52 protein-coding genes, 5 riboswitches and 2 other annotated features (1 of these 59 running past the window's edge) are annotated in these 57,671 nt (G+C 29.7%); of the genes, 39 read left to right on the top strand and 13 right to left on the bottom strand.

Annotated elements, in window-relative coordinates:
- The 3 genes in view from B2P65_RS04190 to B2P65_RS04180 are tightly spaced (at most 27 nt apart) and all read right to left on the bottom strand, a layout consistent with a single transcriptional unit that may run on beyond the window.
- A protein-coding gene (locus B2P65_RS04190) for an amino acid ABC transporter ATP-binding protein (protein ID WP_346876711.1) crosses the window boundary here: on the bottom strand, nt 1-96 show its beginning. 627 nt of this gene lie to the left of the window's left edge; only the first 96 of its 723 coding nucleotides appear in the window; it begins with the start codon at nt 94-96; its stop codon lies beyond the left edge, outside the window.
- Nucleotides 83-763 (bottom strand): amino acid ABC transporter permease, encoded by a 681-nt coding sequence (locus B2P65_RS04185; protein ID WP_035133830.1) that lies wholly within the window; start codon nt 761-763, stop codon nt 83-85. Before B2P65_RS04185 ends, B2P65_RS04190 begins: the two co-directional genes overlap by 14 nt.
- Nucleotides 764-790: 27 nt before the next feature.
- Complete coding sequence (locus B2P65_RS04180; protein WP_346847555.1) at nt 791-1,615, bottom strand: transporter substrate-binding domain-containing protein; 825 nt, start codon at nt 1,613-1,615, stop codon at nt 791-793.
- A gap of 288 nt (nt 1,616-1,903) precedes the next feature.
- Here B2P65_RS04180 and B2P65_RS04175 point away from each other — a divergent pair, with 288 nt between their 5' ends.
- The 7 genes from B2P65_RS04175 (at nt 1,904) to B2P65_RS04145 (ending at nt 11,960) form a co-directional block, all read left to right on the top strand.
- Nucleotides 1,904-2,194, top strand: coding sequence for a YhdT family protein (locus B2P65_RS04175; RefSeq protein ID WP_346847554.1), 291 nt, complete (start codon nt 1,904-1,906; stop codon nt 2,192-2,194).
- A 15-nt stretch (nt 2,195-2,209) separates the two neighbouring features.
- On the top strand, nt 2,210-3,703 hold the full coding sequence (gene panF / locus B2P65_RS04170; protein WP_346879643.1) for a sodium/pantothenate symporter: 1,494 nt from the start codon (nt 2,210-2,212) through the stop codon (nt 3,701-3,703).
- Nucleotides 3,704-3,961: 258 nt separating this feature from the next.
- Nucleotides 3,962-4,525, top strand: a complete 564-nt coding sequence (locus tag B2P65_RS04165) for a histidine phosphatase family protein (protein ID WP_346879642.1) — start codon at nt 3,962-3,964, stop codon at nt 4,523-4,525.
- A 16-nt stretch (nt 4,526-4,541) separates the two neighbouring features.
- On the top strand, nt 4,542-5,768 hold the full coding sequence (locus B2P65_RS04160) for an exonuclease SbcCD subunit D (protein ID WP_346879641.1): 1,227 nt from the start codon (nt 4,542-4,544) through the stop codon (nt 5,766-5,768).
- Nucleotides 5,755-9,249: an SbcC/MukB-like Walker B domain-containing protein gene (locus B2P65_RS04155; protein ID WP_346879640.1), complete on the top strand. Its 3,495-nt coding sequence runs from the start codon at nt 5,755-5,757 to the stop codon at nt 9,247-9,249. Before B2P65_RS04160 ends, B2P65_RS04155 begins: the two co-directional genes overlap by 14 nt.
- 143 nt (nt 9,250-9,392) lie before the next feature.
- Nucleotides 9,393-9,806, top strand: a complete 414-nt coding sequence (locus B2P65_RS04150) for a hypothetical protein (protein ID WP_346847549.1) — start codon at nt 9,393-9,395, stop codon at nt 9,804-9,806.
- Nucleotides 9,807-9,875: 69 nt separating this feature from the next.
- Nucleotides 9,876-10,130: a binding site (T-box leader), on the top strand.
- Nucleotides 10,131-10,307: 177 nt separating this feature from the next.
- On the top strand, nt 10,308-11,960 hold the full coding sequence (locus tag B2P65_RS04145; RefSeq protein ID WP_346879639.1) for a glutamine--tRNA ligase/YqeY domain fusion protein: 1,653 nt from the start codon (nt 10,308-10,310) through the stop codon (nt 11,958-11,960).
- 122 nt (nt 11,961-12,082) lie between these two features.
- Here the strand turns inward: B2P65_RS04145 and B2P65_RS04140 are convergent, their stop codons facing one another.
- A complete protein-coding gene (locus B2P65_RS04140; protein ID WP_346879638.1) occupies nt 12,083-13,273 on the bottom strand; it encodes a coenzyme F420-0:L-glutamate ligase in 1,191 nt (396 codons plus the stop codon).
- A 120-nt stretch (nt 13,274-13,393) separates the two neighbouring features.
- Between B2P65_RS04140 and B2P65_RS04135 the strand changes: the two genes are divergently transcribed.
- Nucleotides 13,394-14,287 carry a LysR substrate-binding domain-containing protein gene (locus B2P65_RS04135; protein ID WP_150841824.1) on the top strand — a complete coding sequence of 298 codons (894 nt, stop codon included), beginning with the start codon at nt 13,394-13,396 and terminating at the stop codon, nt 14,285-14,287.
- A gap of 85 nt (nt 14,288-14,372) precedes the next feature.
- On the opposite strand, the gene B2P65_RS04130 is transcribed toward B2P65_RS04135, so the two are convergent.
- On the bottom strand, nt 14,373-14,522 hold the full coding sequence (locus B2P65_RS04130; RefSeq protein WP_167402733.1) for a hypothetical protein: 150 nt from the start codon (nt 14,520-14,522) through the stop codon (nt 14,373-14,375).
- Between the two features lie 145 nt (nt 14,523-14,667).
- Nucleotides 14,668-14,766: riboswitch (TPP riboswitch) on the top strand.
- A 215-nt stretch (nt 14,767-14,981) separates the two neighbouring features.
- Here B2P65_RS04130 and thiS point away from each other — a divergent pair.
- From thiS to B2P65_RS04100, 6 genes are all read left to right on the top strand, one after another.
- Complete coding sequence (thiS, locus tag B2P65_RS04125) at nt 14,982-15,176, top strand: sulfur carrier protein ThiS (protein WP_035133818.1); 195 nt, start codon at nt 14,982-14,984, stop codon at nt 15,174-15,176.
- 73 nt (nt 15,177-15,249) lie between these two features.
- Complete coding sequence (thiF, locus tag B2P65_RS04120; RefSeq protein ID WP_346879682.1) at nt 15,250-16,056, top strand: sulfur carrier protein ThiS adenylyltransferase ThiF; 807 nt, start codon at nt 15,250-15,252, stop codon at nt 16,054-16,056.
- A 1-nt stretch (nt 16,057) separates the two neighbouring features.
- On the top strand, nt 16,058-16,828 hold the full coding sequence (locus B2P65_RS04115; RefSeq protein ID WP_346876582.1) for a thiazole synthase: 771 nt from the start codon (nt 16,058-16,060) through the stop codon (nt 16,826-16,828).
- Between the two features lie 39 nt (nt 16,829-16,867).
- A complete protein-coding gene (gene thiH, locus B2P65_RS04110; protein WP_346879637.1) occupies nt 16,868-17,971 on the top strand; it encodes a 2-iminoacetate synthase ThiH in 1,104 nt (367 codons plus the stop codon).
- Entirely contained in the window at nt 17,968-18,546 is a 579-nt protein-coding gene (locus B2P65_RS04105; protein ID WP_346879636.1) for a thiamine phosphate synthase, read from the top strand. Before thiH ends, B2P65_RS04105 begins: the two co-directional genes overlap by 4 nt.
- Before the next feature lie 159 nt (nt 18,547-18,705).
- The gene (locus tag B2P65_RS04100; RefSeq protein ID WP_346876579.1) at nt 18,706-19,539 is read left to right on the top strand and encodes a deoxyribonuclease IV; all 834 of its coding nucleotides are present in this window, start codon (nt 18,706-18,708) and stop codon (nt 19,537-19,539) included.
- Nucleotides 19,540-19,542: 3 nt separating this feature from the next.
- Here B2P65_RS04100 and B2P65_RS04095 read toward each other — a convergent pair whose 3' ends face one another.
- The 3 genes from B2P65_RS04095 to B2P65_RS04085 all read right to left on the bottom strand — a co-directional run bounded on the left by B2P65_RS04095 (nt 19,543) and on the right by B2P65_RS04085 (nt 22,388).
- Complete coding sequence (locus tag B2P65_RS04095) at nt 19,543-20,325, bottom strand: 3'-5' exonuclease (RefSeq protein ID WP_346879635.1); 783 nt, start codon at nt 20,323-20,325, stop codon at nt 19,543-19,545.
- 211 nt (nt 20,326-20,536) lie between these two features.
- On the bottom strand, nt 20,537-20,746 hold the full coding sequence (locus B2P65_RS04090; RefSeq protein ID WP_035133808.1) for a cold-shock protein: 210 nt from the start codon (nt 20,744-20,746) through the stop codon (nt 20,537-20,539).
- Nucleotides 20,747-20,873: 127 nt separating this feature from the next.
- Nucleotides 20,874-22,388 (bottom strand): bifunctional UDP-sugar hydrolase/5'-nucleotidase, encoded by a 1,515-nt coding sequence (locus tag B2P65_RS04085; protein ID WP_346879634.1) that lies wholly within the window; start codon nt 22,386-22,388, stop codon nt 20,874-20,876.
- A 211-nt stretch (nt 22,389-22,599) separates the two neighbouring features.
- Nucleotides 22,600-22,799, top strand: a binding site (T-box leader).
- A 78-nt stretch (nt 22,800-22,877) separates the two neighbouring features.
- Here B2P65_RS04085 and serS point away from each other — a divergent pair.
- From serS to B2P65_RS04015, 14 genes are all read left to right on the top strand, one after another.
- Nucleotides 22,878-24,152 carry a serine--tRNA ligase gene (gene serS, locus B2P65_RS04080; protein WP_346847540.1) on the top strand — a complete coding sequence of 425 codons (1,275 nt, stop codon included), beginning with the start codon at nt 22,878-22,880 and terminating at the stop codon, nt 24,150-24,152.
- Between the two features lie 194 nt (nt 24,153-24,346).
- Nucleotides 24,347-24,577 carry a hypothetical protein gene (locus B2P65_RS04075; RefSeq protein ID WP_035133802.1) on the top strand — a complete coding sequence of 77 codons (231 nt, stop codon included), beginning with the start codon at nt 24,347-24,349 and terminating at the stop codon, nt 24,575-24,577.
- Between the two features lie 191 nt (nt 24,578-24,768).
- Nucleotides 24,769-24,884: riboswitch (FMN riboswitch) on the top strand.
- A gap of 335 nt (nt 24,885-25,219) precedes the next feature.
- Nucleotides 25,220-26,329 (top strand): bifunctional diaminohydroxyphosphoribosylaminopyrimidine deaminase/5-amino-6-(5-phosphoribosylamino)uracil reductase RibD, encoded by a 1,110-nt coding sequence (ribD, locus tag B2P65_RS04070; protein WP_346879633.1) that lies wholly within the window; start codon nt 25,220-25,222, stop codon nt 26,327-26,329.
- Nucleotides 26,314-26,970 carry a riboflavin synthase gene (locus tag B2P65_RS04065; protein ID WP_346879681.1) on the top strand — a complete coding sequence of 219 codons (657 nt, stop codon included), beginning with the start codon at nt 26,314-26,316 and terminating at the stop codon, nt 26,968-26,970. Before ribD ends, B2P65_RS04065 begins: the two co-directional genes overlap by 16 nt.
- A gap of 27 nt (nt 26,971-26,997) precedes the next feature.
- Nucleotides 26,998-28,200, top strand: coding sequence for a bifunctional 3,4-dihydroxy-2-butanone-4-phosphate synthase/GTP cyclohydrolase II (locus tag B2P65_RS04060; protein ID WP_346847538.1), 1,203 nt, complete (start codon nt 26,998-27,000; stop codon nt 28,198-28,200).
- A gap of 54 nt (nt 28,201-28,254) precedes the next feature.
- The gene (ribE, locus tag B2P65_RS04055; protein ID WP_035133799.1) at nt 28,255-28,716 is read left to right on the top strand and encodes a 6,7-dimethyl-8-ribityllumazine synthase; all 462 of its coding nucleotides are present in this window, start codon (nt 28,255-28,257) and stop codon (nt 28,714-28,716) included.
- 261 nt (nt 28,717-28,977) lie between these two features.
- A riboswitch (TPP riboswitch) is annotated at nt 28,978-29,086 on the top strand.
- 72 nt (nt 29,087-29,158) lie between these two features.
- Entirely contained in the window at nt 29,159-29,800 is a 642-nt protein-coding gene (gene thiE / locus B2P65_RS04050; protein WP_346847537.1) for a thiamine phosphate synthase, read from the top strand.
- Nucleotides 29,801-29,882: 82 nt separating this feature from the next.
- Nucleotides 29,883-30,662 (top strand): bifunctional hydroxymethylpyrimidine kinase/phosphomethylpyrimidine kinase, encoded by a 780-nt coding sequence (thiD, locus tag B2P65_RS04045; RefSeq protein WP_346847536.1) that lies wholly within the window; start codon nt 29,883-29,885, stop codon nt 30,660-30,662.
- Between the two features lie 509 nt (nt 30,663-31,171).
- The gene (locus B2P65_RS04040; RefSeq protein WP_346847535.1) at nt 31,172-32,899 is read left to right on the top strand and encodes an ABC transporter substrate-binding protein; all 1,728 of its coding nucleotides are present in this window, start codon (nt 31,172-31,174) and stop codon (nt 32,897-32,899) included.
- Nucleotides 32,900-32,976: 77 nt separating this feature from the next.
- Nucleotides 32,977-33,960, top strand: a complete 984-nt coding sequence (locus B2P65_RS04035) for an ABC transporter permease (protein ID WP_346847534.1) — start codon at nt 32,977-32,979, stop codon at nt 33,958-33,960.
- Between the two features lie 14 nt (nt 33,961-33,974).
- The gene (gene opp4C, locus B2P65_RS04030) at nt 33,975-34,892 is read left to right on the top strand and encodes an oligopeptide ABC transporter permease (RefSeq protein WP_150844738.1); all 918 of its coding nucleotides are present in this window, start codon (nt 33,975-33,977) and stop codon (nt 34,890-34,892) included.
- 9 nt (nt 34,893-34,901) lie between these two features.
- Nucleotides 34,902-35,924 (top strand): oligopeptide/dipeptide ABC transporter ATP-binding protein, encoded by a 1,023-nt coding sequence (locus B2P65_RS04025; RefSeq protein ID WP_150844737.1) that lies wholly within the window; start codon nt 34,902-34,904, stop codon nt 35,922-35,924.
- Nucleotides 35,902-36,891, top strand: coding sequence for a dipeptide ABC transporter ATP-binding protein (locus B2P65_RS04020; protein WP_346847533.1), 990 nt, complete (start codon nt 35,902-35,904; stop codon nt 36,889-36,891). The genes B2P65_RS04025 and B2P65_RS04020 overlap by 23 nt, the downstream gene beginning before the upstream one ends.
- Nucleotides 36,892-36,919: 28 nt before the next feature.
- Nucleotides 36,920-37,111 carry a hypothetical protein gene (locus B2P65_RS04015; protein ID WP_035133786.1) on the top strand — a complete coding sequence of 64 codons (192 nt, stop codon included), beginning with the start codon at nt 36,920-36,922 and terminating at the stop codon, nt 37,109-37,111.
- A 136-nt stretch (nt 37,112-37,247) separates the two neighbouring features.
- Here B2P65_RS04015 and B2P65_RS04010 read toward each other — a convergent pair whose 3' ends face one another.
- Nucleotides 37,248-38,021 (bottom strand): ECF transporter S component, encoded by a 774-nt coding sequence (locus tag B2P65_RS04010; protein ID WP_346847532.1) that lies wholly within the window; start codon nt 38,019-38,021, stop codon nt 37,248-37,250.
- 204 nt (nt 38,022-38,225) lie between these two features.
- Here B2P65_RS04010 and B2P65_RS04005 point away from each other — a divergent pair, with 204 nt between their 5' ends.
- Together B2P65_RS04005 and B2P65_RS04000 are read left to right on the top strand one after the other, a co-directional pair.
- A complete protein-coding gene (locus B2P65_RS04005; protein WP_346847531.1) occupies nt 38,226-39,614 on the top strand; it encodes a PLP-dependent aminotransferase family protein in 1,389 nt (462 codons plus the stop codon).
- 119 nt (nt 39,615-39,733) lie between these two features.
- Nucleotides 39,734-40,588 carry a DegV family protein gene (locus B2P65_RS04000; protein WP_346879632.1) on the top strand — a complete coding sequence of 285 codons (855 nt, stop codon included), beginning with the start codon at nt 39,734-39,736 and terminating at the stop codon, nt 40,586-40,588.
- Nucleotides 40,589-40,774: 186 nt separating this feature from the next.
- On the opposite strand, the gene B2P65_RS03995 is transcribed toward B2P65_RS04000, so the two are convergent.
- Nucleotides 40,775-41,701, bottom strand: coding sequence for a hypothetical protein (locus B2P65_RS03995; protein ID WP_346879631.1), 927 nt, complete (start codon nt 41,699-41,701; stop codon nt 40,775-40,777).
- 197 nt (nt 41,702-41,898) lie between these two features.
- On the opposite strand from B2P65_RS03995, the gene B2P65_RS03990 reads away from it, so the two are divergent.
- Both B2P65_RS03990 and B2P65_RS03985 read left to right on the top strand, forming a co-directional pair.
- Nucleotides 41,899-42,042: a hypothetical protein gene (locus tag B2P65_RS03990; protein WP_156964350.1), complete on the top strand. Its 144-nt coding sequence runs from the start codon at nt 41,899-41,901 to the stop codon at nt 42,040-42,042.
- A gap of 131 nt (nt 42,043-42,173) precedes the next feature.
- A riboswitch (THF riboswitch) is annotated at nt 42,174-42,269 on the top strand.
- A 57-nt stretch (nt 42,270-42,326) separates the two neighbouring features.
- Entirely contained in the window at nt 42,327-42,893 is a 567-nt protein-coding gene (locus tag B2P65_RS03985; protein WP_035133778.1) for a folate family ECF transporter S component, read from the top strand.
- 150 nt (nt 42,894-43,043) lie between these two features.
- Here B2P65_RS03985 and B2P65_RS03980 read toward each other — a convergent pair whose 3' ends face one another.
- Together B2P65_RS03980 and B2P65_RS03975 are read right to left on the bottom strand one after the other, a co-directional pair.
- Complete coding sequence (locus B2P65_RS03980) at nt 43,044-44,471, bottom strand: alanine/glycine:cation symporter family protein (RefSeq protein WP_346879680.1); 1,428 nt, start codon at nt 44,469-44,471, stop codon at nt 43,044-43,046.
- 305 nt (nt 44,472-44,776) lie between these two features.
- Nucleotides 44,777-45,199, bottom strand: a complete 423-nt coding sequence (locus tag B2P65_RS03975) for a hypothetical protein (protein ID WP_346878236.1) — start codon at nt 45,197-45,199, stop codon at nt 44,777-44,779.
- Between the two features lie 461 nt (nt 45,200-45,660).
- On the opposite strand from B2P65_RS03975, the gene B2P65_RS03970 reads away from it, so the two are divergent.
- The 7 genes from B2P65_RS03970 to B2P65_RS03940 all read left to right on the top strand — a co-directional run bounded on the left by B2P65_RS03970 (nt 45,661) and on the right by B2P65_RS03940 (nt 55,487).
- Nucleotides 45,661-46,605, top strand: coding sequence for an ABC transporter ATP-binding protein (locus tag B2P65_RS03970; protein WP_346847527.1), 945 nt, complete (start codon nt 45,661-45,663; stop codon nt 46,603-46,605).
- Nucleotides 46,606-46,630: 25 nt separating this feature from the next.
- The gene (locus tag B2P65_RS03965; RefSeq protein ID WP_346847526.1) at nt 46,631-48,298 is read left to right on the top strand and encodes an ABC transporter permease subunit; all 1,668 of its coding nucleotides are present in this window, start codon (nt 46,631-46,633) and stop codon (nt 48,296-48,298) included.
- Nucleotides 48,299-48,465: 167 nt separating this feature from the next.
- Nucleotides 48,466-48,642: riboswitch (cobalamin riboswitch) on the top strand.
- A gap of 684 nt (nt 48,643-49,326) precedes the next feature.
- A complete protein-coding gene (locus B2P65_RS03960; RefSeq protein WP_346847525.1) occupies nt 49,327-50,382 on the top strand; it encodes an HD-GYP domain-containing protein in 1,056 nt (351 codons plus the stop codon).
- Nucleotides 50,383-50,447: 65 nt separating this feature from the next.
- Nucleotides 50,448-51,695, top strand: coding sequence for a hypothetical protein (locus tag B2P65_RS03955; RefSeq protein ID WP_346879630.1), 1,248 nt, complete (start codon nt 50,448-50,450; stop codon nt 51,693-51,695).
- A 292-nt stretch (nt 51,696-51,987) separates the two neighbouring features.
- Nucleotides 51,988-52,968 (top strand): cation transporter, encoded by a 981-nt coding sequence (locus B2P65_RS03950; protein ID WP_346879629.1) that lies wholly within the window; start codon nt 51,988-51,990, stop codon nt 52,966-52,968.
- Between the two features lie 240 nt (nt 52,969-53,208).
- The gene (locus tag B2P65_RS03945) at nt 53,209-53,916 is read left to right on the top strand and encodes an ABC transporter ATP-binding protein (protein ID WP_346847522.1); all 708 of its coding nucleotides are present in this window, start codon (nt 53,209-53,211) and stop codon (nt 53,914-53,916) included.
- Entirely contained in the window at nt 53,916-55,487 is a 1,572-nt protein-coding gene (locus tag B2P65_RS03940) for a putative ABC exporter domain-containing protein (RefSeq protein ID WP_346847521.1), read from the top strand. Before B2P65_RS03945 ends, B2P65_RS03940 begins: the two co-directional genes overlap by 1 nt.
- Before the next feature lie 177 nt (nt 55,488-55,664).
- Here the strand turns inward: B2P65_RS03940 and B2P65_RS03935 are convergent, their stop codons facing one another.
- Nucleotides 55,665-57,089, bottom strand: coding sequence for a HAMP domain-containing sensor histidine kinase (locus tag B2P65_RS03935; RefSeq protein WP_346879628.1), 1,425 nt, complete (start codon nt 57,087-57,089; stop codon nt 55,665-55,667).
- Between the last annotated feature and the right edge of the window lie 582 nt (nt 57,090-57,671).

Genomic DNA, 57,671 nt, shown 5'->3' with positions numbered 1-57,671 from the left:
AATTACAACAACTTCTCCTTTAGTTATATGTTCATCAATTCCCTTTAAAACTTCTAGTTCTCCAAAGTTTTTCTTTAAATTTTTAACGTGAATCATTTCCTTTAAGTCTCCTTTCTGCATAAGCCATTAATCTTCCTAGAGTAAATGTTAGGATAAAGTAGCAGATTGCTGCTACAATTAAAGGCTCAAAGTTTCTATAGGTGGCACCTGTAACTAGCTTAGCACCATAAGTAATTTCTGCTACACCTATAGCTGATGCCATAGATGATTCCTTTATTATAGCCACAAACTCATTACCAATAGCAGGTAAAATATTTCTTATGGCTTGTGGTAATATAATATGTTGCATGGCCATTCTTTGATTCATACCTAGACTTCTTGCAGCCTCTAATTGTCCTTTATCTACTGCATCAATTCCACTTCTTATTATTTCTGCCACATAAGCTCCTGAGTTAAGTGAAAGTGCTATTACACAAGCTACTAAAGGAGTAAGCTTAACTCCAAAGGAGGTTGTACCAAAATATACTATAAAAATTTGTAGTAATAAAGGTGTTCCTCTTATGAATTCTATATAAATAGAAGCTATAACCTTAGGAATAGGTACTTTTAATACAGATAACTTTGACCTTTTCATGAAGCAAAGAAGGGTTCCTAGGATTGCTCCAAATAGAACTGATAGCATTGCTACTAATAAAGTCCATTGAATACCTTCTATAAACACTGGATAATATTTTTCTAAAAACTTAAAACTTAAATTAGACATAGCTTCCTCCTTTGTAGCTAGTAAAAATTATTGAGCTGTAACCTCATCTTTACTTAATTTTATAGCTTCTTTATAAAACTCTTGTATTTTACCTTCAGATTCTAATCTTTCTAATGTTTTATTAACTGCTTCTAGTAAAGTAGCTTGTCCCTTTGGAAGAGCTATAGCAGAACCACCACCGGAAGTATCATTAATTTTTTCTTTTGCAACAGCTAATTCTTCATGAACTATAGCTTGTATATCAGCTACTGGAAGTTCAACAATTACTGCATCTAAGTTTCCAGCTATTAAATCTTGAATTAAAGTTGGAACTTGTGCTAATAGCTTAACATCAGCATTTTCAATTCCCTGAGCTAAAGTGGCTTGTGTAGAACCATTTTGAGCTCCTACTTTTTTACCTTTTAAATCATCAATACTTTTAATAGTTTCAGAATTGTTTTTATTTATCAATATTCCTTGTTCTGCTTGAAAATATATATTTGAGAAATCTATAACTTCTTTTCTTTCTTCATTAACTGATAATCCAGACACTCCTAAATCAATGATTCCATTTCTTGTAGCATCACAAATAGTGCTAAATTCCATCTCTTGAATTTCGTATTCTACACCCAAATCTTTAGCAATTTCACTTACTAGAGATATGTCTAGACCAACGGTTTTCTTTTCACCATTTTCCATTATAAAGAATTCATAAGGTGCGTAATCAACACTCATACCTACTTTTAATTTTCCTTCTTTTTTTATTTTAGATAGCAAGTCCACCTCTTCTTTATTACCGCATGCCATTAAAGATAGTGACATGGTACCTACCATAGCTAGTGCAAAAATTTTTTTTAGTATACCTTTTTTCATTGTTGTATCCCCCTTGTATAATAATTTATTACCGTTGCATAATTATACAACTATAACTTATAAATATGCAATAGTTTTTTAATATTTTTTTTAAAAAGATTTATATTAATTAAAAAAATTTATATTTATTTAAGTTAAAATACTATATTAGGGGAAAATAAATTATGAAAACCATTGTGAACTCAATGGTGACGTGATAATATTACTATGTTGTTAAAATGAGAGCTTATTACTAAATAGTACAGCTCTAGAAAACTTATTTATGTTAAAATCAAGAGGAGTAAGATTATGAAATTATCAGAAAAAGCTAAGAATCGACAAATGAATAAAGAAGCTATCATTTCTATTATTTTGTATATACTTTATTTTATGTGGTGGTATGTTACTGGCTTTGGGCTAGGAAGTGGAGATCCATCTACTTATAAATATGTAATGGGACTACCATTGTGGTTTGTATTAAGTAGTTTTGCAGGACCAATAATACTTATTGTAGCAGTAACATTTACTGTAAAGTATTTATTTGTGGATATGGATTTGGAAAATGATGAAGAACAAAAGAATAATCATAAGGAAAAATAAAGTGGGGAATGTAGTATGGAAAAAATGTTAATTGTAATACCAATTATTCTTTATTTAGCATTAAACTTATTTGTAGGAGTTTGGATTAGTAAAAATTCAGCAAAAGAAAATGCTAAAAATGGATTTATAAATAATTACTTCATAGGTGGAAGATCTATGGGAGGGTTTGTTCTTGCCATGACATTAATTGCAACTTATACTAGTGCTAGCAGTTTTATTGGTGGACCTGGAATTGCTTATTCTGTAGGATTAAGTTGGGTATTTGTAGCAGTAACTCAAGTTCCAACAGCATTTTTAACACTAGGAATCTTAGGAAAAAAGCTAGCTATAATATCAAGAAAAATTAATGCTGTAACAGTTACAGATTATTTATACAAAAGATATAAATCACCCACAGTAGTTATAATGGCATCTATTGCTTTAGTAATATTTTTTATTGTAACTATGGTGGCACAGTTTATTGGAGGAGCTGTACTATTCCAGTCTATTACAGGATTTTCTTATTTGGTAGGACTAATTTTATTTGGTACAATAGTAATTATATATACTACCATAGGAGGCTTTAAAGCAGTAGTTGTTACTGACACCATTCAAGGAATTATAATGATAATAGGTACAGGACTGATTATTTACTCTATTATAAAGGTTGGCGGGGGAATGGATACTATTTCAGCTACTTTAAATGAAGTTAATCCAGTATGGAATACCCCTTTATCTGGAGAACATTTTAGTAAAGGATACATCATGTCCTTTTGGGTATTAGTAGGAGTAGGAACCCTTGGACTTCCTCAAAACACAGTTAGAGCTATGGGGTTTAAGAATAGTAAATCCATGCATGATGCTATGATTTATGGAACAGTAGTATTTTTTATTTTAATGTTTGGAATGCTTTTAGCGGGAGTACTTTCTGCAGCAATTCTTCCAAAGGGAATTACAAATTCAGATACTGTTATTCCAACTTTAGTTATTAATATTATGCATCCTGTAGCTGCTGGAATATTTCTTGCAGCACCACTAGCAGCAGTTATGTCAACGGTATCTTCTATGTTAATCTTATCGTCTGCTGCAATTATAAAAGATATATATATGAACTATATTATGAAAAATGATGATGTAAAAGAAGGTAAAGATTTTGAAAAGAAGATATCAAAAATGAGTTTATGGTCCACAGCAATTATAGGGCTTATAGTGTTTATTCTTGCAATACAACCTCCAGCATTACTTACTTTTATTAATCTATTTGCTTTTGGTGGATTAGAGGCTGCTTTCTTTTGTCCAGTGGTCTTTGGTTTATATTGGAAAAGGGCTAATGCTATGGGTGCTATAATATCTATGATTTGCGGTGTTGGTTCCTTTATAATATTTTACGTCACAAAGTTTGCACCAATGGGAGTTCAACCTATTGTTCCAGCTCTTGTGGTAGCTATAATTACATTCTTAATGGGAAGTTATATTGGGAAAAAACCAGATAGAGATGTAATAGAATTATTCTATGGTATAGAAGAATAAAGTGTTTAAATGAGTTTAGAGTTATATCAAAACAAAATTAATGTTAAATTAATATTGAACTTATATTTATTTTAAATGAATGTACAATATTTAATTAAGATTAGAAAATTGTTTTGATATAACTCTTTTTTAGTTTCCTATCTTCAATAGTATTCAAAAAATACTAGTAAGTTTTTAATTAAAGATGATACTACAAAATAACTTAAGGTATAATAGAATAATATAGAATTAGAGTTTATTTATAGGGGGTAGGGAAAAATGACCAATATATATTTTGTTAGACATTGTGAGCCTGACTTTTCAATTCATGAAGATTTAATTAGACCATTAACGGATAAAGGATTAAAAGATAGTAAAAGGGTAGCGGAAGTATTAAAAAGTAAAAAAATACATGGAATTTATTCAAGTCCATATAAACGTGCAATAGATACGGTTAAAGAGCTAGCTGATGTGTTAAATTTAAAGGTAGTAGCTAAAGAGGATTTAAGGGAGCGGACTATTAAAGATCAATGGATAGATGATTTTAATGAATTTGTAAAATGTCAATGGGAGGATTTTGAGTACAAGCTTTCTAAGGGTGAATGTCTTAGACAGGTGCAAGAGAGAAATATAACAGCATTAAAAGAAATATTAAATGAGAATAAAGGCAAAAATGTAGTAATAGGAACTCATGGCACAGCTTTAAGTACAATATTGAATTATTATAATAAAACCTTTGGTTATGAGGAGTTTAATAGAATAAAAAGTATTATGCCTTGGATTATTGTTATGGAATTTAAGGGTGAGGAATTTATAGGATTTAAAGAAATAGATATAGATTAATGGAGGAGGAACAAAATTGAGAATACTTCATACTGGAGATTGGCATCTAGGAAAAAATCTAGAGGGTCAGAGTAGGATGGATGAGCAAGAAGAGTTTTTAAAGGACTTTGTAAATATTGTAGAAGAAAATAATATAGATTTGGTTATTATTGCAGGAGATGTCTATGATACAAGTAATCCACCAGCTAGAGCTGAAAAAATGTTTTATGATACTTTAAAGAGAATTTCTAGAAATGGTGAAAGGCTAACCCTTGTAATATCGGGAAATCATGATAATCCAGAGAGATTAGTGGCAGCAGGTCCTTTAGCTATGGACCATGGAATAATTATGGTGGGAACTCCAAAAACTGTAGTTCAACCAGGGAGCTATGGAAAACACAGACTTATTGAATCTGAAGAAGGGTTTATTGAAATTGAAGTTAATGAAGAAAGAGCAGTTATATTAACAGTACCCTATCCCAGTGAAAAAAGATTAAATGAAATATTGTATAGTGGCATGGAAAGCGAAGAAGAAAAATTAATGTCTTATAGTGATAGAATACATGAATTATTTCACACTTTAGAAGGTCATTATAGAGAAGACACTATAAATTTAGTAGTATCACATCTATTTGCCATGGGAAGTGAAGAAAGTGGTTCAGAGAGAAGCATACAACTAGGAGGAAGCTACATAGTAAATGGCAGTTGTTTTCCAGAGTCAGCTCAATATATAGCTCTTGGTCATGTGCATAAGCCTCAAATAGTTCCTGGAACTAATAAAAGAGCACGATACTCAGGTTCACCTCTTCATTATAATAAAAAGGAAATTAGCTTTAAAAATAAATGTTTTATAGTAGATGTGAAGGCTGGAGAAGATAGCCTTATAGAAGAGGTGGAAATAAAGGTTTATAAGCCCATTGAGGTGTGGAAATGTAATGGAGTAGAGGAAGCTATCTTAAAGTGTGAGGAAAATAAGGATAGAAATTGTTGGGTTTATCTTGAAATTTCTACAGATAGATATATAAATGAAGATGAAATAAAGAAAATGAAGATATTAAAAAGAGATATCCTAGAAATTATGCCTAAGATTATAGGGGTAGAGGAAGAGGATGAAAATGCTAGGAGTCTTTCTGAAAAATCCTTTGAAGAGATATTTAAGGATTTTTATAAAAGAGAAAGAGGAGTAGATGCAGAGGATGAAGTGGTTGATTTACTTATGTCTATAATCTCAGAAGAAGGAGGCGAAGATAATGAAACCAATTAGTCTTAAAATTAAGGGATTAAATAGCTTTAATGAAGAGCAATTTATAGATTTTGAAAAACTTACGGAGCAAGGCTTTTTTGGTATATTTGGACCTACTGGCAGTGGGAAATCTACAGTATTAGATGGAATAACTTTAGCTTTATATGGAGAGGTTTCAAGAAAAAGTTCAAACTTTATAAATACTAATTGTGATAGCCTAGCTTTAAGTTATACCTTTCAAATTTCAGGAGCAAAGCCTAAGAGATATGTTGTAGATAGAGAATTTAAAAGGGATAAGAAAACGGGTAATCCTATATCAGGAAAATGTAAGATAATAGATATGACTTTTGAGGAGCACATAATTTTAGCAGATAAGGTGAAGGAAGTTACTGCAGCTTGTAGAGAGATTATAGGATTAAGTTTAGAGGATTTTACTAGAACTGTAGTGTTACCTCAAGGGAAATTTAGTGAGTTTTTAAGGTTAGAGGGTAGAACGAGAAGAGATATGCTTGAGAGGTTATTTAACTTACAAAAGTATGGTGATAATCTTTCAAGTAAGCTTAAGGCTGAAGTAATCAAGGAAGAAAGTAAATACAAGGAGCTATCTGGTGAGCTTAAGGGCTATGAAAATATAAATGAGGATACATTAAAAGAAAAAGAGGATGAACTAAAAGCTTCAACAGATATACTAAAAAAAGGTAATGAGGAACTTAAGAAGTTAGCAGAAGATTTTAAGGAAAAAGAAGAAGTTTGGAAGTTAAGCTTAGATATTAAAGACTATGAGGAAAAGAAAAAAGCTCTAATGGGAAAAGCTGAAGAAATAGAAGAGTATAAGGAAAAACTAAAAATTGGTGAAGGTGCAGCTAGGGTTTTACCTTATATAGAAAGCTATGAAAATACTCTAAGAGATTTAAAAGCCTCGAAGGAAAAGGAAAATGCCTTAAATCTCCAATATGAAAAATTAAAAGTAGAAAAAGATGAACTAGAAAGTAAGTGGAATTTTTGGAGAAAGAAAAAGGATAAGGAATTACCTGACTTAAAAGTAAAAGAAGAAAAGGTTAAGGATGCTTTAATAGAAAAGAAAAATTTAGATGCTTTAAAAGTTAATATTAGTGAGTTAAGAGAAAGTGTTAAAAGTTTAAATGAGCAGGGACAGAAAGCTCAGGGAGAAATAGATATTTTAGATAAAAGAATTCTTAAAGGTGGAAATGTTATAAAAGAAACTGAGATGAAGTTTGAAGCCCTTAAGATAGATAGTGACTTAAAGGAAAAGGTTCAAAGGGGTATTAGACTTAATGAAAGATTTTTAGACTTAAAAGCTTTAGTAGATAAAGATAGATTAACCTTAACAAAACTTAAAAAGTTTATGGAAGAAGAACACGTAAAAGAGGATTTATGCAGAGATGAACTTAGTAAAAAGGAAGCATTGCTTATAGAAAAGGAAGAGGAGTTAGAGAAACTAATTAATACTTGTCCAGGAGAATCTACTGATCTTTTGAATCTTCAAAGAAGGATATCTGAGGAAACAGAAAAGACTAAAAGATATAGCCTTGCAACTGAAGTTATTATAAGCTCAGAAGAAATTATTAAAAATTTAAGGGAAGCAGTAAATAAATATGAGAAAAATAAGTCTAGGATAGATGAGGCCATTAAAGGTTTAAAAGCAGAAATATTAGAGCTACAGGTTGAGACTTTAGCAAGTGAGCTTAGAGAAAATTTAAATAAGGGTGAACCTTGTCCTGTTTGTGGTTCTTTAGAGCATCATGTTGAGAATATAAGGCATATAGAAAACCTAGACTTAACTGGAAAAAATGAAAAACTGCATGACTTTGAAAATCAACTTAAGGAAATAGAAATGAATATTACTAGGGACAACACTAAAATCTTAAATTTAGAAGAAAACATTAAGGCTAAAGAACTAGAAATAAAAGCTTTAGGGGATGATTTTAAAGTTGGGAATCTAGGAGTATTAGAAGAAAAATTTAAAGCACTAGATAAAGAACTTTCACAGTATAATAAAGATAAAGAAGTTTTAGAGACTGTTATAAAAACCTTAAAAGAAGAAAAACTATCCTTAGAAGGGAAAAGAAATACTATTAAATCAGTAGTAGAAGAAAAGGAAAAGCAATATAATGATGTAGAGCTAGAATTTAATAAAAATACTCTATCTTGTAGTGATTTAGAAAATGATATTAGTAGCATAAAAAATTCTATCAATGTAGAAAATTTTCAAGAAAAAAATGAAGAAATATTAAGGATAGAAAAAGAAAGAGAAGAGTTAGAAAAGAACATAAGAAAGTATAGAAAGGGATTAGATGATCTAATAGATAGCAAGGAATCCCTACAAATAAGCATAAATTCTCTTAGAGAAAACTTAGCTAAAGAAAAATCTGCTCTTATAGAAAAAGAAAAAAGTGCAGAGGAGAAGGAACTTCAAATAAAAGCTAAGGTAGGAGAACTCGATAATCTCAAGGACTTATTAGTGCAGCTTCAGGAAGAAATAAAGACTATAGAAGACTCCTTTAATGATTATGATAAGAAAAAGGAATCCATGGAAAAAGACTTTAAAAGCTGTAATGAAGCTTTAATAGAAATCATAAGTAAGGTTAGACAGTTAGATAAACGAGAGTCAGAAGAAAGAACTTACTTGAAGGATTGCTTAAGGAAGGAAAGTTTTGAAGATATAGAGCAGGTTAAATATAATGTAATTTCTAAAGTGGAAATAGAGAGATTAAAGACATTTATTGAAGAGTATAATAATAGCATATCCAAGGTTAATGGGGCTATTGAAAGTTTACTTATAAAGATAAATGGAAGAGAAGTAAGTGAAGAAGCTTGGCAGCAGGTTCAAGAAGAAAAGGCTATAAAAGAAGAGGAAATAAAAGCTTTTACGGAAGTAAATATAAGATGCTCAGAAGAAGTTAATTATATACAGAAAAAACTATTGGAGTTAAAGGAATTGTTAGATAAAAAAGAAAAATTAGATCATAAATTAGCTCTTCTAGATGATTTAGAAAAGCTATTTAAGGGTAAAAAGTTTGTTGAGTTTGTAGCTGCTACTAGACTTAAATATGTATCCATGGAAGCCTCTAAGAGACTTAAGGAAATTACTAGTGGAACTTATGGTTTAGAAGTAGATGAACAGGGTAAATTCATAATAAGAGACTATAAAAATGGAGGAGCCTCAAGAGATGCATCCACACTTTCAGGAGGAGAGACATTCCTAACATCCTTAGCTTTAGCCTTAGCACTATCCTCAGAGATTCAACTTAAGGGAACAGCGCCCTTAGAGCTATTCTTCTTAGATGAAGGATTTGGAACACTAGATGATGACTTACTAGAAGTAGTTATGAGCTCCTTAGAGAGGATTCATAATGATAAACTTAAGGTCGGAATAATAAGTCACGTAGAATCTATAAAAAATAGGGTACCAGTAAAATTAGTAATTACTCCAGCAGAATCAGGTAGAGGTGGAAGTAAAGTTAAGATTGAAAGAAGTTAATTGCAACAATGATTTTTAATGTTATAATAGATTATTGGCATTAAGAGAAATGTAAATGAGGATGTAACTTAAGATAAGAAGTTTTATTGGTTAAATACAAACTCTATGTATGGCAAAATAAATATGTAAAGTGAGAAAAAGATATGAGATATGAAAGATTAGAAAAGCAAATAAATAGACTAGACAATGATATTGATTCTATGGGAGTAGCAAAGAAGTATTTATCAAATATTGATGAAATTAATGAGGTAATTAAAGAATTAAATGAAAAAAGAATAGGCCTTGCTAATGAGCTGTATTTTGAAGATCATTCATCCTATGCACAATGCTGTATAGAGATAAGCAATGTAATTGATAGACCTCTTGGTCAAGAATCACAGGCTGAATTACTTGAGACTATAAAAGAAATTTTTGGAAGAAAGTCTCCAAATGTAAGCAAAAAAAGTTATGGACTTAATGCTTGGCTTAAAGAACTGGATATAGAATATAAGTGGATTGAAAAAGAAAATGAAGATTGGGCTACCTTAATAATAAGTGGATTTGGATTACACGAATAAAATAAAAAAATATTCTTAATTTTATATTGACGAAATAAATATATTTGTATATTATAGATAATAATATCAATAATAGCTATGATGAGAAAAGTAGATATTTAATTTCTTTTACAGAGAGCTCCAGGTGCTGAAAAGGAGTAAAGAAGTATTTATCGAAACAAGGCTCTGAGCTTCATACGGATTCTTTAAAGATGATGCTATGACGTAGGTCTACGTTACAGGACTAGAGTATAAGTATTTTAAATACCGTACTTGATAAGATTGATATGGTGACATATCTATGAATTTAGGTGGCAACGCGAAGATATAACTCTCGCCCTAAGGACTATAACAGTCCTAGGGTGGGAGTTTTTTTACGAGCAAAGCGAAAAGTTGCTTTAGCAACGTCACTCTAAATTTTATATTTGGTTAAGTGAAAAACTATAAAATCTTAAAATTAAAATTTATATATAAATGGGAGGTGAATTTAGTAAAGCTTGAAAAAAGCTTTACTAAGAGGATATGTGTAATGAAAATGATTCTTTAAACTTTGTAGATAGACTAGTGAAGGAAGATATTAATGAGGGAAAATGTGATGAAATTCATACTCGGTTTCCTCCTGAACCTAATGGATATCTCCATATAGGAAGTGCTTATGCAATAAATATAAGCTATGGAATTGCTAAAAAGTATAACGGAAAATTCAACTTAAGATTTGATGACACTAACCCAGGTAAAGAAGACCATGAGTATGTAGATGCTATTATGGAAGATATGAAGTGGATGGGGTTTGACTATGAGGATAGACTTTTTTATGGTTCAGATTACAGTGAAAAAATATATAACTATGCTTTATATTTAATAAGAAAGGGAAAGGCTTATGTATGTAATTTAACTCCCGATGAAGTAAGAGAATATAGGGGAACTTTAACAACACAGGGTAAAAATAGTCCATATAGAGATAGAACTATTGAAGAAAACTTAGAGTTATTTGATAAAATGAAGGCTGGTAAATATAAAGAGGGAGAAGCTGTGTTAAGAGCAAAAATAGATATGGCAAGTCCCAATATGAATATGAGAGACCCAGTTATTTATAGAATATCCTATACGCAACACTATAAAACTGGTACTCAATGGTGCATATATCCTATGTATGACTATGCTCATCCAATTCAAGACTATATTGAAGGGGTTTCTCATTCCTTATGTTCTAATGAATTCAAAGATCATAGACCCCTTTATGAATGGGTTTTAAATGAGTTAGATTTAGATAATCCAAAACCAAGACAAATTGAATTTGGAAGAATGAATTTAAGTGGAGTAGTTACAAGTAAGAGATATTTGAAGATGTTAGTAGCTAGTGGAGAAGTTGATGGATGGGATGATCCAAGACTTTCAACTTTAAAGGGAATGAGAAGAAGAGGGTATACACGAGAGGCAATTTTAAACTTTTTGAGAGAAATTGGAGTTGCTAAGGCTGATACTTTAGTAGATGTTGCTATGCTAGAGAACTCTTTAAGACAAGATTTGAAATTAAGGGTACCTTCTGTTATGGCAGTTCTTGATCCAATAAAAGTTGTAGTAACAAATTTACTAGAAGAACATTTAGAGTATTTAACCATTGAAAATAATGGTGAAAATGAAGACTTAGGTAAGAGAGAGATGCCTTTTACTAGAGAATTGTATATTGAAAGAGAGGATTTTAGTGAAAATCCACCTAAGAAATATAATAGATTAGTATTAGATGGAGAAGTTAGACTTAAGGGAGCATATTTTATAAAGTGTAATGAGGTAATAAAAAATGAATCTGGTGAAATAGTAGAGCTTAGATGTAGCTATGATCCAGAGACTAAGAGTGGTAGCGGTTTTACTGGAAGAAAAGTTAAGGGTACAATTCACTGGGTAAGTGCAAAGTATGGAGTACCTTGTGAAGTTAGATTGTTTGAGAATTTATTTAATGATGCTCCATCAGGGGATAATTTATTTGAATATATAAATAAAAATTCCTTAGAAGTAAAGAAAAATGCAATTATTGAACCAGCAGCGCTTAGACTAAACGAAGAAGGTAGATTTCAATTTATAAGACATGGATACTTTATAAGAGATACTAGATTATCTAAAGAAAAACTAGTATTTAATAGAACTGTATCTTTGAAGAGCTCTTATAAAAAGTAAGTCAGTGTATATAAGAAAAATCCATTAAAAATAAAGTATAGAAAATAGCCCAAGGGATAAAGAAAATCCTTTGGGCTATTTTTATATAAGTAGGATAAGAAATTACATTAGTTTTTCCTGTATTATTTTGTGTAATTATCGAAATAACCTTGGATGAAGATTATAGGAGTTCCCTTATCTCCACTTCCAGAAGTTAAGTCAGATAATGAACCTATAAGATCAGTAAGTCTTCTTGGAGTAGTACCTTGTGATTCCATAGCACCTACTAAATCAGATTCTTTATTTTTAATATATTCAGAGATAGCAGACTTAAGTTCTTCACCTTTTAAATCAGCAAAGTTATTATCAGCAAGATATTTTAACTTAACTTCATTTGGTGTTCCTTCAAGTCCTGGAGTATATGCAGGTGATACAACTGGGTCTGCAAGTTCCCAAATCTTACCTACTGGATCTTTGAATGCTCCATCTCCATAAATCATAACTTCAACAGTTTTTCCAGTTTTATCTTTAATCATAGCTTGTATGTCATCAACTACTGGTTGGCAGTTACGAGGGAAAAGTTTAACTGTTTCCTCTGTAGATTTGTTTGAGCCTAAAAGTCCATAAGCTTCATTGAATCCACTACCATCAATTGATGAAGATAAAATATCATCAAGACTATAAATCTTTTCTCCACCATTTGCTTTAAGTATTTTCTTAGTTCTGAATCTAGTGTGAATGTCACAAGTAAGTACATTCTTTGTATAATCTAATATAGTTTTTGGATTATTTGAGAATATAACTTCACACTCTATTCCATAGCTTTCAACTAGAGATTTGTAATACTCAATATAATCAACACCGGTAAATGGATGTTTATTAAATCCAAAGTGTTCACGGAATTGCTTTTCAGTTAGAACATCTGTCCAAGGATTAACTCCTTTTTCATCTAGGATATCTAAGTCTACTAAATGGTTACCAACTTCATCAGAAGGATAGCTAAGCATTAAAACAATTTTTTTAGCACCCTTTGCAATACCACGAAGGCATATAGCAAAACGGTTACGGCTTAATATTGGGAATATTACTCCCACAGTATCTTCACCAAACTTTGAGCTTACATCTTTAGCAATATTATCTATAGAAGCATAGTTTCCTTGTGCACGAGCAACTACAGATTCAGTTACAGTAACTACATCTTTATCATTAATTGAGAAACCTTCAACTTTAGCAGCAGTTAGCACGCTATCTACAACGATTTCTTCAATGTTATCTCCTTTGTTTATGATTGGGCAACGAAGTCCTCTAACAACAGTTCCAACGACTCTTTCCAATTATAACATCTCCTTTATGTAAAATTACATTAATTTTTAAAACCTACACTTGTAATATACACCATTTTAGTGGTATAAGTAAAATAAATAGATTAAATAGTAGATATAAGGAGTGCTTATATGATAAGTAAATTAGATTTATATAAGGTGTTTTGTATGGTGGGAAAGCATGAAAGTTTTTCAAGAGCTGCTAAAGAGTTATACATGACTCAACCCGCAGTAAGTCAATCTATTATGCAATTAGAAAGAGAACTAGATATAAGGCTTTTCACAAGAACTTCTAAAGGGGTTATACTTACAAATGAGGGGCGAATTTTATTTGAATATGCTAGCTCTGCCATGAATTTGATACATGTTGGAGAAGATAAACTTTTAAAAATTAAAAATATGATGATAGGAGATTTAAAAATAGGTGTAGGAGATACCATATCAAGATATTTTTTATTACCCTATTTAGAACAATTTCACAAGGAATATCCCAATATTAAGTTTAAAATAATAAATGCCACAACCTTAGAGCTTTGTGCTAGTGTAAAGTCAGGGGAAATAGATATTGCAATTTGTAATTTTCCTATTGAAGATTCTGCACTGGAACTTAGAGAATGTATGGATATTCATGATATATTTGTCTGTGGAAATAAGTACAAGAACCGTTGCTCTAAACCCATTAGCCTCGAAGAAATAACAGAATTACCATTAATATTATTAGAATCTAAATCTATATCAAGGCAATACATAGAAAAATATATGTTATCTAAAGGAATTAAAATTACTGCTGAAATCGAATTAGGATCTTATGATTTATTATTAGAATTTGCAAGGGCAAACTTAGGAATAGCCTGTGTTATTAAAGAATTTTCAAAAGAATATTTAGAAAAGGGAACAGTATATAAAGTGAAATTAAAAGAAGAAATACCTAAAAGAAGTATAGGGCTATGTTTTTTAAAGAGTGTGTCCCTTTCTCCCGCAACTACAAAATTTATTGAAATACTAGAGCATAAAACAGACATATAGGACAAAAACATATACAAAAATAGAATATACCCTGAAAGCTTAACACACAAAATAGAGGATTACTTTACAGGGTATTTTGTATTAACTAAAAATGACTACTTACTTCTTCTCTTTCAATTCTTTTTACATCTTTTAATCTTAAATGAGTTACGTCCATAATTTTATCATAGGATTCTCCATCTATAAGCATTTGTTTAGCTTTTTCACGTAGCTCAGGGTTATCTTCTAATTTCATAAATTTAACCTCCTTCAACATTTCGTTCAACCTTATTTTGTGATTATTATAAAAAACTATTCATATATATAGGAGCGCAATTAGGTATTTATTGAATGGTATAGTTGAATTTGTAAATCCGCAATGTTATAATAAATATAATTTAATAGATAGCTAGGGGTGCCAATTTGGCTGAGAAGGAAAGTCCTAACTCTAAGAACCTGATATGGTTAGTACCATCGGAGGGAAGCAAATAATAAGTCTTATTTTTATATAAAATAAAAGTCTTGCTTATGCAAAATTAGTATTTTTATAAAAGCTTAAGTAAAGATATAATTTTAATTATTAATATCTAAACTTAAATAAGAAGATATTGTTATATGAGTTATTGAGATTCTCAACACCTAGCATTTGTTAGGTGTTTTTTATTTGTAAAAATAAGTTAGTTAATGTACATAGGTATTGAAAGAAGGTGAAAATATGAAGGTTAATGGAAAAAGTGTAGATATGAATGGAATAACTACTATAAGCAGTTTGCTAAGTAAGTTAGATGTTAATGAAGAAAAGGTAGTAGTGGAATTAAATAAAGAAATAGTACCAAGAGAAAATTATTGGGAAATATATTTAAAAGAGGAGGATATTATAGAAGTTATATCTTTTGTAGGGGGAGGCTAAAGAGAAATTATAAATATATTTCAAAAGACTTTTACAGAAAGATATAGAGTGGTGGATTTGTTTGAAAGAGAAAATTAAAATTAAAGTTAATGAAAACATAGAAGAAGTTAATAAGGGTGAAACTTGTCTTCGTTTAAAAGATAGGCTTAAGCCTAGTTGTGATGTGGTGATACTAAATGGATTTCCTTTAGTTAAAGATAAGATATTAAAGGAAGGTGACAACATTATTTTTATAAAGAGAGGACAAGTTCCAAGTAAAAGTGAACTTAGAGGTGTTATGATGGCAAGGCATACACCAGGGGTACATGAAAAAGTATCAAAGGCAAGAGTAGCCATTGCGGGTGTAGGGGGCCTTGGGTCCAATATTGCTATATCCTTAGCTCGGTTAGGAGTGGGATTTATAAGAATAATAGATTTTGATGTGGTAGAACCATCAAATTTAAATAGACAGCAATACTTAATAAGAGATATAGGAGAATATAAGGTTATTGCTTTAAAAAAACAACTCTTAGACATAAATCCATTTATAGAGATAAATGAAAAAATCGAAAAAATAGAAAAGGGGAATATAAAAGAATTATTTGAAGATGTAGATATTGTGTTAGAAGCTTTTGATAGTGCAAATTATAAAGCAATGTTGTGTAATGAGATATTAACTAAAGTTAAGGAATCAGTCCTTATAGCATCATCAGGTATGGCAGGTTTTTATTCTTCTAATGATATACAAACTAAAAAGATAAACAATAGGTTTTATATTTGTGGAGATGGAGTAAATGAAGCTAAAGAAGGATCTGGACTCATGGCACCAAGGGTAGCAATATGTGCAAATCATATGGCAAATATGGCACTTAGAATTATGTTGAAAGAAGGGGAAAGTTAAAATGGAAGATATGTTAAAAATAGGTGGAGTAGAATTAAAAAATAGATTATTTGTAGGTACAGGTAAGTATCCGTCTAATAAACTTATAAAGGAAGTCTTGAGTGAAAGTAATTCACAGGTTATTACCTTGGCCTTAAGAAGGATAGATTTAGATAATAAGGAAGAAGATATTTTATCTAATATACCTAAGAATGTTATTTTATTGCCTAATACATCAGGGGCAACTAATGCAGAAGAGGCAGTTAGGATTGCAAGAATTGCCAAAGCTATGGGATGTGGTAACTGGATAAAAATTGAGGTTATATCGGATTCAAAGTATCTGCTTCCGGATAATGAAGAAACTATAAAAGCTACAGAAATATTAGCTAAAGAAGGATTTACAGTACTCCCATATATGTGTCCAGATTTATATGCAGGGAGAAGATTAATAGAAGCGGGAGCATCGGCGGTTATGCCTTTAGGAGCACCGATAGGAAGTAATAGAGGTATAAGAACTAAGGAACTTATTGAAATAATGATAGATGAACTAGATATTCCAATTATAGTTGATGCTGGAATAGGAAAGCCATCACAAGCAATGGAAGCTATGGAAATGGGAGCAGCGGCATGTCTTGTTAATACAGCTATAGCTTCTTCAAAAAATCCAGCTAATATGGCAAGAGCCTTTAGTATGGCGGTAGAAGGTGGACGACTTGCTTATTTATCAAAATTTGGGACTGTTTCTAAAAGTGGAAATGCATCCTCACCACTCACAGGATTTTTAGGAGAGTAAAAAACTTTACACTAACGGAAAATTTGAGGAGATGAAAAAATGAGTTTTTATAGTACCATAGAAAAATTTAAGGATTTTGACTTTAATAGATATTGGAGTAGGGTAAAAGCAGAAGATGTAGAGAGAAGTATTAATGAAAAAAATCCAAATTATGAGGACTTGCTTAATTTATTATCACCAGTAGGAGAAAAAGTATTAGAAGATATGGCAGTAAAGGCAAGGGAATTATCGTTAAGACACTTTGGAAGAACTATTTTATTATATACTCCAATTTATATTTCAAATTATTGTGTTAATAAATGCTCTTATTGTGGATATAATCTTGAAAATTCTATAAGTAGAAAAAAGCTAACTTTGGAGGAAATAAAATCAGAATCAGAAGCAGTTGCTAAACAAGGATTTAAGCACATTATTCTATTAACAGGAGAAAGTCAAATTCATTCCCCAACTAGGTATATAGTAGATGCTATAAAAGTAATGAAAGAATACTTTCCATCTATAACCTTAGAGGTACAGCCTTTAAGTGAAGAGGATTATAAAAAAACTGTAGAAGTAGGAGCAGAAGGTCTTACTGTATACCAAGAAACCTATGATGAAGAAATTTATGATAGAGTTCATTTATCAGGACCTAAAAAGAATTATAAATTTAGATTAGATGCTCCAGAAAGAGGAGCAAGAGCTGGAATGAGAAGTATAAGTATAGGAGCTCTTCTTGGACTAGGTGATTTTAGAAGAGATGCCTTTTTCACAGCTCTTCATGGAGAGTATATTAGAAAGAAATATCCACATGTAGAAGTGACTTATTCACCTCCAAGAATCAGACCTTGTGAGGGAGGATTAAAGGAGTTAAACCCAGTGGAAGATAAAAAAATGGTACAAGTTATGTTAGCTTATAAAATCTTTGCACAGCAAAGTGGAATAAATGTTTCTACACGAGAAGATCATGAAATGAGAAAAAACCTTATACCTTTAGGAATCACCAAGATGAGTGCAGGTGTGTCTACAGAGGTTGGAGGTCATGCATTAAAAACTAAAGGTACATCACAATTTTCCATAAATGATGAAGGTTCAGTAGAAGAAATAAAAGAAATGATAATAGAAGCAGGGTTTCAACCAATATTTAAGGATTGGGAAAGAATTTGATTTACCTAATAACAAATAGGCATTTAGTTAGTGAAGAAAAATATTTTAAAACCCTGCAAGAAGCTTCACTGGCTGGTGTGGATAGAATAATATTAAGAGAAAAAGATTTAGATGATGAAGAATTAGAAAGGCTTTATTATAAAATAAAGGAGCTAGTAATTGGAAGTACTGAGATAATAATAAATTCTAATATGAAAATTTATGAAAAAGTAAAGGAAAGAACTGTTCATCTATCTTTTAAAGATTTTATGAATTTAGATAATAAAAAGAAATTTAATGTAGGAGTTTCTGTACATTCTTTAGAAGAAGGTATAAGGGCAGATAAAAAGGGGTGTAGCTATATACTAGCATCTCATATATTTTCTACCAAGTGTAAAGATGGATTAAAACCTAAGGGCGTTGAATTTATTCAAGAATTAAAGAAAGTAGTTACTTGTCCTATCATAGCTTTAGGTGGAATTTCAACAGAAAATGCTTCCAAGGTTATAGAAGCAGGAGCTGATGGAGTAGCATTAATGTCTACATTTTTTTATTGTGAAGACGTATATGATCTAGTTAGAACCTTAAAATACTAATAGTTATTTCTAAATAATAAAAATTATCCATTGCAAATATATCTTCTATTATAGTATCATTGTATTAAAGTTAGATTATTGAAATTTAAATTACAAGGGATATAGAAATAGAATATAAAATTAGAAGTTTTGCAATAATAGAAGATGGAGGTAATGAAAATGTTAAATATAGGATGTCACTTATCTACAACCAAGGGTTTTGAAAATATGGGAAAGGAAGCACTTTCAATAGGAGCTAATACCTTTCAATTTTTTACTAGAAATCCTAGGGGTGGAAAGGCAAAGGCTATAGATGAAAAAGATGTTGCTGCCCTTTTAAGAATAATGGAAGAAAATAAATTTAGTACTATATTGGCTCATGCACCTTACACATTGAATGCTTGTTCAGCAGATGAAAACACTAGAAAATTTGCATTAGAAATGATGACAGATGATTTATTAAGAATGGAGTACTTACCTAATAATTTATATAATTTTCACCCAGGTAGTCATGTTAAACAAGGCGTAGAAGTTGGAATTAATTATATTGTAGATATGCTTAATGCAGTTATTAAGCCGCAGCAGACTACTACTGTGTTATTAGAAACCATGGCAGGTAAGGGGACAGAAGTAGGAAGAAATTTTGAAGAAATAGCTGAAATTATTAATAGAGTAGAGCTAAAGGATCATATGGGAGTGTGTCTTGATACCTGTCACGTATATGATGCAGGATATGATATAGTTAATAATTTAGATGGAGTTTTAGAAGAGTTTGATAGAATAATTGGATTAGAAAAATTAAAGGCAATTCATTTAAATGATAGCAAAAATCCTTTTGAAAGTCATAAGGACAGACATGAAAAAATTGGTGAAGGTTCTTTAGGAATTGAAGCCATTACTAATATTATTAATCATCCTAAATTATGCAACTTACCATTTTTCCTTGAAACCCCAAATGACCTTGAGGGGTATGGCAAGGAAATAGAAATATTAAGAAGAAAGGCTCTTAGCTAGCAGCTAAGAGTCTTCTTTTCTTATAATTACAAATTGTTTTGTTCTACCCATGTTATAAGCAAGGCTTATCATAGACTTTTCTTCTTTAGTTAGACTTCTCTTGTACATTTTTTTAAATTGATCAAATACTCCATTCATATCAACTTTTTCTTTAACAGAAGAGGTACTTCTAGAAGGGTTAGTATATAATAAAGGCTTTATATTTTTATTGAAAATCATCTTTAATACTTCTGCTGTATAATAAGCATCATTACTCGCGTCATGAAAATCACCATGAAGGGGTATATCCAAAAGCTCAATTGCATTTTTAAGCCCAATTTTTATACCTTTTTTACTATTAAAATATTTTGATGCATGGCTTTGCACGTCGATATATTTAAGTGGAAGAGAGGTAGTAGATATATTATGAAATTTTATATTTCGTAAAAGTTCTTTTATATCTACTATCCCCCATACACAGAGAACTGCTTCTTCTTCACCAATAAATTTAGTAAATTTATCGTAAATATTAGGAAAGGTTTCTGAAGAATTTATATCATTATTACTTATTTTAGTAAGGTTTTCCACATAAGGATGTAGAGTTGTGTGAATAGTTGGCTTAATTAAAAAATTAAATGTGGATATCTTTTCGAAATTTTCATTCAATTTTAAAGCTCCTATCTGAATAATTTCAAAGGGGAGACTTAAATTATTGCTCTTTTCTACACATTGATTTTTTTCTAAACAATGTTCTTTTTTATCTTCATATTTTTGATTAAATTCTAAGTCAAATATTATATAGTTCATTATATCACCACTTTTAACATATAAAATCAATTATCTTAGTATTGGTTATGTATTGATTAATTATTAAAAAACATAGTGTAACCAATACCGTACAACTATCTATAATAACAGAATTTGTAGCAATTATATAGCTTTTATTATCTAAAAAGCATAAAAATAGGCTACCTTAAGGTTAAATAATTTAACCCTAAGATAACCTTTTAAATTCAAGTTATAGCTTTTGAACATTCACAGCCATGGGCCCTTTAGCTCCATCAGTAATATCAAAAGTTACACTTTCACCTTCATGTAAATCTTTATTAGTTCCTTTTTCTTTTATTTGAGAATGATGTACAAATACATCATTGCCCTCATTACAAGAAATAAATCCATAACCCTTTCCTTCATCATACCATTTAACAATACCAGTTATACTAGACAATATTTATTCCTCCTTAAACAGTAAATTAACTTATAGTGTAGTATTTGAAAAAATTATGATTTTTAAACATAATAATAATTAATCTTAATAAAAAGAGATGAATAAATTTATTGTTAAGAAATGTAAGCTATTTAATAACAGTTAGATATTGATTTTTATCCACTACAACTTTCTTATGAGCTCTAAAATAATCAATGATAATGTCGGGCATTTCATTTAAGACTTCACCTACTACTCTACAATTTCTATAGAAATCATAACCACCTGCACCTGTTGCTCTATAGTTGTTCATGGCAAGGGTAAGGGTATCATTATCAAAAATGTCTTTACCCTTAAATTTCATTGAAACAACACGATTTCCTACTTCTTTGTTTATATCAAAGATATAACTCAAATTTGAGAAATAGTCATAGTTATAATGTTCTACCTTAGGTTTTAAGAAGCGGGTAGATACTTGTAATTCACCATCAATATTATCAAAGTAACTAGAGCATTTTTCAAGGGCAAGCTTTAAAGTTTTCCCATCTATTTCAATGATAGTTAGGGTATTAGGAAACATATATGTAGAGGTTATATCTCTTACTGTTACATTTTTATTAAAACCTTTTATTGAATTAGCAAATGATGTAACTGAAATATCAGCACCACTTGCATCCAACTGTACTTGATTTATGAAATTAGCTAAATAAGAGCCATTAGTAGCCATGTTTATGTGAGTACTAGGTTGAAGTTCTATATCTAAAAATCCTACAGGTGTATCCAACCACTTTTGAACTTGTTTTTCTAAATTTAAGAATTTATAATACATAGCATTATTAGGATTAAGCTCTACTTTTTTTAATGAAGAACTTATATTTTTACTTAAATCATCATGAAACTCTAAGTTTATTTCTAAAAATTTTGTCCCGTTGGGAGGGGTTTGAGCTATGTAGGTATTATGTAGATATTGTCCTGGAATTTCCATGTGTTGATGTCCAGTTAAAAGAATATGAAAATCAAATTCTTGACACAATTTATATGCTATGTTTTCATTAGTGTTGCTTAGTTTTTCATGGGATTCTAAATCATTTTCAAATCCACCATGATAAACTCCTATTACTAAATCACATTGTTTTTTAAGTTCTACATAATATTTTTTTACTGACTTAAAGGTATCTGTGATAGTGAAATTTTTTATATTTAAAGGCCTTTCCCATCTGTTTATAAAATCAGTGGTAAATCCCATTATGCCTACTTTTAACCCATTTTCCATGGTTTTAATATCATAAGGCAAAATACATATTTCTTTTGTTATATTATCTACATTAGTGCATAGGCATTTTCCATTTAAATTGCTAAGATATTTTTTCAAATAGTCATAGCCATAATTGAAATCATGATTTCCAAGAGTTACATAATCGTATTGACCTTCATTCATTACAGTTGCAAGTGGATGTATATCAAATTCATTATTACTTAGATAATTAGTTAAAGGAGAACCTTGAATTGTATCTCCACCATCTATGATTAGGGTATTTCCATCTTTTTCAAACTGATTAATTATATTTAATATACCCATATTCTTTTCAGTATCATCTCTATAATTTGTAGGATATATGTATCCGTGAATATCAGACGTAAAGTATATTTTTAATTTTTTCATTTTGTCACCTCATTATATTAAAAAACTGTATTTTATAAATTTTCATCAATATTACTATAACATATATATTATTCACATATAAAATCATCTTCGTAGATAAAATATCTAGTAAAAGTAAAATTTAAAGGTAATTTTATTAAGTTATATTATATAGAAATATTTACATTGAAAGAATAAGGTGCTAGAATAATGTTTAATATATATTAAATATCATATAGCAATGATGAAGCTACGACTATTTAAATATTTTAGAGAGCTGATGATAGGTGAAAATCAGTATATTATATAGTCTTTCCACTTCGGAGCTACTGATGAAGAATCAGAGGGGAGTGCTCCTTAAAGCACAGTAAAGAGGTCACTAATGTGACAACTGGAGTGGTACCGCGGGATATAATAGCTCTCGTCTCTATATTTATAGAGGCGGGAGTTTTTAATTTACAGCAAAATAAAAAGATTTAATATTAAAAAATTCATTTAGGAGGAATAAAAATGATAGATATTTATTTAATTAGAAAAAATCCTGAGAAAGTTAAGGCTGCACTTTTAAAGAGAATGGATAGTGTAGATTTTTCAGAGCTTTTACAGTGGGATGAAGAAAGAAGAAAAATATTAATACAGGTAGAAGAGCTTAAAAGCAACAAAAATAAGGTTTCTAAAGAGATTCCTATTCTTAAGAAAAGGGGAGAAAATGTAGAAGATTTATATGAAGAAATGAAAGTAGTTAGCAAAGAGATAAAGGAATATGATGAGAAACTTCAAGAGATGGAAGAAAAGATAAATACATTTATGGAAAGCCTTCCGAATATACCCGATGAGGATGTAGTAGCAGGTGGAAAAGAAAATAACAAGGTAGTTAGAGAATTTGGAGAAAAGCCTAATTTCAATTTCCAAATTAAAGATCATGTAGAACTTGCTAAAGTTCATGAGCTTATTGATTATGAAAGAGGAGTTAAGCTTGGAGGTAATGGATTTTGGATATATAAAGGTGTAGGAGCTATGTTAGAATGGGCTTTACTTAATTATTTTATAGAAGAGCATATAAAAGACGGATATGAATTTATCCTGCCTCCACATATATTAAACTATCAATGTGGTCTTTCAGCAGGTCAGTTTCCTAAATTTGTTGATGAAGTATTTACAGTAGGGGACAAAAAAGATAAAGAAAGTATGCAATTTATGCTTCCTACAGCAGAGACTGCTTTAATAAATCTTTATAGAGGAGAAATTTTAAAAGAAGAAGAATTACCTAAGAAATTGTTTGCTTATACTCCTTGTTATCGTGTTGAAGCTGGAAGCTATAGAAAATCTGAAAGAGGTATGATAAGAGGACATCAGTTTAATAAAATAGAAATGTTCCAATATACAAAACCTGAGGATTCAGATGAAGCTTTAGAGGAATTAATCAAAAAAGCTGAAGCTCTGGTAAAAGGCTTAGGACTACATTATAGACTAGTAAAGCTGGCAGCTAAAGATTGTAGTGCATCTATGGCGAAGACCTATGATATAGAAGTATGGATACCGAGTATGAATGAATATAAAGAGATAAGTTCAGCTTCTAATGCAAGAGATTATCAGGCAAGAAGGGGGATGATAAGATTTAGAAGAGAAGATGGTAATAAGGTAGAATATCTAAATACCTTAAATGCATCAGGGTTAGCTACAAGCAGATTATTACCTGCAATACTAGAACAATATCAACAGGAGGACGGAAGTGTTATAGTACCAGAAGTATTGAGAAAGTGGATAGGTAAAGAAAAAATATAGAAATATTTACAATATATATAATAAGTAAAATATGATTATTAAATTTTTAAGGATATAGAGCCTTATAAAGATAAGGTTGTAATCATTAAAAGTGCTAAAACTATAATTAAAGAAATATAAGATAAGAACTTTTAAGCAACTATTGAATATTATGTAATTATAATGAATTATTTCGATGGTGGGAGGAAAGTTTAATGAATCCTTATGAGCTAATAACTAAGATTAAGGGAAAAATGAAGGACCCTAATTTTGCAGCTAGATTTAATAATGCAGCCAATGTAGTAAATAATATACCAGGACTACAACAAGAGATAATTAGGATAGCCCAGATTAATGATCCAAAGGCTCAAGATGCAGCAATAGAAAAATTACCTAGAGAAGCTAAGCAAGCTGTTCAAGAAATATTAAGTTTATTGAATATGTAATAGTTTAAATTAAATAAGAAAATATTTAATGAAATAAACCAGGGATATTACAATATCTCTGGTTTATTTTCCGAAAAATATTATTGGATAAATAACACTAAATATCGTTTATAAAATTTTAATTAAAAAGATTTGTAAGAATATATTGAAATTATTTATGTAAGATGATATTATGAGTTTGACAAGTTAATAACAATTTTCGGGGCAGGGTGAAATTCCCTACCGGCGGTATAGCCCGCGAGCCATTTTGGCATGACTTGGTGAGATTCCAAGGCCGACAGTAAAGTCTGGATGTGAGAAAATTATTTGTAAGTATAGTAATTACTATAGTTATTTTATCCGATGACTACCAGCTCTAATATTTCTATCTTCTCTAAAGAGGGAGTTAAGAGCTATTACGTCCATGGATAACGGTTTCTAAAGCTTCAGAGAAGCTAAGAACTCTGTTTATATAACTATAATTGTTAGTTTATGTGCTCTGAAATATATATATATTTCAGAGATTTTTTATTTTACGATTAATATTAAATTTTTAATATTAATTATAAAACAAACTAAATTTTACTAGAAATATGAATAAAAATTTAGCCCCAGGGTATTATACTTGGGGCTTTTATTTTATTTAAATAAGGATGTGATTTTATGGATGAAAATTATATGAGACTGGCGTTGACATTAGCAGAGAAGGGGCGGGGAAGGGTTAATCCTAATCCAATGGTAGGTGCTGTAATTGTTAAAAATGGAACTATTATTGGTGAAGGATATCATCAGGTCTATGGACATAACCATGCGGAGGTTAATGCGTTTAAAGATGCTAAAGAAGATACTTTGGGAGCAACTCTTTATGTGACCTTAGAGCCCTGTTCTCATCATGGGAAAACACCACCTTGTGTAGATAAAATCATAGAGAAAAAAATAAAGAGAGTAGTAATTGGAGCTTTAGATCCAAACCCATTAGTGGCGGGGAGAGGAGTTGAAAAGCTTAGAGACTCTGGAATAATTGTAGATATAGGTGTTTTAGAAAAGGAATGTATTGCTTTAAATGAAATATTTATGAAGTATATTTCTACAAAGAAACCCTTTGTAATCATGAAAACTGCCATGTCACTAGATGGTAAGATAGCTACTCAATGTGGGGAATCAAAGTGGATAACTGGAGAAGCTTCAAGAAAAAATGTGCATAATTTGAGAAATGACCTTATGGGAATAATGGTTGGAGCTAATACGGTTATTAAGGATAATCCAGAGTTGACTTGTAGGGTACTAGGAGGGAAAAACCCTATAAGAATAATATTAGATAGCTCTCTTAGAATTCCTTTAAATTCTAAAGTTATAGAGGATAAGAAGGCAAGAACTATTATAGTAACTACGGAAAAAGCTTCAAAGGAAAAAATATCTATTTACACTGAGAAGGGTGTAGAGATGGTGGTCATTCCTTCTAAAGAGGAAAAAGTCAATTTGGAAATATTAATGGAGACTTTAGGAGAAATGAACATTGATAGTATTCTTCTTGAAGGAGGGGGAACCTTAAACTTCGAAGCCCTAAAAGCTGGAATAGTAGATAAAATTCAAATTTACATTGCACCAAAATTTATTGGAGGAGAAAGGTCTAAAACTCCAGTAGAGGGAAGGGGAATAAAAGTTCTAGAAGAAGCCTATGGAGTAGAGAGTATAAGGGTAGGTACTATAGGAGAAGATATTTTAATAGAAGGATACATGAAGGAGAGATGGAAGCCTTGTTTACAGGAATAGTTGAAGAGGTAGGAGAAATTAGAGGAATAAAAAAGGGAGAAAAATCTTCCATACTTTCAATTAAAGCTAATAAAGTTATTGAGGATGTAAAGTTAGGACATAGTATTTGTACCAATGGAGTATGCTTAACAGTAACAAATATATATGGAAATATATTTGATGCTGATGTTATGGCTGAAACTTTAAGAAGAAGTAATTTAGGGGAATTAAAGGTTGGAAGTAAAGTAAATTTAGAAAGAGCCTTAAGTGCTAAAGGAAGATTTGGAGGACATATAGTAAGTGGACATATAGATGGCGTTGGGAAAATTGTTTCCCTGGAAAAGGAAGATAATGCAATATGGGTTACCATAGAGGCTAAGGAAAACATTTTACAGTATATAGTTGAAAAAGGTTCTATTGCCATTGATGGAATAAGTCTTACTGTGGCCTATGTAGATGATAAGGTATTTAAAGTATCCGTAATTCCACATACTGGAAAAGAAACTATATTATTGTCTAAAACCAGTGAAGATACTGTAAATCTTGAATGTGATGTTATAGGTAAATATGTAGAAAAACTTTTAACATTTCAAAGTGGTAAAAAAGTAGAAAAAAAAGATTCCATTAATGAAGACTTTCTTAAAGAAAATGGATTCTTATAAGATTAAATAAAATAGGGAGGATTAAACATGTCAGAATTTTACACGATTGAAGAAGCAATTAAGGATATTAAAGAAGGGAAGATGGTTATAGTTATTGATGATCCCGATAGAGAAAATGAGGGAGATTTATTAATGGCTGCTGAAAAGGTTACTCCAGAAGCTATAAATTTTATGGCTAAATTTGGGAGAGGTCTTATATGTATGCCATTGGAGGGAGAAAGACTTAGAGATTTAAAAATTGAGCCCATGGTTGAAAAAAATACAGATAATCATGAAACTGCATTTACAGTATCCGTAGATCATATTAGTACAACTACAGGAATATCTGCCTACGAGAGAGCTTTAACTATTCAGAAGATTTTAGATGAAGATAGCATAGGAAAAGACTTTAGAAGACCAGGGCATATTTTTCCTCTACAAGCTAGAGATGGAGGTGTATTAAAAAGAGTAGGACATACTGAGGCAGCAGTGGATTTAGCCAAAATGGCAGGTTTAAAGCCAGCAGGAGTAATTTGTGAAATTATGAGTGAAGATGGAACTATGGCTAGAACTGAGGAACTTTTAGAGTTAGGTAAACTACATAATATTAAAGTAATAACTATAGCAGATTTAGTAAGATATAGAAGAAAGACAGAAATACTAGTAGAAATGGCAGCAGCAATAGATATGCCTACAAAATACGGGAATTTTAAAATGTATGGTTTTATTAATAAATTGAATGGTGAACATCATGTGGCATTAGTTAAAGGAGAAATTGATGAGAATAAACCAATTCTAACAAGACTTCATTCTGAATGCTTAACAGGAGACGTTCTTGGATCTAATAGATGTGATTGTGGAGAGCAATTGGCAGAAGCTTTAAGGAGAATTGAAGAAGAAGGCTGCGGGATACTTTTATATATGCGACAAGAGGGAAGAGGCATAGGACTTATAAATAAATTAAAGGCCTACGATTTACAAGACCATGGATATGATACAGTAGAGGCAAATATTAAACTTGGATTTCCAGCAGACCTTAGAGATTATGGAATAGGAGCTCAAATTCTTAGAGAGTTAGGAGCTAAAAAACTTAGACTTATGACTAATAATCCCAAGAAAATTAAAGGATTAGATGGATATGATATTGAGGTGGTAGAGAGAGTGCCAATCCAAATCAATTACAATAAAGATAATGAATTTTATTTAAAAACTAAACAAAATAAAATGGACCACATACTTAGTTACCAGTAATACTCTAAATCTATGGTTTAGTATAAATTATAATATAATCTAGGAGGAATAATGATGAAAATATTTGAAGGAAATTTAGTTGCGCAAGGATTAAGAGTTGGGATAGTAGTAGGAAGATTTAATGAGTTTATTGTATCTAAACTTTTAGGTGGAGCAATTGATGGACTTAAAAGACATGGAGTAGAAGAAGATAATATTGAAGTGGCATGGGTGCCAGGAGCTTTTGAATTACCACTGGTAGCAAAAAAAATGGCTCAAAATGAAAATTATGATGCAATTATATGCCTTGGAGCAGTTATTAAGGGCTCTACACCACATTTCGATTACGTTTGTGCTGAGGCTTCAAAAGGAATAGCATCAGTATCTCTTAGTACAGAGAAACCAGTTATTTTTGGAGTTTTAACAACGGACACTATAGAGCAGGCTATAGAAAGAGCCGGAACTAAAGCAGGTAATAAGGGCTACGATGCAGCAGTAACAGCTATAGAAATGGCAAATTTATTAAAAAGTTTCTAATTAAAAGTTTGATTATGAAAATATAATAAAATTATTTAATTTAATAGTCAGTATATGATAAAATTACCTATAAAGATATATAAATGCTATATATTTTTATAGGGAAATAGTTATAGATATAACTATTTTAATATTTAACTATTTAAATAGTTGCTTTATTCATGCGGAGTTTAGATGATTTCTCATTTAAAGGGTGTAATTAAATTACACAGAAAACAGAGAAAATTGACAAAAGATGTAATCAATGCTATGCTTTAAGAAATTAAATATTTAGGGAGCTTGTATAACAGGCTGAGAGGAAGCAAAAGGTAGCTTCGACCTATAACCTGATTTGGATAATGCCAACGTAGGGAATTACATTAAAAATATTAATGGGACATACTATTTGGTATGTCCCATATTTTTTTGGATTCTACAAAATTCTGTTAAGGAAGTGTATGAAATGAGTATAAGTAAAAGTCAAATGAAGTTATATGTAGTAACGGATAGAAGTTGGTTAGATGGAAAATTGTTTACTGAAGAAATCGAAAAAACTTTACAAGGAGGAGCTACATTAATTCAGCTAAGAGAAAAAAATTTATTCTATGATGAATTTCTAAAGGAAGGAAAAGAGATAAAGAAGATTACAGATAAATATAATATTCCTTTAATTATTAATGATAATGTGGAAATAGCTATGAATATTGATGCATCTGGGGTTCATATAGGTCAAAGTGATATGGATGCAGCAGAAGTGAAAAAGCGGATAGGGAAAGATAAAATTTTAGGAGTTACAGCAAAAACTGTGGAACAAGCTATTAAAGCAGAAAAAGATGGGGCAAGTTATATTGGAGTTGGAGCAGCTTTTTCAACTTCAACTAAATTAGATACTAGAGTAATAACCTTTGAAACAATTAAAAATATATGTAAATCTGTAACTATACCAGTGGTGGCTATTGGAGGTATAGATGAGAATAATATTATGAACCTAAAAGGCTTAGGAATACATGGAGTTGCTTTAGTATCTTCAATATTTTCTAAAGAAGATGTGCTATTAGCAACAAAACAAATGTTAGAGTTAACTGAATGTATGTTAACTCAATAGAATAGACATGGGAAATAGGTGTGCATTTTAGATGGAAAATACTTTATAGAATATATACATTGATAGAGGGGATTGATTTATAATGAAAAAGATACTTACAATAGCAGGATCAGATTGCAGTGGAGGAGCTGGAATACAAGCAGATATAAAAACTATCGTAGCCCATAAAATGTATGCAATGAGTGCTATAACAGCCTTAACAGCACAAAATACCACTGGAGTTTATGATGTTTTAAATGTAACAAGAGAGTTTTTAAATAAAGAAATCCATTGCATTATGAAAGATATTTTCCCCGATGCCATTAAGATAGGAATGGTATCCTCTAAGGATATTATTCAAGAGATTGTTGAAAGATTATTAGAATATAAGGCTAAAAATATTGTAGTTGATCCAGTTATGATATCTACCAGTGGAAGTAGACTTCTTTCAGAGGATGCCATGGAAGCTTTGATTACAAAACTTTTACCTATAGCTGATGTGATTACTCCTAATATTCCTGAAGCAGAATGTATTTGTGGATTTAAGATTTTAAGTAAAAAAAATATGATAGAAGCAGCTGAAAAAATTTCAAAGGAATATAAAGGGAAAATTCTTATTAAAGGAGGTCACTTAGAAAATAGTGCTGATGATTTATTATATAAAGATGGGAAAATTACTTGGTATCATGAAGAAAAAATAGATAATTCCAATACCCATGGAACAGGTTGCACCTTATCATCTTCCATAGCTTGTAATTTAGCAGCAGGTTACGGCATAGATGAAAGCATTTTAAGGGCAAAAAAATATATAACCGGTGCTTTAAGGGATAATTTAAATATTGGAAAAGGGAATGGACCTCTAAATCACTGTTGGAATTTGTAATAATAGTAATTATATACTTATTAAGTTGTTTCAGTTAATTTACAATAAATATAAAATTTTAATATATGAATAATATGTAAAGGTAGAGACTGTTTTAAAAAACAGTCTCTTATTTTTTACGAAGATAAAATAATGTATGTAAATTCCATATATATAATATTATGAAGGTATTGTATTTAACGAAATATTAGAATACCGAATATTTTTAAATTCTAAACAATATAAAGAAAATTCTGAAAATTTCCAAAAAAGTATTTACAAAAGTAAAAAATATATGTATTATTATGATAATGAATTTACAAAACTGTAATATATATATTTAAAAGCAATAAATATACAATATATGAAATTAAATACATGAAATAAAAATGCAATGATAAGCCTAATTAAAAGCTAAATTAAATCTAAAATTGTATTAACTATGGGGATAGGAATTTATACAAGTATATATTTTTAAAATATATCTTTGTATTTATTTATAACTTAATTATTTTAAGGGGGAATAGATTTTGAAGAAAAGAAAATTAATGGCCTTGATGTTGTCAAGTATTTTAGCTTTTTCATTAGTTGGATGTGGTGATAAAGAGAAAAAAGAAGACACATCAAAGGATACACCAAAAACTGAAGAAGCAGAGAAGAAAATTGGGGGTACTTTAGTTGCTGGAATAACAGAGGCATCTGGTAACTTTAACCCAGGATATTATTCATCTGCCTATGATGCTACTATAATTGACATGATATTTGATTCACTTATTACAATGGATGTTAATGGAGATTATCAACCATCAGCAGCTGAAAGTTGGGAATTTTCAGACGATGCCAAGGAAATAACCTTCAAATTGAAGAAGGATATGACTTTCTCTGATGGTGAAAAGGTAACAGCAGATGACGTTGTTTTCACTTATCAATTTTTATCAGACAAATCTTATACTGGTAGATATGGATCTGTTGTTAAGGATTTAGCTGGATATAACGAATATTCAAAGGGTAAGACTGAAGAGTTCAAAGGGGTAGTTGCATTAGATGAATATACAGTTAAATTTAGTTTTGCTGAGCCACTAAGAACAAATCTTGCTAACTGTAATATGGCAATCATGCCAGAACATTATTATGGTGCAAATTGGAAGGTTGGAGATACATCATCTATAGAAGCTATAACAACAAAACCAATTGGTTCAGGTCCTTATACTTTAGAAAAATTCCAGGAAAAAGAATTTGTATCTCTAAAGAGAAATCCAAACTATTATGGTGAAGGATATTTTATTGAAAATATAGTATGTAAATTTGTTGATCAAACTACTGATATAGTTGAATTGACATCTCAAGAGGTAGATTTACTTCCAGGAGTTATTGAGCCAGAGAAAATAAATGAAGCTAAGTCTAAGGATTTCATGACTTTCAATAGTTATGATAGAAGTGGATATGGTTACACTAAATTTAACTGTGAATCAGGTCCAACAGCAGATAAAAAAGTACGTCAAGCATTATATTATGGTTTTAACATTAAAGAATTTGTAAATAGCTATTATAAAGACGAAGCAACTGGAGATGTACTTGCATCAGTTCAATACCATCCATTCTCTCAAGTTTCTTGGGGTATTGATGATAAATTGGTTAGTGAAATGACTGAGTATGATTTTGATTTAGATAAAGCTAAGTCTTTATTAGATGAAGCAGGCTGGAAGGTTGGTTCAAGTGGATATCGTGAAAAGGATGGAAAGGTTATGGAGCTTAATGTAGCTGCCATGCCAGAACATGATATTTTAAATACCCTTATTCCAATGTGGCAAAGAGACTGGGGCGAAGGTTTAAAAATTAAACTTAATATAGCATATCTTGAGTTTAATACATTATTAGATTACGTTATCTATAACTCTGATGAAAACGTAGATAAATGGAGTATATACTTCATGGCAACATCTATAACTACACCAGACCCACATAGTTTATATTCTGAAATCCACTCAGATTATATTGGTACTGGTAAAGATAATACAGCTAGATATAGTAATCCAGAAGTGGATAAATTGTTAGATGAAGCTAAGAGTATTGTAGATAAGGAAGAAGCAAAACCTTATTATAATAAAATAGCTAAAATCCTTAATGAGGATGCACCTATAGTTCCTGTATATGCAAATACTTATTTTGACATGTATAACAAGAAAATAAAAGGCCTAGAAACAAGCCCATTCTGTGATTGGGTAAAAGCATTAAAACATGCTTATATAGAAGAATAATTTTAAATTTCATATAGGCTATTGGCGCCCTGTATAAAATTGCAGGGCGTTATTAAAATAAGTTTAGGGGTGATGAAATGTTAAAGTTTTTAGGCAAAAGATTACTCAATTTAATCCCAGTTATGCTAATAATAACAATAATATTATTTATATTATTACAACTAATGCCTGGAGATCCAGTTAGTGCATATTTAGGACAAGGTTCTAAGACTACTCCAGAGCAGCAACAAATGATTAGAGAGCAATTAGGATTAGATAAAGGACCTGTTACACAATATTTTAATTGGTTGGGAAGAACTTTAAAAGGAGATTTTGGTTCTTCATTAAAATTTAGAAAACCTGTAAGTGATGTTATAGGAGATTACATTTGGAATACATTTATATTAAATATAGTATCTATGGTATTGGCCTTTGCAATTGCAATTCCAGTAGGAATAAAATCTGCAGTAAAGAAATATGGAGTATTTGATAATTTTTGGACTGTGTTTTCTTTAGTTGGAGTAGGAATGCCTTCATTTTTCTTTGCACTACTTATGATTTTCTTTATAGCAGTACCGAGTAATGGAGCAATACCACTTAATGGTATGAGAACTCCAGTAATGGCAGCTGTTGGTTATGATAGCTTCATGGCTGAAGTAATAGACGTAGCTAAACATATGATTTTACCAGTAATAATTTTAACTATTTTAAGTCTGGCTGGACTTATAAGATACGTTAGAAATAGTGTTATTGAAGTAATTAATCAAGATTATATTAGAACAGCACGTTCTAAAGGATTAAAAGAGAAGGTAGTTATTTATCGTCATGCCTTTAGAAATGCATTAATACCAATAGTAACTCTTGTAGGAATGTATATTCCATCTCTCTTTGGAGGAGCAATATTATTAGAAACAGTACTTCTTTGGCCAGGAATTGGAAATATACTATATACATCAGTTATGGGTAGAGATATTTGGGTTGTAATGGCAGCTAATACATTCTATGCAGTCCTAATGGTTTTAGGAAATCTGGTATCAGATATGTCCTATGCATTGGTAGATCCTAGAGTAAAAGTAGAATAGGAGGTTAGTTTATTATGTTAGAAGTAAAAAAGGCTAAGGCTGAAAAAAAGAAACAAGACCTTCAAGCTATGGGACCATGGAGGGTTGCATGGGAGCGATTTAGAAAGAATAAAATAGCTCTTGCAGGTGGTATAGTATTTGGGATTATAGTTTTACTAGTAATATTAGTTCCTATAATATCACCTTATAATTTAAATGAGTTTGAACTTGTTAATAAAGTTAAACCACCATCAGCAAAGCATTGGCTTGGAACTGATGAACAGGGTAGAGATGTACTTATGAGAGTATTTTATGGTGGAAGGATATCTATGTTTATTGGAGTTGTCACTGCAGGTATAACCGTACTCATTGGTGCTACTATAGGTGGAATTGCAGGATACTATGGTGGATGGGTAGATAACATTCTTATGCGTTTTACAGAAGTAGTTAGCTCACTTCCATTTATGCCATTAATGATATCCTTGTCCTTTGCATTGATGTGGAGGGTAAGTAGTACCCAGAAGATGTATGTGGTTATGTTTATTCTAGCCATAATATCTTGGCCAGGTCTTGCTAGAATGGTTAGGGGACAAATTTTATCTCTTAGAGAACAAGATTTTATAGTAGCTACAAAGGCATTAGGTATATCTAATAGATCTAAGATAGTAAGACATCTTTTACCTAATACCCTTGCATATATCATAGTTAATGCTACTCTTGGAATGGCAGGTGCAATTTTAACAGAGGCAGGACTTTCTTTCCTAGGATTAGGAGTAATTCCACCAACACCAACTTGGGGAAATATGATTGAAAGAGCTAGAGACTCATTTATATTTACGAATAATCCATGGCTTTGGATACCGCCTGGAATTTTAATCATATTAACCGTTGTTAGTATAAATCTTCTTGGTGAGGGCTTAAGAGATGCCTTTGATCCAAAAGAGATAAGGTAGGTGTGATATATGGAAAATTTATTAGAAGTAAGAGATTTAAAAACATATTTTTATACAGATAATGGTATTGTAAAAGCTGTAGATGGAGTTTCCTTTGATGTAGAACCAGGAAAAACTCTTGGTATAGTTGGAGAATCTGGTTGTGGTAAAAGTATAACATCAATGTCTATTTTAAAGCTTATAGATAAACCAGGTAAGATTGTAGATGGGACTATTAAATTTGATAGTAAAGATATAGTACCCATGGAGGATAAGGATATAAGAAAAGTTAGAGGAAATGATATATCTATGATATTCCAGGAGCCTATGACTTCTTTAAATCCTGTATTTAGAATAGAAGATCAGATAATGGAAGCAGTAATGCTTCACCAAGGGTTAGATAAAAAGGAAGCAAGGAAAATTGCTATTGATATGCTCGCCTTTGTTGGAATACCAAGGCCAGAGCAAGTGGCAAGAGATTATCCACATCAATTAAGTGGTGGAATGCGTCAAAGAGTTATGATAGCTATGGCTCTTGCATGTAGGCCCAAATTACTAATTGCTGATGAGCCTACTACTGCTCTTGATGTAACAATACAAGCTCAGATACTAACACTAATGAATGATTTAAAGGAAAAAACCAATACAGCTATAATGCTAATTACCCATGATTTAGGAGTAATAGCTCAAATGGCAGATCATGTAATTGTTATGTATTCTGGAAAAGTAGTTGAATCAGCTCCAATTAAAGAACTTTTTGATAATCCAAAGCATCCTTATACTAAGGGACTTTTAGCATCAATACCAAGTCTAGATCAAGATAAGGAAAGACTATACTCTATAGATGGAGTAGTACCAAATCCATTTCACCTTCCTGAGGGATGTTATTTTGAACCAAGATGTGAATTTGCAAAGGCTGAATGTAAATGCAAGATGCCTGCTATAACTAATATTTCAGATGAACATCAGGTAAGATGCTTCCTATATAATGAAGCAATAGATGAGAAACATCATAAAGAGGAGGGAATCCATGATGGAAAAGGAAAGAAATAAGATTATTGAAATAAGAAATCTTAAAAAATATTTCCCGGTTAAGGGTAAATCTGCCACTGGAGAGAAACTCTGTGTAAAAGCTGTGGACAATGTTTCCTTTGAAATATATGAAGGGGAAACTTTAGGGTTAGTTGGAGAATCAGGATGTGGAAAATCTACATTAGGTAGAACATTAATAAAGCTCTATGAACCAACTGGAGGAGAAATTCTATATAGAGATCAAAATATTGTAAAATATAATGAAAAAAAGATGAAACCTTTAAGACAGGATATGCAAATTATATTTCAAGATCCATATAGTTCTTTAAATCCAAGACTGAATGTACATTCAATTGTTAGTGAAGCTTTAGTAGAGCATAAGCTATATAAGAAAGGTGAAGAACTTAATAAAAGAGTATTAGAAATAGTTGAACAGTGTGGACTTTCTCCATACCATATATATAGATATCCTCACCAGTTTTCTGGTGGACAAAGACAACGTATAGGAATAGCAAGAGCCTTAGCATTACAACCCAAATTTGTAGTATGTGATGAACCAGTATCAGCTCTTGACGTTTCTATTCAATCACAGATACTTAATCTTATGATGGATTTACAAGAAAAAATGGGATTGGCATATTTATTTATATCCCATGACCTAAGTGTAGTAAAGCATATTAGCGATAGAGTTGGGGTAATGTATCTAGGTTCTATAGTAGAGTTAGCAGATAAGGAAGATTTATATAATAATCCAATACATCCATACACAAGAGCGTTACTAGCAGCTATACCTGTAGCAAATCCAGAGTATAAAAGTGATATGAGTATAATAAAAGGTGAAATTCCAAGTAATGTTAACCTACCTAAGGGTTGTAAATTTAATACTAGATGCCCTTTTGCTAAGGAGATATGTAAGGAACAGGTACCAGAAACTAGAGAAATAGAAAAGGGACACTTCTGTGCTTGTCATTTTGCAGGAGAGATATAGTAAAGGACATAAAAGGAGATGATATGCTATGAAGATGAAAGAGGCATATAAAGTAGTATTTAAGAAAAGAGAAGTAAATCCCGAGATGATTGGTAAAGTAGAGCTAGAGAAAAATGATTTACTAGCCCTAGTTTTAGCAACAGCATCGGTGATTGTCCCAGTTTTATTGATTGTATTTGCAGTAATTGCACTTATAATATTTATCATGTTTTATAGGTAGTATGAATAATCCCCATCTACTCTATAATATAGTCAAGGCTTAGTATAGGCCTTGACTTTTTTTGTTATTTATATAACAAAAAAGAACCCTGATAATCAAATACCAGAGTCCATATGTGAAATTATTGGTTAGCAAATTACAAATTAACTTTTTTATTTGATAGTGATTTAGATAATGGAACATATAGGGCAACAGCTACAAAGATTGAGAAGGATCCATTTATAAGTGTTGCAGGTAAACTCACAGCAGAACTTAATATTGCCGGTAGGAATCCACTTCCAACAAGAAGTAATTTAAATACTCCAAATAAAAACTCACCAACTAAATTAAAGGCTATACCAGCTACAGCACCTAATACTGCATATTGAATTTCAATAGATAATTTTTTTGCAAAAGTACATACCAAAGCTAAGCCTAACCCAAGAATAAGAGAAAAAATATATAATACTGGATTAATTACTAGTTTTTTCTCGATACCTGTTACTACAATTTCATTGCCTAAAGAAGTAGCAGTAAAGAATAGCACTATACCAATTAGGATTAAAATTCCAGAAGCAATGCTTATCCACTTTATAGGTGACTTTGCATTTTTATTTTTCCCTCTTGCAGCAACACATCCTACAATTGCTCCAATACCAAATTTCAAAATCACAGTTTTAGGAACGCTTGATGCATAACCATTCATTAAGTCAAATAAGCCCATACCTATAGAGCCAGAAAGACCACCAATGGTACCAGTGAACAATAATGCTGATAATATAACAAACATATTTCCCATATGCAAGAATGGATTTCCTACAGGAGAGGGAATAGGTATCTTAAAAAATAATGCCACGTAGCATAAAGCAGCAAAAAGTCCAATTAGAACCATGGTACGAGTAGAAATTTTAGAGTGTGTTTTAGTTTCCATTAATATACCTCCATACTATTGATTTAAATTATTATAAATAAGTTGCATAATAACAAATTTAGAAAATAAGTAATGTGAAGTTATTATCTTCTTTTAGAATTAATTGAATATTTTGGTGTCTTTATATATAATATACATTGGGTTTGTCATTGTTGAAATACACAAAATACATAATTTTAATAGGGACAGTTGGAGGAGAAGTTTATGAATGAAGTTAAAAGAGATATAATTAATCCAAAGGATTCACCAAATACACCATTATATATTCAGCTATATAATCATTATAGAAACCTGATTTCCTCAGGAACTCTAAAGGCTGAAAGTAAGCTTCCGTCTATACGTAGATGTGCAAAAGAGCGAATGATAAGTCGGACAACGGTTGAAGCTGCTTATTTGCAGTTAGTAGCTGAAGGGTATGTTACATCTCGGCCTGGAAGTGGCTTTTTTGTAAGTGAATTAAATTATAAAGATATCCAAAGGGTAGAAAAATTACAACATAATAAATACATAATACAAAGCCAACCATTATATGACTTTGCTACCTATGCAGTAGATTATAAGAGTTTTGATTTCGATTTGTGGAGTAGATACATAAAAAGTGCACTTCGTAATGAAGAAAGGCTTTTATCCTATGGTGATCCACAAGGAGAATATGATTTAAGAGTAGCGTTATCCAAGTACGTAGCTGATAGAAGGGGAGTGATTTGTACTCCGGAGCAGATAGTAGTTGGAGCAGGTGTGCAAAGTTTATTACAAATATTGTGTTCATTAACAGGAGTTAGATCGCCTATATCTTTTACAGGAGCTAGTTTTGAACAGGGACAGGCTGTATTTGAAGATAGAGGGTTTAAAATTTTAACCTATAAGAATATTAATAGAGATTTATCTAAATTTAAGGAGGATAAAATTAAAATGATTTATACATCACCTTCTCATATAACGCCTTGGGGTGATGTAATGCCAATACAAATTAGATTAGCATTATTAGCCTTTGCACAAAGAGAAGATTGTTTAATAATTGAAGATGATTATGATAGTGAGTTCAGATATTATACTCGTCCAGTACCGTCTTTACAAGGGTTAGATGGAGGAGATAAGGTAGTATATATGGGAACGTTTTCACGATTATTAATGCCGTCCTTAAGAATTAGTTTTATGGTACTATCTAAAGAATTAACAGAAGTATATGAAAGAAGAGGGCGAGTATACAATCAAACAGCATCAAAAACTGAACAAATTGCTTTAAGTAAATTTATTAGTGATGGTCATCTTGGAAGACAAATTAGGAAAGCTAGAAAGTTGTATATGGCTAAAAGTCAACAACTCTGTATAGCAATAAATAATGTATTTGAAGAGAAAGCAACAGCTATACCAGGTTCAGGGGGATTTTTAGTACAACTAGAAGTAAAAAGTAGCTTATCTTCAAAAGAACTAGCAAAACGAGGTGCAGATGTAGGTGTCTTACTACGTACCTTTGAAGCAGAAGAAGAGAATGATTATCCTAGATTATTGCTATCTTGCTCGGGAGTTGCTGAAGAAAATTTTCAAGACGCTTTAAGACTATTAAAAAAAGAATTCTTCAAGAAAAAATAGCCATAAATTACATGATAATTATGCTCATAATTTTTTTGAGTTTTTGTTGTATTGAGAAGTAATAGATGATATAATCCGAATACACTTTTATTATTAAAGTGTATTCAGGAGGGTATATCATGAAAAATAATATAACAATAGTATGTGATAGTTCTGTAGATTTAACTGCAGAATTTATGAGAGAGAGAAGTATAGAATTTCTATCACTGTTAGTTGATTTAAATGGACATGTATATAAGGATAAGGTAGATTTATCAAATAAAGAATTTTATGAAGCTATAAAGCATAAAGAAACTACAGTTAAAACTTCACAAGTTACTCCTTATGAGTTTCAAGAATTTTTTAAGAAAGAATTAGAATGTGGGAATAAGATTATTTGTCTTACTTGTTCTGGCAAATTATCTGGTACAAATAGCTCAGCCAATATAGCAAAGATGCATTTAGAAGAGGGGAGTGAAAATATTTTTGTTGTAGATACACTTGTAGCATCTGGGGGCTTTGGATATTTAGTTACTGTAGCAGCAGACATGAGAGATAAAGGATATACGGTAGATAAAATTTTAGATGAAATAAATGACTTAGTAGGAAGATTAGAAACTTTAATTGTAATGGAAACTGTAGACATGTTAAAACGGGGAGGAAGAATATCTACAGGAAAAGCTATTGTAAGTCATGTTCTTGGAATTAAGCCAATTATAACAGTGAAAGATGGGGCTCTTGAACCTTGTGGAAAGGCAAGAGGTATAAATAAGGCTTTAAAACATGCAATAGATATAATGAAAACTAGAGAGATAGATCCTCAATATGATATAGTTGTTTCTCATGCAAATGATTTAGAAGCTGCAAATCAAACAGTTAAGTTAATAGAAGCTGAACTAGGCATAAATAAAATACTTATCAATGAAATTGGTACAGCAGTTGGTACACATTCAGGGGCAGGTGCAATAGCTATATTTTATATAAAGAATAAATAACAAAAAAATCTCATGGGTATAAACTCATGAGATTTTATTTTAGTGAAGTTTATACAATTAGTGCCTATAGCGTGAAATACTATTATATTTATCATAAGGCATGATAATTTTTAAGGACTAAAAGTCTAAGAAATTTAATAATGCCATCAAAACATTAAGAACTCTACTTATAGTAATATGACGCTTTTACATGCAAATACTTAATGGAATGATTTCGAGAGCAGGCCCATTTATATTAGTTATAAATTCCCCAGGAATTAAAAACCCATTATTGTTTAAGAAGTGAAAATATGGAATGAAAGAATTGAGAAGTTTTGTATAGTAGGAATCTAAGCCTGTTTTTCTAAGCATTCCAATGCTTTCAGAAGGAGTGTAAGCCACCTTGGATACTTTACCAAGTATACAACAATCACAAGAGGCATCATCATATATATAAGAATGTTTCGATGTATATGTGGAATTTATAGGTAAAACACAGTTAATTCCTAAGCGGTTAATTATTATATCAAAAGTAGCTCCTTTATTTAATTCTTTCTGTATGGTTTTTAGTAATTCACATATCATTGTATAGGTTAATGGGCCGATATGTTTAGTATCAAATAGATTATCCAAATGTGAAGTTCCATAATTGTTTAATATAAATATGCAGTTATCTATGCAGTTAGAAATAGTATTAACTTCTAAACATCCTGTTAAATCTACGTAATCTCCAGAATAAATATTATTAATTGAAGGGCTTGAATTATTAATATATTTTATAACCCCCAAGGTATTCATTTTATTTCTTAAATTATTGTAATAGCTAAAAGAAGCATATACTCTTTTTAAAGTTACATCATTTCTATCAAAATTTCTGCCCTCTAAATATCTAAAAATATCACCATAATTGTAACAGCTATTGCCTATGACTGTATTATCATCCTTATCACCTTTGGTGTTTTTATAGTCATTGGAGCATTGGCTTTTATTATTATGTTGATATCTTCCTGTAACAGTGTTATCGCTAATTTGCTTGATGGTTATACTTTCAAAATATCCATCAATTAGTATTGAGGATAGATTTTGAATTTCATCTTGATTTAGATATACTGGTGTATATAATTCAGTTGGCATTTTATATCTATCCTATTATTGATATATAGTTAATATATTATAAATTCATATTAATGTGAATATTAGAGAGGAAAATGTATGTTAAATAAATTGCATTAGAATTATCGATGGAACTTAGATTAATTATAGAAAATGTTAATTAAAGTACACATATTTCTTATACAAATGCTAATACTATCTGAACAGGAGGTGATATTATGCAATCATTCAATGAATATAAATTTGCAAATGTAACAGATGAAGAAAGAAGAAGGTTAACTGATCTTGAACAAAGTATGTCAAAGGATGAAAATAGTAAAATAGTTTTAATAGCCTATGAGAACAAAAGTGCCGAGAGTTAATCTCGGCTTTATTTAGGTTCAGTAATTAAATCTATATTTATATATTTGTGTGGATAATATTTGTATATTTGTATATATAATTTAAAAAAATATGTGAAAAAGAATTTAAGTATGATATACTATGATTATGAGGCAGATTAGAAGTTCGTGCGTTAAGTGCTGGGTGAACAGGGAATTGTCACCAGACGAAAAGGAAACTTGCGGTACTTACTTCGATTCCCACTGCTACATATTAATAGGAATTCTCCTTTTTTATGTAGCTATTATAAAAAGGAGGTTTTTTTATGATTTTTTCAGAAAAAAAAGATGACATGCTGAGTTTATTAAAGGAGTCCTCAGCACATTTAAAAAAGACTTCATCATTAACTGGACTAGCGTTAATTGCAGCCATTAACATTATTCTTGGATCATTATCTATTCAATTAAGCCCTATTCTTAAGATTGGATTTTCCTTTATTGCAGTAGGAATAAGTGCTTTGTTTTATGGACCTGTTGCCACTGGATTTGTAGGAGTAGTTACAGATGTAATTAAGTATATGATACGCCCTAATGGTCCGTTTTTCATTGGATTTACTTTCAATGAATTCCTAGGTGGTTTTATAACAGGTTTAATATTATATAAAAAGCCTGTAAGTATAAAGCGAATTTTTATTACTAGATTAGTAATAATGATTGTAATAAACCTAGTACTTACACCAATATGGTTATCCATTATGTATGGAAAAGGAATATTTGTAGCTTACTCAGTACGTATAGTTAAAAGTCTTATTCTGTTACCTATAGAAACTATAGTTTTATATAGTGTATTAAAAACAGCTGAAAAGACAAGAAGAGTTCCAAGTTTTAAATAACATATAGAAATGTACCTTGATATTCTTTTAAATTCCCTTAAAAGAATATCAAGGTTTTAATTTTTTATAATTAAAGTACATATTAATTGTTAGATTTAAACCAAAAGACCCAATTAACTATTAAACAGTTAATTGAGTCTTAAATTTATATTAACCTATTTCTTCGTCAGCTATATCATTGTTATCATTCCAAGCCTCAGTATTTTTAAGCCCTGGAATTGTTGATGACTTAAAAATAGGGTCTTTGCCAGCTTTTTTCTGACGAGAGTAGTCATCAAGAGCAGCAAATGCATATTTTCCAAGGAATAATATAGCTATTAGATTTATAACTGCCATGAAAGCCATGAATAAATCTGCTAGATTCCATACCAAGTCTATAGAAGCTTGGGAACCAATAAATACAGTAAGAACGACAAAGGATCTAAATATATTAAGTATCCCTTTATTATTACTTATGAACTCAATGTTAGTTTGTCCGTAGTAATAGTTACCTACTATAGAGCTAAAAGCAAACAAGAAAGTACATATAGCCAAGAAATAAGTTCCAATAACGACTCCAATTTGTGAACTAAGTGCACTTTGAGTAAGTTCAATACCCGTTAAAGTAGTGCCTGAATAATTACCGGAAATTAACACAATGAAGGCTGTACATGAACAGATTACTATTGTATCAGTAAAAACACCTAGGGTTTGAGTAAGGCCTTGCTTTACAGGGTGAGAAACTGTTGCTGTAGCTGCTGCATTAGGTGCGCTACCCATACCGGCTTCATTAGAGAACAGTCCTCTTTTAATACCTTGCATTATTGTGAATCCAATGCCACCAGCTGCAAATTGTTTTATACCAAAAGCGTGTTCAAATATTAATACAAATATACTAGGAATAGTTTTGAAGTTAAGGACTATAACTATAATTGCAACTAAAATATAAGCAGTTGCAAAGATTGGAACTATAACCTCTGAAACCTTGGCAATTCTCTTAACCCCACCAAAGATTACTAGGGCTGTTAAAACTGATAAAAGTATACCCATTATTACAGGATTAATACCAAAGGCATTTGTAAAGGCTAAAGTTGTTGTATTAGATTGAGCTGCATTAAATACTAGTCCAAAGCATAAAGTAGTTAAGATGGCAAAAATTGTACCAAGCCAGCGCTTACCTAGCCCTCTTTCAATGTAGTAGGCAGGTCCCCCTAAAAAGTTTCCATCCTTGTCTTTAGTTTTATAAATTTGAGCAAGGGTACTTTCTACAAAGCTTGAAGCACCTCCAATTAAAGCAATAAGCCACATCCAAAATACTGCACCAGGACCACCAGCTGCCACAGCCATGGCAACACCTGCAATATTACCAGTACCAACCCTAGAAGCTGTACTTATACAAAAGGCTTGGAAGGATGAAACTCCATCTTTATTATCTTGATCATTAGGCATTAAAAGTCTAAACATTTCTTTGAAAAATCTAAATTGAACAAACTTTGTTCTAAATGAGAAGTAGATTCCTACTCCAATAAGTAAAACAATAAGTACGTAAGACCACATAAAGGTGTTAACAGTGTTAACCTTGTCAGTTAAAAAATTCATAAAATTAATTAATACATCTTTTGTAGAAATTAAAAAATCCATAACTCATCTCCTTATCTAATTTTTTTATTTAATTATAAAAGTTTATGAAAAATTACAATAATTCTTAAAATACAAGAATTATAGGAAATAAAATTCCCGAATAATTTATCGTATTATTTATATATTATATGGAACTACAAAGAAAATCAATAATATTTGTTGAAAATTAAATTTAATTAAAGATAAATGTAAAAAAGTTAAATGTTAAGAAAAAACTACCAGTAAATAATTCATACTGATAGTCTGTGGAATTGTATTAGGTTTTAGCTTTTCATTTTAAACTCATAGAAACATCGCTTACAAGTAACAGTAATTTTCCCTTTACCTCTAGGTAATCTAAGCTTTTGTCCACACTTTGGACATTTAACTATTTTATAATTTTTCTTTTCATTAAACCATCTTTTGAAATTACTAAAAATAGGAGCACAATCACCAAAATGGAACACAGGTAGGTTGCTAGGAATTGCTTTATTAAATTTACTTAAAAATCTGTTGGCATACATACAAAATTTTCTATGTTCTTGCTCACGTTTTTCAACATTTCTTGAGAAAACTCTGTATAATGCATAAAATAAAATAACTCCCGCTAAAAGACGAGTAATAGAAAATAAATTTAATATAGATGATACTAGAATAAGAAATAATGAAAATAAGTCAATTCCATAGGATTCGTTGAAAAAATTCATTTGATCACCTCTTAATATATTATAACTAATTGTTATTGAAACATTAAAATATCAAAATATGTTTTAAATATATAATTTCTACATATCTCTTGTACTATATTATAGTACAAGAGGACAACTTATTTAAAGTGATTTATGAGGAAAGAATTTTAATATTTTATGAAATAGGATTTTTAAAAGGTTAAATATTTATTATATCTATGATATAGATTTGAAGATTAGTCAATTAAAGTATGGAACTTGGTTAAAATATCATGGCTGAAAGAGTAAAGCTTTTAAAATAATTATTTGGATGTTATTTATAAATGTTACTTATATCAGAATTTAATTCTTAAGAAATTATTACTTTTGATAGAAAAATTAAAGTGATTATTACATCTTTCTTACAATTAGAGGAAACTTATTTTCAAAGTATTAAAGGTATTGTATGCTAACATCATCAAAGATTATGAGGTGAGGAAATGTCTAAAGTTCTAGAATTAAAAAATGTTACTAAAATTATGGGTAATCGTAAAATAGTTGACAATGTCAGTTTTGAAATAAACTCAGGAGAAATATTTGGATTTTTAGGACCAAATGGTGCAGGTAAAACTACTACTATTAAGATGATTACAGGACTTTTAAAAATTGATGAAGGAGATATTTTAATTAGCAATAATGATGTAAAGAAAAATTTTGAAAAAGCTCTTTCTCAAGTAGGGGGGATTATTGAAAATCCAGAGATGTATGGATATCTTACAGGACGTACAAATTTAGAGATATATGGTAGAATGCATGGTAATATTTCTAAAGAACGTATTAATGAAGTTATAAAATTAGTGAAACTTGAAAATCGTATTAATGATAAAGTGAAAAAATATTCTCTTGGAATGCGTCAAAGACTTGGTGTTGCTCAAGCATTATTACACAATCCTAAGCTTTTAATTTTAGATGAACCTACTAATGGATTAGACCCAATGGGAATTAAAGAGTTACGTGATACCCTAAGACATTTGGCAGAAAAAGAAGGACTAGCAGTTTTAGTGTCAAGTCACTTACTTAGTGAAATGGAGCTTATGTGTGATCGAGTTGGAATAATAGATAATGGAAAAATTATAGATATTAAAACATTAAAAGATATTAAAAAGCAAAATATCGAAAGCTTGATAACCTATGAATTAGAAGTAAGTAATTATAGTTTAGCGAGGAAAATTATAGAGAATGATTATAGCAAAATATCTGAAGAGATTACTGTAGACTTCAAAGAAAATAAAATATTAATTTCTTGTTCTCGTGATGAAATTGCCAATGTTAATAAAGCTTTAATTATGGAGAATATATTAGTTTACACTATTAAGCCTATTAATAACACTCTTGAAGATGAATTTATGAAGGTAACAACAGGATCAAAAATGCAAATAGTGTAATATAGTAGAAAAGGAGCAGAGTTTAATGAGTAAAGTATGTGGACTAATAAAAAATGAATTGATAAAACAATATAAAAAAACTAGTGTTAAAGTAATAGTGATTTTAATACTTTTAGCTAGCATAATGTTACCAGTAGCTTTAAAATTTTTACAGAATAGAGATGAGTCAAAGTGGTATATAAATAGCTATAATCAAGACATTCAATGGCAACAAACAGAAATAACTAATATTGATTCAAGTAAGAAAAATAAAGACATTCAGAAGAAAATTTTTGAAGAAAACATTAAAAAATCACAAACGCTAATAGATAGTAATGTTTCTTGGGATGATTGGAGAAATGAAGTAGCTGGAGAGGCTTCTAATAAATCAAAAGAGGCTATTATTCTATCAGGAATTTCAGAAGGGTTAGCAGGTGAAGAATTATTTTTTAATATACATGAATTTGATGTAAATATGTTTAATGAATATTTAGGAATGAGCAAGGATGAACTTCAAAAGATAATAACTTCTAAAAATAAAGAAAGTAAGGAATTATATGATTCTGTTATAAAAAATGATTACTTAGTTTACTTAGATAAGAATATTAAATCTTCTAAGGAGGAAATTAAAAATTTAAAGTCAACTATTAAAACATCAGAAGATGAAGTGAAGAAAAATCCTAATAATAAAAATTTTGTTACATCTCTAGAGAATTCTAAAATTCAGCTTGATGCTTTGGAGAAAAGACTTAAGGCAACCGAATATAGATATAATAATAAAATTCCTTATGACAATAAGAATTGGAAAAACAACACTATTAGGGATATTTCCTATAAGATTGATGAAAATGGTGAAAGACTGCTTAGTGAAACTGAATTTACACAATACAATAGCGAGAAAATAGCAAAAGGATATACTTATGAGGAGTACAAAAAAGACTATGAAAAGAAAACAAAGTCTATAGAACAGGCTATAGTTCTTGATTGGTATAGTCTTGAAAATAATATACCACAAGTTAAATTTGATAATGATATTAGAAATTCTGTAGATAGAACTTATTTAATGTATGTTAGTGTTGCCATTATACTATGCATAATAATTGGAGGAGGTATAGTTTCTTCAGAGTATTCTACAGGGACTGTTAGATTGCTTATGATTAGACCAGTATCTAGATGGAAAATTTTATTTTCTAAATTAGTATCAGTATTTATAATTGGGTATGGGGTACTGTTAACTACAGTTATATTAAATATTATATCAAGTGGAATTGTAAATGGTTTTGGAGGACTTGCTACAAAAGTAATTTCTTTCAGTGGAGAAAGTATAGTTCAGCAAAGCTTTGTAATTTCAATTATACCTAAGCTTTTATTCTCAAGCATTAGCTTAATATTTATAATAGCTTTAGTATTTGCAATATCAACTATTATAAAAAATACAGCTTTAGCAGTTGGTCTTACTACTGTAGCATATTTAGGTAGCTCAGTTGCTACAATGATTATGGCAAGCTTAGGTATGAGATGGGTAGGTAAAACTATATTACCCTATATGAATTTATCAACTTTCATTACAAATTCCCAATATGTTGAAATGTTTAAAAGTGAATATAGTATAGTTTTAAGTTCAACTATGGGGGCAATTCAATTGATTGTGTTTGCTACAATATTAATTATAGCTTCATTCTTAGTGTTCCAAAAGAGAGATGTAATGAATTAATTTATATAATGAAATTATAAGTGAAAATATTTCTATATTTATTTAAAAAAGTGGGGTTGACAATATTAATCTAGTTAAGTAGAATAATAATTGTAAGGGGAATGGAAAGTTAATTTTATAAAATAACTACAACTTACATTTTAAACTTATTAGATTAAAAATAAATTTAATATATAGAGTCCGATAGGTGTACTAAGTACTTAATAGGGAATTTGGTGAAAATCCAAAGCTATCCCAGTAACTGTAAGTGAGGACGACTTAGCAAAAGCCACTAATTTGTTTTGGGAAGGTGCTAAGAAGTATGATTCACAAGCCAGGAGACCTGCCATGGGATTATGAAATTTGATACTTTCTGAGGAAGAGTTAAAAGATTTATCCAGTGATGGTTTAGGTAAAATATAGTATTTATGTTTATAGGTTTAAACTATAAATTAAATTGCAAAAGCTTTCACTTATTTAAATTTAGTATATTCCAAGATAGGTATCAATGATATCTATCTTTTTTTATTGTATTTATATGGCTAGGAGAATCTACAAGGAAGTGGATTGTAGAATATATAAGCTATTTTACAGTTTAAATAAACTATGAAGCTACAAAGGCGTGGCTTTCTCCTATATAAAATATACAAATAAAGTAACTATATTTTAATTGTTACTTTAGTTATTAACTTAAAGTTTTCAACCCAAAACTTTAGTCAATATAAATGTAAATTTTCTACTTATGTCCCTCTTAGTGGTTTGGATAAAACCAACTAATTTCACACAGGGATGTAACCACTATAATTTGTAGTGGTTACATCCTATAACCCTATAATTGGATAAATATATGATTAAATATAAAAGAAATTAAGACTATATCGAAAATTTATGATATAGTCTTAATTTTTTCTACCAACATTGGTTTATCAAGTTATTTTCATAATATACAGTATATGTATAAATAATCAAATTAAAGTATCATATAATTTATAGATATGATATGATAAAGTAATAAAATACAGATAATTATGTTTATGGAGAGGGATTATATGAAATTAACATTGCTTAAGGATTTGCAGGGAAATGAAATACTTGCTAAGGACATTATTACAGGCTCGGGTAAGACTTTGTTAAAAAAAGGTATTATAATTACTGATCAAGTAAAAAATAGTATTGAACAGCAAGGGATTTTTTTTCTGTATGTACAAGACGATGACTTAAAAGACATAAAAGATGATAGTAAACTTATAAATTTAAAAAAGAATATACTTCAAACCATACCTAATATGTTTAGTGACTTAATAAATTATGATAATAAATCTTTAAGTAAATCTCTAACTATGGTTGATGATTTAGTTGAATATATACAGAGTGAAAACTACATAAATCTAAATTTATATGAAGTAAAATTATATGATGATTATACATACATACACTCTGTGGATACTAGTATTATGGCAATTTTTCTAGGAGTAAATATGAATTTTTCGAAATCAAGATTACGTGATTTAGCCATATCATCTCTATTTCATGATATAGGAAAAACGAAAATATCTAGTGGAATCATAAATAAACCAGATAAATTAACTGAAGATGAGTTCAAGCAAATTAAGATGCACCCATTATACGGTAGAGATATACTACTTGGTAATCCTATAATAAATGAAGAGATAATAGGTGGAGTAATAGAACATCATGAAAAGTATAATGGTACAGGTTATCCTTATGGATTAAAAGATAATGAAATATCACAATTTGCAAAAATCATTTCTATATGTGATGTGTTTACGGCCATAACATCAGATAGATGCTATAGAAAAAAATTTGACCCTAGAGAAGCTTATGAATTAATTTTAGCAGAGACATATACAAGTTTTGATCCTGAAATAATTAAGTTGTTTAAAGATACATTTGCAGTTTATCCATTAGGATGTCCTGTATATCTATCAAATAATTTATTTGGGTATGTGGTAAGTCAAAATAATGGGTTCCCAGATAGACCAGTAGTAAGAATTGTGAAAGATGAATACAATAATAAAATTAGTCCTTATGAGATTGATTTAAAGAATATTATAAATTTAACAATCATAAGCACTATAGTGTAGTATTTGTAAAGTAAATGGTATCTAAGGAGATGATTATCATAAATAGTGATGTAGGTGAAAGCTATATGGGAAATATTAAGGTTTTAAAAAATTTATATAAAGAAATATGGTGGAGTATGCCTACATGTGTAGATATTCCCTTAGAAGCTAATGGATATATTAAGAAGAAGAAAAATGAGAAAAAGTTTGAGAAATTTATTGATGAATTTATTAAAATTATTGAAAGGTTTCCTTTGGAAGAAGAGAATAGAGAATTATGGAAGAAAAATAGTAACTCTTATCTTGAAAATATGATATTGGGAGAAGAATTATTTAAGCTAGGAACCATAGATAAAAAAATGAAGGATCAGTTTTTTGCAAACACTAAGGTATTTATAAATCAGTGTAAGATCTTTGATAAAGAAATGAATTATGAAGATATTGGTCAAGCTATGAGAAATGTGTGGATTGTTAGTCTTCTTCAAAAGATGAAGGATATGGATATATCATTTACCATGGCTACTTTTGGATATAGCATGCTATATCCATATACTGACAATTATTTAGATAATTTAGATATATCAATAGAAGAAAAGAAAGAATTTAATAACAGGTTTTATAAAAGACTATGTGGTGAAGAGATAGAGGGGAGAAATTCTCATGAAAAGCAAGTGTTTAAGTTAGTTGAATATATAGAATCTGTTTTTAATAGAAATGATTATCCAAAAGTTTTTCAAGGTCTATTATTAATTCATGAAGGGCAAGTAAAAAGCCTAATACAGCAAGAAGGTATAAGTAACCCCTATGAAAGGGATATGCTAGATATATCTATTGAAAAGGGCGGAGCATCTGTTATTGTGGATGGTTATCTTATAAATGGAAGCTTAAACAAAGAAGAGGAGATTTTTACCTATGGGTATGGATTTCTGCTTCAATTATGCGATGATTTGCAAGATGTAAGGATAGATTATGAGAATAAACATATGACTATAATGTCTCAACTAGCAGGAAAATATCATCTAGATAATATTGTTAATAAACTTATTAATCTAACTATCCATGTATTAGATGATGCAACGTGTTTTAAAGGGGAAAATATTGAAGATTTGAAAAAATTAATAAAAGATAATTGTATTTTAATGATAATCTTTGCTATTGTTATGAACAAAAATTATTTTTCAAAGGAGTATGTAAAAGAAATTTCTAAATACTTGCCTTTTACTATATCATATATTGAAAATATTAAGGGGAATTTACGAAGAAAGTTTGAAAATATTAAAAAATCTTATCATGGCATTTCATTAGAAGATATAATTTACTACTTAATTCAATAAAGGATTTATAAAAGGTTAAATTTAATTTATTTTAATTTAATTACGTAATTTATAAAGTTTTTTAGTTGATATAACATTTAAAAAATGGTATGATTAAAACGTTGTACAGGTTATAATATAATAATTTATATATTAAGGGAGTAGTTAGCAGGAAGTATTAAATGACTTCATGGGATTAGGTCAACATACTGGATATTTAATATTCTGGTTTAATCTTAAAAGACGAGACTTATATTCTGATATTAGAATATAAGTCTCTTTTATTTTGTTAAAATACATAGGAGGAATGAAAATGATATACGCTTTATATGGAATTTTTGCTGCATTTGTAATTGGTTTTTCAATTAAATTGTCTTATTATGTAGACGAGCTTGATAAAAAAACAAATTTATCAGGAGCTTTTATTGGAGGTGTTATGTTAGCAGCAGTAACTTCACTTCCAGAGTTATTTACAAGTATTTCATCTACTATATTTTTGAATGAGGTACAATTGGTTTCAGGTAATATTCTTGGTAGTAATGTGTTTAACTTAACTATTTTAGCAGTATTAGTTTTAGTAGGAGTTAAGAGATTCAAAAGCTCTGTAGTAACATCAAGCCATAGGAATACACTGAAACTTTTAATGGTGATTTATGTAATAGTGTTTGTTGCTAATTATATTGGAAGAGAATTTTCATTTTTTAGTGTAAGCATATTCTCTATAGCAATTATGCTATTATATATCTTTGGTGTTAAGGCTATGTCAGGGGATGAATCTCCAGAAGATAGTGGAGAAGGTAATTGCAATCTTACAGTAAAGCAAATATATGTGAGGTTTACACTATTAAGTATAGGATTAATTGTGTTTAGTATAGGTATTACTATAGTAACAGATATGATTGCAAAGGAGTTAAACCTAGGGGTTACCTTGGCGGGGGCATTGTTCCTTGGAGTTGCAACTTCTCTTCCAGAATTAACATCTTCTATATCTTTAGCTAAAAAAGGTAATTTTAATGCTATGATTGGAAACATTGTAGGAAGTAATTTATTTAATTTTTGCATATTGTTTTTAGCTGATATACTATATATAAAAGGATCTATTTATCAACCATCGAACCAAGGATACTTATTAATAATATTTGGATTTATATGTACTGTAGTTGCTTATGGTATGTTAAAGATAAAAAAAGAACAAGCAAAGGAGATACATAAGGTATCAAGTTCGTTACCTTATGTATTAGCGAGTATGGCAATAGTGGCTAGTTATGTAACATATTTAACAATGTCAATATAAAATAATAGGTTTTAGAAGCTCTGCTTTTAAAACCTATTATTTTATTACTGAAATTTTCAACAAAGCCACTTTATTAGTTGTATTAGAATGAATTGTTAACATTTTATCATCTATACTTGTAATTACAATGGTTATTGTATAAAATGTTAATATTAGTAATTAAACTCAAGTGCAAATGTGGGTAACTATATTTAGTAAAAAATCTAGTATTAAGTTAAACTTTAAGGGATGGTGATTTCGGTGTTAGTTATAAATAATGTCACGAAGAAATATGGAAAATTTGTTGCTAATGATAATATAAGTTTTCAAGTGGGCGATGGAGAGATAGCAGTACTTTTAGGGCCTAATGGTGCTGGAAAATCTACTATTATTAAATGTATATGCGGACTATTAAGATTTCAAGGAAATATATCCATAGAAGGTTTTGATAATAAATCCATAGAAGCTAAAAGAATAATTGGATATATACCAGAAGTACCTGTACTATATGATATGTTAACAGTGGAAGAGCATTTAGAATTTATTGCACGAGGTTATAATCTTACTGACTGGAGAGAATATGCTGAAAAACTGTTAAGGATATTTGAACTAGATGACAAAAAACAAAAGTTTGGGAAAGAACTTTCTAAAGGAATGCAGCAGAAGGTAAGTATTTGTTGTGCATTACTTCCAAAACCTAAGGTTATAATTTTTGATGAACCTTTAGTAGGTCTTGATCCCCATGGAATTAAAGCATTGAAAGAATTAATAATGGAATTAAAAAATCAAGGTGCAGCAATGATAATAAGTACTCATATGATTGATAGTGTGAAAGAGTTCTGGGATGTAGCACATATCATGATGAATGGAAAGATTGCGGCAACAAGGGTAAAAAAAGATGCTGAAAAATCTAATGAAGGATTAGAAGAATTATTCTTTCATATCACTGAAGGAAAGGGTGATCAGTAGTGAAAGGAATAATTTATCTATGGAGAACAACCTTAAAAAATCGAATAAAGGATTTAAAGAATCATCCTGGTAAATTAATAGGATATATAATTTTGATAGCTTTAATGGTTTTTGTTTTTATAACCTCAGCTAAAACTTCTAATAATGTTGATGTAAATAACTTAAGTCCAATTGCGGAGCTAGGAGCAATAATATATGCACTATTTATGTTTTTATTTACAACTCAAATTATCCAAGGATTATCATCAGGAGCTACATTTTTTAAAATGTCTGATGTAAACTTACTCTTTGTTTCTCCCATATCATCTAAAAAAGTACTTATATATGGACTTATAAGACAGTTAGGTACATCTTTATTTATATCCATCTTTATACTATTTCAAGCTGGTGTACTTAAACAGAGGTATGGAGTAAATCCGCTAGGTGTAATAGTAATATTCCTAGGATATTTTATGTTAGTTTTCATAAGTAGTATCATATCTATGGCTATTTATTCAATTACTAGCGGAGATGACGGTAAAAAGAAAGCAGTAAAGATTTTAATTTATCTCCTAGTATTACCTTTAATAATTTCTATTCTATTTAATATAAAAGAAGGTGGAAGAGGTATAGGAGCTATAGTTAATGGGATAAATGTAAGTTATCTAGAATTTATTCCTTTTGTAGGGTGGATAAAAGGAGTAATTTATGGTATTTTGATAGGCGAAACCTCTAATGCGTTAATGTATATTTTAGCAACACTTATAGGCGTAGTATTAACTATAGTTATTCTTATGAAAAGTAAAAATGAATATTATGAAGACGTACTTCAAGCTACAGAAACTATGCATAAACGTGTGGAAGATGCAAAAGAAGGCCGAATAGTAGAAGTTAAAGATACTAAGAAGATAAAATTAAAAAATGTTGGAATAAATAAAGGAAGAGGAGCTTCTGTATTCTTTTTTAAGCATATGTTAGAAAATAGGAGAGCAGGAAAATTCTTTTTAGACAATACTACTTTAATTCAAATAGTAGTTGTGGTCATATTTACATTAACAATGAAGGACATAGGAAGTATAATGGCTACCTTTGCTATGGCCACATATATTCAATTATTTATGACTTTTGCAGGGCGCTGGGTTAGAGAACTAAAAATGCATTATGTATATTTAATTCCTGAAAGTCCACTTAAAAAACTTCTATATATAGTTTCTGAAAACTTAATAAAGTGTTTTGTAGATGGGATTATACTATTTGTTATTGCGGGAATCATATTAGGTTCTTCACCTATAGAAATATTAGTATGTATAATATCAAGATTGGGATTTGGAATGTTATTTATAGCAGGAGATGTATTGTCTCAAAAAATATTCAAACAAGTTACAGGGAAAGGCTTATTAATGTTTTTAACAATACTTGCATTGATAATAATTGCACTACCAGGAATTATAGGTTCTGTAATTGTAGCAATTATCTTTGATATAGGAACAATTTCAATAATAATTACATTTGCATGGAATATGTTCATATCTTTTATAATTATATGGCTATGTAAGAATATATTAAATAACATAGAACAGAATTTAGTATAGTAATAGATGTATTACTTATTTATTTTAATATGATTTTAATAGAAATAAAATAGTCTTAAATAGCTGATTATATTAGTTATTTAAGACTATTTTAAAATAAAAAATACTTTAGTAGAAAAAAAGTATTTTAATTATAATTAATAGTATTTTATTAAGAAAATTTAAAGGCAAAGAGTTTTATTGATATATATCAGAAAACTCAATTTGAATTCGTTCTATTTTGTTATTGTAGGATCTAATTGAAGGAGGCGCTGAATCTTTTGAATGGTCAGATTTTACTATTTTATTAGGGAAATATAAAGTGAACTTACTACCTTCACCAACCTTGCTTTCTAAAGTTATATCTCCATCATGTAGAACCATAAGAGATTTTACAAGGGATAAGCCTATGCCGGTACCTTCAGAATTATTCGTACTAGATTTATCAATTTGTACAAATCTATCAAATATTTTTCTTTTCATAGAATCATCTATACCAATACCTGTATCTTTAATGGAAATAATAGTATTATTATCATCTTCAGAGATATCAATAAAAATTGTTCCGCCTGGATTAGTAAACTTTACTGCATTAGATAAGAGATTTAAAATAATTCTTTCTAATTTATCCTCATCTATAGCAGTAATTTTTTCTTCCATAGCAGTATCAAAAATAATGTTTATTTCTTTAGATTTAATGAAATCTACAACTGAGTCTACGATATTTTCTACAGAATAAACTATATTAATATTTTCAAGATTAACTTTAAAAGTAGAAGCTTCAATTTTAGTTAAATCAAGAAGATTATTAATAAGTCGTATAAGTCTAAAAGAATTTTGTTTTATACAGTTAGTATATTTCTCTGCATTGCTTAAGTCTAGATTTGGATTTTTTAATTGCTGAGACAGAAGTTGATCGGCACTATATATAACATTGATAGGGGTTTTAAGTTCATGAGATACATCTGCAAAGAAGTTTGTACGCTCTTTCTCATGAGACATAAGTTTATTGTTAGTTTTTTTCAAATCAGACATAGTATCAAGTAATTTTTTATTACTTAAATAACTCTCTTTCATATGTCTAAATTTAATTATAGAAAAGCAAAATCCTAATATTAAATACAAACCTATATCAAATAAATTTTTCCATGCAGTGCTACTATAATTTAAAATATTCATCATATTAAATATATAAATGGATGATGAAGGGATAAGTACTAATAAAGATTTTTTAAAATCTATTAAGAAAAATAGATTTATTACAAAAATCAAAATCAAAAAAAAAGTGATACTTCCATTAACTTCAAGAAGAGAAATACAAGAATATAAAGATAAGTACGTACCACCAAAAAGAAAAATATTAAATAATAAGTTATATATAAAAGTTGTTTGATATTTTATAGGAATTAAATTATAAACTAATAACCAAACAACTAAAAATATAGTTATAATGGCATAGAGATAGATATTGTTAATCACTATAGGAATTTCATCAATTATATTAATTATAAATAACAATGTACTTGAAATAAGTGTAAGTATAGATAAGTTATAACTAAAGTATAAATTTTCACTTAATAAATATGTTTTTAAATCAGAATAGTTATTTAGTTTAATTTTCATTTTCCTTACCTCACTAGCATAAAATTCAATAGAATAAAATAAAAATTATATACCTCAACATTATAATGTGTTAATAAATTACAATTTATAATTTATGATAAACATATCCGCGGATAAAAAATGGATAAATGGGTACATTGCAATTAAAAATTTTTTAAATATTTTAATTATAAAGTATACTCATAATTTATAATTAATGTTCATACCACACATATCCATAACTAATATAGCATATATGTTAGTAAATATAAAAAAAGTTAGTATATACAAGTAAATTTGTTTTAATAAAAAATATGTTGGTTTTTATTGAAATTTATCATTTTTATTTAAATTAAGACAAGAATAAATACATATATAACTAATACTTCTTTTTTATGAAAAAATTATGAAGAAAATTATAAAAACATAAAATATATTTCATGAATATTAACTTTGTGTTAATAATTTTAAACATAAAGTTAAATAAAGAAAAATTTATAGGTGTAAATTCAGTATATCGAATTAATATATAGATATTAGTATAAGGATTAAGAAGAGTAATAAATAATTATTTGGTTGATAGTATGTTATATGACTTAATTA

Source organism: Clostridium sp. UBA3061 (genome assembly GCF_002367465.1).
Lineage (GTDB): Bacteria > Bacillota > Clostridia > Clostridiales > Clostridiaceae > Clostridium_J > Clostridium_J sulfidigenes.
This window is presented reverse-complemented; position numbering and strand designations above follow the sequence as displayed.

Excerpts from the sequence above, each read along its gene's own strand:
- B2P65_RS03965 (WP_346847526.1), top strand. The coding sequence starts at position 46,631 with ATGAGTAAAGTATGTGGACTAATAAAAAATGAATTGATAAAACAATAT.
- thiS (WP_035133818.1), top strand. The coding sequence starts at position 14,982 with ATGAAGGTTAATGGAAAAAGTGTAGATATGAATGGAATAACTACTATA.
- B2P65_RS04175 (WP_346847554.1), top strand. The coding sequence starts at position 1,904 with ATGAAATTATCAGAAAAAGCTAAGAATCGACAAATGAATAAAGAAGCT.
- thiH (WP_346879637.1), top strand. The coding sequence starts at position 16,868 with ATGAGTTTTTATAGTACCATAGAAAAATTTAAGGATTTTGACTTTAAT.
- B2P65_RS04000 (WP_346879632.1), top strand. The coding sequence starts at position 39,734 with ATGAAAAATAATATAACAATAGTATGTGATAGTTCTGTAGATTTAACT.
- B2P65_RS04135 (WP_150841824.1), top strand. The coding sequence starts at position 13,394 with ATGATAAGTAAATTAGATTTATATAAGGTGTTTTGTATGGTGGGAAAG.
- B2P65_RS03980 (WP_346879680.1), bottom strand. The coding sequence starts at position 44,471 with ATGAATTTTTTAACTGACAAGGTTAACACTGTTAACACCTTTATGTGG.
- ribE (WP_035133799.1), top strand. The coding sequence starts at position 28,255 with ATGAAAATATTTGAAGGAAATTTAGTTGCGCAAGGATTAAGAGTTGGG.
- B2P65_RS04095 (WP_346879635.1), bottom strand. The coding sequence starts at position 20,325 with ATGAACTATATAATATTTGACTTAGAATTTAATCAAAAATATGAAGAT.
- B2P65_RS04085 (WP_346879634.1), bottom strand. The coding sequence starts at position 22,388 with ATGAAAAAATTAAAAATATACTTTACGTCTGATATTCACGGATACATA.
- thiE (WP_346847537.1), top strand. The coding sequence starts at position 29,159 with ATGAGTATAAGTAAAAGTCAAATGAAGTTATATGTAGTAACGGATAGA.
- B2P65_RS04185 (WP_035133830.1), bottom strand. The coding sequence starts at position 763 with ATGTCTAATTTAAGTTTTAAGTTTTTAGAAAAATATTATCCAGTGTTT.
- ribD (WP_346879633.1), top strand. The coding sequence starts at position 25,220 with ATGGATGAAAATTATATGAGACTGGCGTTGACATTAGCAGAGAAGGGG.
- B2P65_RS04035 (WP_346847534.1), top strand. The coding sequence starts at position 32,977 with ATGTTAAAGTTTTTAGGCAAAAGATTACTCAATTTAATCCCAGTTATG.
- B2P65_RS03950 (WP_346879629.1), top strand. The coding sequence starts at position 51,988 with ATGATATACGCTTTATATGGAATTTTTGCTGCATTTGTAATTGGTTTT.
- opp4C (WP_150844738.1), top strand. The coding sequence starts at position 33,975 with ATGTTAGAAGTAAAAAAGGCTAAGGCTGAAAAAAAGAAACAAGACCTT.
- B2P65_RS04165 (WP_346879642.1), top strand. The coding sequence starts at position 3,962 with ATGACCAATATATATTTTGTTAGACATTGTGAGCCTGACTTTTCAATT.
- B2P65_RS03975 (WP_346878236.1), bottom strand. The coding sequence starts at position 45,199 with ATGAATTTTTTCAACGAATCCTATGGAATTGACTTATTTTCATTATTT.
- B2P65_RS04060 (WP_346847538.1), top strand. The coding sequence starts at position 26,998 with ATGTCAGAATTTTACACGATTGAAGAAGCAATTAAGGATATTAAAGAA.
- B2P65_RS03990 (WP_156964350.1), top strand. The coding sequence starts at position 41,899 with ATGCAATCATTCAATGAATATAAATTTGCAAATGTAACAGATGAAGAA.
- B2P65_RS03955 (WP_346879630.1), top strand. The coding sequence starts at position 50,448 with ATGGGAAATATTAAGGTTTTAAAAAATTTATATAAAGAAATATGGTGG.
- B2P65_RS04130 (WP_167402733.1), bottom strand. The coding sequence starts at position 14,522 with ATGAAATTAGAAGATAACCCTGAGCTACGTGAAAAAGCTAAACAAATG.
- B2P65_RS03995 (WP_346879631.1), bottom strand. The coding sequence starts at position 41,701 with ATGCCAACTGAATTATATACACCAGTATATCTAAATCAAGATGAAATT.
- B2P65_RS04115 (WP_346876582.1), top strand. The coding sequence starts at position 16,058 with ATGGAAGATATGTTAAAAATAGGTGGAGTAGAATTAAAAAATAGATTA.
- B2P65_RS04020 (WP_346847533.1), top strand. The coding sequence starts at position 35,902 with ATGATGGAAAAGGAAAGAAATAAGATTATTGAAATAAGAAATCTTAAA.
- B2P65_RS04075 (WP_035133802.1), top strand. The coding sequence starts at position 24,347 with ATGAATCCTTATGAGCTAATAACTAAGATTAAGGGAAAAATGAAGGAC.
- B2P65_RS04015 (WP_035133786.1), top strand. The coding sequence starts at position 36,920 with ATGAAGATGAAAGAGGCATATAAAGTAGTATTTAAGAAAAGAGAAGTA.
- B2P65_RS03960 (WP_346847525.1), top strand. The coding sequence starts at position 49,327 with ATGAAATTAACATTGCTTAAGGATTTGCAGGGAAATGAAATACTTGCT.
- B2P65_RS04025 (WP_150844737.1), top strand. The coding sequence starts at position 34,902 with ATGGAAAATTTATTAGAAGTAAGAGATTTAAAAACATATTTTTATACA.
- B2P65_RS04155 (WP_346879640.1), top strand. The coding sequence starts at position 5,755 with ATGAAACCAATTAGTCTTAAAATTAAGGGATTAAATAGCTTTAATGAA.
- serS (WP_346847540.1), top strand. The coding sequence starts at position 22,878 with ATGATAGATATTTATTTAATTAGAAAAAATCCTGAGAAAGTTAAGGCT.
- B2P65_RS04010 (WP_346847532.1), bottom strand. The coding sequence starts at position 38,021 with ATGGAAACTAAAACACACTCTAAAATTTCTACTCGTACCATGGTTCTA.
- B2P65_RS04150 (WP_346847549.1), top strand. The coding sequence starts at position 9,393 with ATGAGATATGAAAGATTAGAAAAGCAAATAAATAGACTAGACAATGAT.
- panF (WP_346879643.1), top strand. The coding sequence starts at position 2,210 with ATGGAAAAAATGTTAATTGTAATACCAATTATTCTTTATTTAGCATTA.
- B2P65_RS04180 (WP_346847555.1), bottom strand. The coding sequence starts at position 1,615 with ATGAAAAAAGGTATACTAAAAAAAATTTTTGCACTAGCTATGGTAGGT.
- B2P65_RS03970 (WP_346847527.1), top strand. The coding sequence starts at position 45,661 with ATGTCTAAAGTTCTAGAATTAAAAAATGTTACTAAAATTATGGGTAAT.
- B2P65_RS03935 (WP_346879628.1), bottom strand. The coding sequence starts at position 57,089 with ATGAAAATTAAACTAAATAACTATTCTGATTTAAAAACATATTTATTA.
- B2P65_RS04100 (WP_346876579.1), top strand. The coding sequence starts at position 18,706 with ATGTTAAATATAGGATGTCACTTATCTACAACCAAGGGTTTTGAAAAT.
- B2P65_RS04145 (WP_346879639.1), top strand. The coding sequence starts at position 10,308 with ATGTGTAATGAAAATGATTCTTTAAACTTTGTAGATAGACTAGTGAAG.
- thiD (WP_346847536.1), top strand. The coding sequence starts at position 29,883 with ATGAAAAAGATACTTACAATAGCAGGATCAGATTGCAGTGGAGGAGCT.
- B2P65_RS03985 (WP_035133778.1), top strand. The coding sequence starts at position 42,327 with ATGATTTTTTCAGAAAAAAAAGATGACATGCTGAGTTTATTAAAGGAG.
- B2P65_RS04005 (WP_346847531.1), top strand. The coding sequence starts at position 38,226 with ATGAATGAAGTTAAAAGAGATATAATTAATCCAAAGGATTCACCAAAT.